The organism is Amorphus sp. 3PC139-8 (assembly GCF_040750475.1).
Taxonomy (GTDB): domain Bacteria; phylum Pseudomonadota; class Alphaproteobacteria; order Rhizobiales; family Amorphaceae; genus Amorphus.
Window position 1 is genome coordinate 1 of record NZ_JABJVY010000024.1, and the last position, 57,671, is coordinate 57,671.

General features: G+C 63.8%; 43 protein-coding genes and 1 pseudogene (1 of these 44 running past the window's edge). 27 read left to right on the plus strand and 17 right to left on the minus strand.

Annotation, left to right across the window (positions count from 1 at the left end; translation table 11 throughout):
- The 9 genes and pseudogenes from HNS03_RS19490 to HNS03_RS19530 all read right to left on the minus strand — a co-directional run.
- Positions 1-952, minus strand: a pseudogene (locus HNS03_RS19490) (hypothetical protein); the annotation flags it as partial.
- Positions 945-2,675 (minus strand): ATP-dependent endonuclease, encoded by a 1,731-nt coding sequence (locus tag HNS03_RS19495; protein ID WP_367197730.1) that lies wholly within the window; start codon positions 2,673-2,675, stop codon positions 945-947. The gene HNS03_RS19495 and the pseudogene HNS03_RS19490, both read right to left, overlap by 8 nt.
- 107 nt (positions 2,676-2,782) lie before the next feature.
- On the minus strand, positions 2,783-4,321 hold the full coding sequence (locus tag HNS03_RS19500) for a Fic family protein (RefSeq protein ID WP_367197731.1): 1,539 nt from the start codon (positions 4,319-4,321) through the stop codon (positions 2,783-2,785).
- A 254-nt stretch (positions 4,322-4,575) separates the two neighbouring features.
- Positions 4,576-7,272, minus strand: a complete 2,697-nt coding sequence (locus tag HNS03_RS19505) for an AAA family ATPase (RefSeq protein ID WP_367197732.1) — start codon at positions 7,270-7,272, stop codon at positions 4,576-4,578.
- A gap of 99 nt (positions 7,273-7,371) precedes the next feature.
- The gene (locus HNS03_RS19510) at positions 7,372-10,083 is read right to left on the minus strand and encodes an AAA family ATPase (RefSeq protein WP_367197733.1); all 2,712 of its coding nucleotides are present in this window, start codon (positions 10,081-10,083) and stop codon (positions 7,372-7,374) included.
- A complete protein-coding gene (locus HNS03_RS19515) occupies positions 10,080-11,222 on the minus strand; it encodes an exonuclease SbcCD subunit D (protein WP_367197734.1) in 1,143 nt (380 codons plus the stop codon). Before HNS03_RS19515 ends, HNS03_RS19510 begins: the two co-directional genes overlap by 4 nt.
- 6 nt (positions 11,223-11,228) lie before the next feature.
- Positions 11,229-13,913: a DEAD/DEAH box helicase family protein gene (locus HNS03_RS19520; RefSeq protein ID WP_367197735.1), complete on the minus strand. Its 2,685-nt coding sequence runs from the start codon at positions 13,911-13,913 to the stop codon at positions 11,229-11,231.
- Positions 13,913-16,165: a site-specific DNA-methyltransferase gene (locus HNS03_RS19525; RefSeq protein WP_367197736.1), complete on the minus strand. Its 2,253-nt coding sequence runs from the start codon at positions 16,163-16,165 to the stop codon at positions 13,913-13,915. Before HNS03_RS19525 ends, HNS03_RS19520 begins: the two co-directional genes overlap by 1 nt.
- 104 nt (positions 16,166-16,269) lie before the next feature.
- Entirely contained in the window at positions 16,270-16,473 is a 204-nt protein-coding gene (locus tag HNS03_RS19530) for a type II toxin-antitoxin system Phd/YefM family antitoxin (protein WP_367197737.1), read from the minus strand.
- Between the two features lie 341 nt (positions 16,474-16,814).
- Between HNS03_RS19530 and HNS03_RS19535 the strand changes: the two genes are divergently transcribed.
- The 5 genes from HNS03_RS19535 to HNS03_RS19555 all read left to right on the plus strand — a co-directional run bounded on the left by HNS03_RS19535 (position 16,815) and on the right by HNS03_RS19555 (position 22,766).
- Entirely contained in the window at positions 16,815-17,777 is a 963-nt protein-coding gene (locus HNS03_RS19535; protein ID WP_367197738.1) for an ArdC family protein, read from the plus strand.
- Positions 17,774-18,151: a DUF2958 domain-containing protein gene (locus tag HNS03_RS19540; protein WP_367197739.1), complete on the plus strand. Its 378-nt coding sequence runs from the start codon at positions 17,774-17,776 to the stop codon at positions 18,149-18,151. Before HNS03_RS19535 ends, HNS03_RS19540 begins: the two co-directional genes overlap by 4 nt.
- 126 nt (positions 18,152-18,277) lie before the next feature.
- Complete coding sequence (locus HNS03_RS19545; RefSeq protein WP_367197740.1) at positions 18,278-20,392, plus strand: ParB/RepB/Spo0J family partition protein; 2,115 nt, start codon at positions 18,278-18,280, stop codon at positions 20,390-20,392.
- Positions 20,393-20,459: 67 nt separating this feature from the next.
- The gene (locus HNS03_RS19550; protein ID WP_367197741.1) at positions 20,460-21,518 is read left to right on the plus strand and encodes a toprim domain-containing protein; all 1,059 of its coding nucleotides are present in this window, start codon (positions 20,460-20,462) and stop codon (positions 21,516-21,518) included.
- A 324-nt stretch (positions 21,519-21,842) separates the two neighbouring features.
- Entirely contained in the window at positions 21,843-22,766 is a 924-nt protein-coding gene (locus HNS03_RS19555; RefSeq protein WP_367197742.1) for a DUF2493 domain-containing protein, read from the plus strand.
- Positions 22,767-22,965: 199 nt separating this feature from the next.
- Here the strand turns inward: HNS03_RS19555 and HNS03_RS19560 are convergent, their stop codons facing one another.
- The gene (locus HNS03_RS19560) at positions 22,966-23,238 is read right to left on the minus strand and encodes a hypothetical protein (RefSeq protein ID WP_367197743.1); all 273 of its coding nucleotides are present in this window, start codon (positions 23,236-23,238) and stop codon (positions 22,966-22,968) included.
- A 204-nt stretch (positions 23,239-23,442) separates the two neighbouring features.
- Here HNS03_RS19560 and HNS03_RS19565 point away from each other — a divergent pair, with 204 nt between their 5' ends.
- From HNS03_RS19565 to HNS03_RS19590, 6 genes are all read left to right on the plus strand, one after another.
- Positions 23,443-23,880, plus strand: a complete 438-nt coding sequence (locus HNS03_RS19565; RefSeq protein ID WP_367197744.1) for a hypothetical protein — start codon at positions 23,443-23,445, stop codon at positions 23,878-23,880.
- A 579-nt stretch (positions 23,881-24,459) separates the two neighbouring features.
- Positions 24,460-24,777, plus strand: a complete 318-nt coding sequence (locus HNS03_RS19570) for a DUF736 domain-containing protein (protein ID WP_367197745.1) — start codon at positions 24,460-24,462, stop codon at positions 24,775-24,777.
- Between the two features lie 684 nt (positions 24,778-25,461).
- Positions 25,462-26,412 carry a 1-phosphofructokinase family hexose kinase gene (locus HNS03_RS19575; protein ID WP_111344310.1) on the plus strand — a complete coding sequence of 317 codons (951 nt, stop codon included), beginning with the start codon at positions 25,462-25,464 and terminating at the stop codon, positions 26,410-26,412.
- Positions 26,413-27,011: 599 nt separating this feature from the next.
- Positions 27,012-27,671, plus strand: a complete 660-nt coding sequence (locus tag HNS03_RS19580; protein WP_111344312.1) for a sigma-70 family RNA polymerase sigma factor — start codon at positions 27,012-27,014, stop codon at positions 27,669-27,671.
- Between the two features lie 217 nt (positions 27,672-27,888).
- Entirely contained in the window at positions 27,889-28,257 is a 369-nt protein-coding gene (locus HNS03_RS19585) for a hypothetical protein (RefSeq protein ID WP_367197792.1), read from the plus strand.
- Positions 28,254-29,150, plus strand: coding sequence for a DMT family transporter (locus tag HNS03_RS19590; protein ID WP_367197746.1), 897 nt, complete (start codon positions 28,254-28,256; stop codon positions 29,148-29,150). The genes HNS03_RS19585 and HNS03_RS19590 overlap by 4 nt, the downstream gene beginning before the upstream one ends.
- A 119-nt stretch (positions 29,151-29,269) precedes the next feature.
- Here the strand turns inward: HNS03_RS19590 and HNS03_RS19595 are convergent, their stop codons facing one another.
- Both HNS03_RS19595 and glgA read right to left on the minus strand, forming a co-directional pair.
- Positions 29,270-29,497, minus strand: coding sequence for a DUF2934 domain-containing protein (locus tag HNS03_RS19595; RefSeq protein WP_111344318.1), 228 nt, complete (start codon positions 29,495-29,497; stop codon positions 29,270-29,272).
- A 32-nt stretch (positions 29,498-29,529) separates the two neighbouring features.
- Positions 29,530-31,074, minus strand: coding sequence for a glycogen synthase GlgA (gene glgA / locus HNS03_RS19600; RefSeq protein WP_367197747.1), 1,545 nt, complete (start codon positions 31,072-31,074; stop codon positions 29,530-29,532).
- Between the two features lie 345 nt (positions 31,075-31,419).
- On the opposite strand from glgA, the gene HNS03_RS19605 reads away from it, so the two are divergent.
- From HNS03_RS19605 to glgP, 16 genes are all read left to right on the plus strand, one after another.
- A complete protein-coding gene (locus HNS03_RS19605) occupies positions 31,420-31,935 on the plus strand; it encodes a hypothetical protein (RefSeq protein WP_367197748.1) in 516 nt (171 codons plus the stop codon).
- 89 nt (positions 31,936-32,024) lie between these two features.
- Positions 32,025-32,414, plus strand: coding sequence for a DUF302 domain-containing protein (locus HNS03_RS19610; RefSeq protein WP_367197749.1), 390 nt, complete (start codon positions 32,025-32,027; stop codon positions 32,412-32,414).
- Positions 32,415-32,740: 326 nt separating this feature from the next.
- A complete protein-coding gene (locus tag HNS03_RS19615; RefSeq protein ID WP_244935044.1) occupies positions 32,741-33,544 on the plus strand; it encodes a TVP38/TMEM64 family protein in 804 nt (267 codons plus the stop codon).
- 157 nt (positions 33,545-33,701) lie between these two features.
- A complete protein-coding gene (locus HNS03_RS19620; protein WP_111344323.1) occupies positions 33,702-34,652 on the plus strand; it encodes a DMT family transporter in 951 nt (316 codons plus the stop codon).
- A 316-nt stretch (positions 34,653-34,968) separates the two neighbouring features.
- Positions 34,969-35,628, plus strand: a complete 660-nt coding sequence (locus tag HNS03_RS19625) for an RNA polymerase sigma factor (protein ID WP_367197750.1) — start codon at positions 34,969-34,971, stop codon at positions 35,626-35,628.
- Between the two features lie 383 nt (positions 35,629-36,011).
- The gene (locus tag HNS03_RS19630) at positions 36,012-38,369 is read left to right on the plus strand and encodes a heavy metal translocating P-type ATPase (RefSeq protein WP_367197751.1); all 2,358 of its coding nucleotides are present in this window, start codon (positions 36,012-36,014) and stop codon (positions 38,367-38,369) included.
- Between the two features lie 66 nt (positions 38,370-38,435).
- Positions 38,436-38,699 (plus strand): DUF2933 domain-containing protein, encoded by a 264-nt coding sequence (locus HNS03_RS19635; RefSeq protein ID WP_367197752.1) that lies wholly within the window; start codon positions 38,436-38,438, stop codon positions 38,697-38,699.
- Positions 38,700-38,722: 23 nt separating this feature from the next.
- Positions 38,723-39,379, plus strand: a complete 657-nt coding sequence (locus HNS03_RS19640) for an isoprenylcysteine carboxylmethyltransferase family protein (protein WP_367197753.1) — start codon at positions 38,723-38,725, stop codon at positions 39,377-39,379.
- A complete protein-coding gene (locus tag HNS03_RS19645) occupies positions 39,376-40,101 on the plus strand; it encodes a hypothetical protein (protein ID WP_367197754.1) in 726 nt (241 codons plus the stop codon). The genes HNS03_RS19640 and HNS03_RS19645 overlap by 4 nt, the downstream gene beginning before the upstream one ends.
- 275 nt (positions 40,102-40,376) lie before the next feature.
- Positions 40,377-42,278 carry an ATP-dependent zinc metalloprotease FtsH gene (gene ftsH / locus HNS03_RS19650; RefSeq protein WP_367197755.1) on the plus strand — a complete coding sequence of 634 codons (1,902 nt, stop codon included), beginning with the start codon at positions 40,377-40,379 and terminating at the stop codon, positions 42,276-42,278.
- A gap of 317 nt (positions 42,279-42,595) precedes the next feature.
- A complete protein-coding gene (locus HNS03_RS19655; protein ID WP_111344337.1) occupies positions 42,596-42,799 on the plus strand; it encodes a YHS domain-containing protein in 204 nt (67 codons plus the stop codon).
- 151 nt (positions 42,800-42,950) lie between these two features.
- Positions 42,951-44,135 (plus strand): class I SAM-dependent methyltransferase, encoded by a 1,185-nt coding sequence (locus HNS03_RS19660; protein ID WP_367197756.1) that lies wholly within the window; start codon positions 42,951-42,953, stop codon positions 44,133-44,135.
- A gap of 25 nt (positions 44,136-44,160) precedes the next feature.
- Positions 44,161-45,759, plus strand: coding sequence for an ABC1 kinase family protein (locus tag HNS03_RS19665; RefSeq protein WP_367197757.1), 1,599 nt, complete (start codon positions 44,161-44,163; stop codon positions 45,757-45,759).
- A gap of 70 nt (positions 45,760-45,829) precedes the next feature.
- Positions 45,830-46,885: a type II glyceraldehyde-3-phosphate dehydrogenase gene (locus HNS03_RS19670; RefSeq protein WP_367197758.1), complete on the plus strand. Its 1,056-nt coding sequence runs from the start codon at positions 45,830-45,832 to the stop codon at positions 46,883-46,885.
- On the plus strand, positions 46,885-47,583 hold the full coding sequence (locus HNS03_RS19675) for a CBS domain-containing protein (protein WP_367197759.1): 699 nt from the start codon (positions 46,885-46,887) through the stop codon (positions 47,581-47,583). Before HNS03_RS19670 ends, HNS03_RS19675 begins: the two co-directional genes overlap by 1 nt.
- 34 nt (positions 47,584-47,617) lie before the next feature.
- A complete protein-coding gene (glgP, locus tag HNS03_RS19680; protein WP_367197760.1) occupies positions 47,618-49,312 on the plus strand; it encodes an alpha-glucan family phosphorylase in 1,695 nt (564 codons plus the stop codon).
- A gap of 129 nt (positions 49,313-49,441) precedes the next feature.
- On the opposite strand, the gene HNS03_RS19685 is transcribed toward glgP, so the two are convergent.
- The 5 genes from HNS03_RS19685 to ppsA all read right to left on the minus strand — a co-directional run.
- The gene (locus tag HNS03_RS19685; protein ID WP_367197761.1) at positions 49,442-52,183 is read right to left on the minus strand and encodes a cation-transporting P-type ATPase; all 2,742 of its coding nucleotides are present in this window, start codon (positions 52,181-52,183) and stop codon (positions 49,442-49,444) included.
- A gap of 74 nt (positions 52,184-52,257) precedes the next feature.
- Complete coding sequence (locus tag HNS03_RS19690) at positions 52,258-53,034, minus strand: glucose 1-dehydrogenase (RefSeq protein WP_367197762.1); 777 nt, start codon at positions 53,032-53,034, stop codon at positions 52,258-52,260.
- A 59-nt stretch (positions 53,035-53,093) separates the two neighbouring features.
- Complete coding sequence (glgX, locus tag HNS03_RS19695; RefSeq protein WP_367197763.1) at positions 53,094-55,223, minus strand: glycogen debranching protein GlgX; 2,130 nt, start codon at positions 55,221-55,223, stop codon at positions 53,094-53,096.
- A complete protein-coding gene (locus tag HNS03_RS19700; protein ID WP_367197764.1) occupies positions 55,216-56,223 on the minus strand; it encodes a hydroxyacid dehydrogenase in 1,008 nt (335 codons plus the stop codon). The genes glgX and HNS03_RS19700 overlap by 8 nt, the downstream gene beginning before the upstream one ends.
- A protein-coding gene (gene ppsA / locus HNS03_RS19705) for a phosphoenolpyruvate synthase (RefSeq protein WP_367197765.1) crosses the window boundary here: on the minus strand, positions 56,220-57,671 show its 3' portion. The gene runs 969 nt beyond the window's last position; the window shows 1,452 of its 2,421 coding nt (coding positions 970-2,421); the start codon falls outside the window, past its right edge; the stop codon is at positions 56,220-56,222. The genes HNS03_RS19700 and ppsA overlap by 4 nt, the downstream gene beginning before the upstream one ends.

Here is a 57,671-nt window from a genome sequence, read left to right on the forward strand (position 1 = left end):
GCCGGCCACCCCGGTCGTAGCTCCAACACCCGTCATGCACTAAGACTGAAACTGGACCACTTCGTTGGGGCAGGTCATCGGCAAGTGCGAGGATGAGATCGCGGAGCGCGGTTAAGTCATTGGGCTCAAGGACCCGGTATGCCCGTTTGACCAGGACGGTTTCAACCGCCGCATTCAGACGCCGCGCTTTCGGACCGATGATGCAGATTCTGCCCGCCCTCTCTTCAGTCAGACGAAGAAGTTCCTTGCCAAGATCGCCATATTGGACACGGGTCCTGTCGACAGTAGAGCCGCCGAAATCCGGTTCGTGTCTCTGGCGGAAGGCAGGCCGCTCGCGAAGCAGCCAGCGGCCGAGATTTTCGTTGCCGGCATTGATCCATCTGTGTGGTGTTTCAAGGGTGCCAAGGTCGTTGGCGAACGCCCCCTGCATATCAGTCCAGGCCACGAGGGGATCGTCCCGAAAGCCGAAAATGCCCTGCAGGTCGTCGCCAAGGACACGGCAGGGCAGAAGACATTTGAGTTGAACGATCAGCTCATGCATCGGGACAGTGCAGTCCTGGTACTCGTCAACAATGACGCCCGCATATGAGTTGAGGACGCCCTGCTTAACGAAGTCCCTCACCAGAAGGTTCGACATACCGGCATAAACATCGTTCCATTCAGGAATGTCGCCGGGGCCCTCATATACCGCATTCACGGGATATTTGCGGACCCAGCTCCAGGCCCAACCGGCAATCGTATCAACATGGTATCTATTTGTGGGGACCTGATGCTTGCGGAAACGCTGCCGCAATGCATCGACACCGGCGTGTGTGTGCGTGAGGACCAATTGCGGGTCGGAACAATACGTCCCGACCGTCCTGACGATGGCCTCAGTTTTTCCGCAGCCGGCCGGTGACTCAACGAACCCGGATGACGAGCGGGCGATAGCTTCATAGACCTCTTCACTCATGCTGTACCCAGTCCCACAGTAGGCCCAGGCGGGACTTGATCACGCTCGTGTCGGGAAGCAGAGGAAGCGCAAAATAGAAGACAGTGGCGGCATAGCCGATGCTCTTGATCCAACTGCGCTCGTGGGCCAGTTCGCCCATGACCTGCCTGAGAAGAGGGCTCTCCGGCCAGGCGGCCGGATCGGCGCCCAGGTCTTGAGCTATGACGCGCGGCTCTTTTATGACGCAATCGATGATCGTGGCGTAATCAAGCGTCCTGTGACTGTCCGCGATGGTCGTCAGAAGACCGGGAATGTGCGTCCAGGGCAGATCATGAAAAAGCTGCCGTTCCGTCGAATTGCCGGCGTCCCATTGGCAAACGTGGATTGCCGCCGCGCGCAATCGAGCCACTTCGGCATCGCTAAGTTGGTCCTGCGCGTCGTTATCGCAGAAGGCCGCTGTGCGGTAGCCGAGCGCGTGAAGCTTCGGACAAACGACCTTTATCTGGCCGCCGCTGCCGGCGTTGAAATACGAAGTGGCCAGGCTCCAGACAGGGGTGCTGCCGCCTTTGAAACGATACTGGTCGTAGGCACGGAGACAGCCCATTTCCGTAGGGCCTTCGCAGGCCACGATCTTGCTGCCGAGAAACGCTTCGGCGTTGTTGCGGACCGGTCCCTGGATGGCGGGCACGACCGCAAGGCTGTCGAGACTGACCGTTCCAGCCGCATCGCGCCGGCAAACGTACAGTTCGTCCTTGGCAACATCGAGTTCCCTTATGACGACCGGTGAATGCGTGGTCGTGAAAATCTGCTGCCCCGTATTTTGCAGCCTGTAGATCAATCCCCTGATGCGGTGCGGCTCAAGGCCGACCTCAATTTCATCGATCAGCGAAATGTTCTTGCCGCCATGCAGCTTCATCTGCATGGCGGCAGCAACGAGCTTTTTGCTCCCGCTGCCTTTGTTGCGCACCGGGACATTGTCCTCGTGCAAAGAAAGGGCCCCAGCCGTCATGGACCGGCGCTGAATGTCGATCCTTGGCGAAAGCCCCGTCAGCTTGACGCCGGCATCACCGGATTCCTGCTTTATCGTGTCAGCCACACCCTGGCACTCGGCGATACTCTCGTGGCCCGAGATATCGCCCTGACGCATCTCGCGGGCCAAGCCGGAAAGCACGGCGCCAAGATTGCCCTCGTTGTCGGCGCTGAGGCGCGTCAGGATGGTGTTACGGCCCCACGTAAAGTGATAGTCGGAATATGTATCAAGGCGGCTCAGGCCCAAGGCGCCGCGATCGGCGGCATAGAGCGGCTTTCTTTCAGTAGCCTCGCCTTCATCGCGCCCTTTGACGACAAACCATTTTGGCTCAAGGCTTCCGTCAACACGCAGGGATACGGAAACAGCGACCGTACCGCCTTCCCGCGGCTCGACCAGTGGTCCCGTGTCATCGAGACCGCATTTATACTGTGCGAATTTACTTTCCTGAAAGAACTTGCGGATGCTGGGCTGCGTCTCGTCCCAGTCGGTCAGCGTGACCTGGACAACAATGTCCTGATCGACATCCTGAGCGAAGAAGTCGGAGTCTTCGAATGACAACGACGTGCGGGGCGAAAGAGCATAATCAAACGCTGTCAGGATCGTGGTTTTGCAGGTGTCGCCCGGCCCGATGATGCAGCAAAAATCACCCTTTACATGCCAGGAAAGGGATTTGATGCCGCGGAAGTTCCTGATCTCAATATGTCTGATTCTCAACGATCAGCCTTTCTTGTTAGGTCAACATACGCTCCTTAACACCTGCTGAATACGATCATTACCGTGGTTACTTTACTCTTTTTTCCCGCACGATTCTCGCCACACATCTATGCCGCCTGCTCCAGTGACCACTGCACCCGCTCGGCCACGAACTGCGCGAACGGCGCGATATCCTGATCGATGCTGGCGCTCTCCAGCGCCGCCAGGTAGGCGTCCCGGTCCTCAACCCGGATGACGGTCCACGGATAACCGCCCGAGGCGAGCATCGCATTCATAGCAAAGCGCGCCATACGGCCGTTGCCGTCCGGATACGGATGGATATAACCGAATAGCCAGTGCCCGAGCACCGCGCGCACGGCCGGTTCGCCCTCCTGCTCCAGCAGATCGAACAGCGCCGGCATAGCATCGCGCACGGCTTCATGCCGCGGCGGCACGTGCCGCGAGCCCCGCAGGAATACCGCATCGTTGCGATAGCCGGCTAGGGCCGACGGCGCGATCAGGCCCGCCGCCACGCAGGGCTGAAACAGCTCGCCGTACCAGTCGCGGTGCGCGGTGCGCACCAGCGCGCCCGCTGCGCCGCCGCCAATAATCTCGCCGACGGCCGACCGTACAAGCTGGAACGCCTGCCAGTAACCGCGCGCGGCCAGCGCATCACGGCTCTGCCGGTCTGCGTCATGATTATCCGGGTCCCAGTCGCCCGCCCTCACCTGCTCGATCAGCTCCGGCGTAACGCGGTAACCCTCGATCGATAGCGAGTGATAGGCGTCGTTTTGGTAGATGTCGTCAACAAAGGACAGGTACGCTTTGGTGTCCTTCGGCAGGCCGGGGGCGTCAGGAAAGACCGCCAGCACCGGATCACGCATCGCCTCCCACAGCGATTGCACCCGTCCGACGATCGGCGCCTGCGCCCGGCTCAGCGTACCAAACGCCTGTTCCGGCTCGAACGGATCGGATTCACGCACGGCGTAACCGGCGCGTTTCATCACCCGCAGAATCTCGTCAGCCACTTCGTCGCGGCCGATCCGGCGACAGGCACCGGCCAAGCGCCCGGCCACGACGGAATGACCACCATCGAGCAGCCGCCCCAGAATATCGGACGCATCGCGGATGCCGGAGAGCACGACCTGCGCCTCGACCGGATAGCGTTCAAAGAACGCTTCGGGCACCCGCACCAGGGCCGCTTCCGGCACGAACAGACGCAGCCCGTCCCGCGTTGCCAGATCGGCATCCGGCGGCATCTCCTTCTGCCGCAGATCGTACAACGACGCCCCGAACAGCAGATCGACCGTGTTGTTGGTGCCCTTGGGCGTATAGATGATGACCTGCTGCGGAATGACGGTGTTTTCGGCGTGAAGCAGCAGGGACTGCTCCGGCGACAGGTGCCAGTCCGGACCGAAACGAAAGGTGCAGTAGGCCGCGCAAAACTCCCAGAACGAGGCAAACCACGGCGTCGTATCGCCGGGATCGGCGTCAGGGCTGGACGAAATCAGCCAGCCTTTCATCACCTCGCGCAAGAAGCCGCTGCTGACCAGCCGCTCGCGATGAATGCGCGTCAGCTCGCCGGAACGGAAGACCCGCCGTCCGTCTTTCTGAAGCTTTTGGAGCTGCGCCAGCGACGCCGCGAGTTTCTCATTTGGTGTGACCATGTCAGCCTACCCACGCACTGTTACAAGTTAACCGTGTCGCACGATCACAAGTATATGATGATTTATCATCACAAGTCAATGATGCTGCGCGATTGCACGTAAATCGTGCCGCGCCCCCGCAAGTCCATGACGGGAAAGCCAAAGGCATTACCGTACGCCCGAGCGGACCAAAACGGCTTGGGGGTAAGGTGGCGTTTGGGCCGCTGAAAGCTTGGCGAAGCCGTGGTTCGAGACGACAGGCCGATCTGCTGCTCCTAAAGGAGGACCGGTTCCAGGCCTTCCTCATAAGGCCGCGTTTTTCTCAGCTTTTTCCGGCGTTCGTTTGCCGCGTCGAAAAACCCCTTCAGTTCATCAAAGTCACCACGGATATGTTCCGGCTCGGGAAGTTCGGGTGGCAGGTCTTCTGCTGGATCATGGCCTGAAAAGTGGGAACAGCGCTTCATGCCCTCAAAGATTACCGGATAGTCGGCTTCAGGATTGATGCAGGCTTCTTCGAGGCGCTGCGTCATGATCTCTGGGCGAAAGCGCTGAACAACCCGATTGAACAGGATATCTTCTACCACGCGCTCCCATGTGTCGCGCATTTGCGTATAGAGGCCAACAACAGGCGAACGAAAATTTTCGTCGGCATGATCGTACCCAGCGTCGATCAATGCCTGAAGGTCCCGATCGATCTCTTGTAACCGCTCAGGAACGCTTTTCATCTGACGCGGTTTGCGTGAATCGTCAATGATACCAAACTGGTCATTGCCCAAACTGCTCATCCACTCGTTGTGACACGCAATCCGAGCACGCCGGGTTTCCGTCCGCAGCATGTGGTGAAAAAGTATGTTGTGCGTAAACACAATGACTTGCCGCCCCTTCGCTGCCTCTTCGGCCAGCCGTTCGGCAACGGCCTGCATGCGCGTATGGTCCAGGGAAGAAACGGGATCATCGACAATGATCCCGTGATCGTGGCCGAGTTCTCCCAGCTCGGCTAGAAAACAGGCGAGCGCCAAGGCACGCTGCTCCCCTTCGCTCAGCACGTCGCTGTTGTTGGCGATGCGCTGCTGGGCGGTCAGGGCGACCTCGACGACGCTTTCGGCAGCATCGCCGCGATCTGCTAGGTTGAGCGGAATATGCGTGAGCCGCAATGTCTTCAACTCGTTATCTAATGCGGTTTTGAGTGCGGGGGTAAGGATTTCGCGGCGCCGATCGGTGATACGGCGGGTGATAGCCGTAAGCCGGCATTCACTGCGGCATGTACCTAGGCGGTGGCGCTCTTCAAGCTTGTTCCGTCGTTCGACAATGATTTCGATTTCTTCGCTCAGACGTTTCTGGTCGGACAGTTCGGCGTGCCGCACCCTGAGCTTGGCGATGGCGTTCTCGTCCCGATCTACGTCTTCTAGTTGGGCTATTTCCTGCTCAAGACGGACGATTTCGTCATCAATGAGCTGCGCCGGGGAAGCGGGTAACGGCTCCAGGGCGTCCAACTCGTCATAGGTGTTCTCCCTCAGGACTCCCTTGACGGTTTCCAGCCGCTCCCCGGCCTTTTCAATAAAGGCTGAGATAACGGTCGCATTTTGCTTTGTGGCATCGCTCAAGGCTGCGTATCCGGCGAGCAGCGTGTCTATTTCACGTTTCCCTCTCAGGGTGAGCGCCAAAACCGTTCCTCGAAGATCCTCGAAAATGCGTGCGGCGGCGGCGCTTTCCTCAGCCGCGCGTCCTGCAATATAGCTGTCGAACGCGGTCATCCGCTGGACGGCTTCCTCGTCCAATTCTTGCTGGCACAGAACGCAAATTCCTCCGGTCGCAAGCTGTGGCGGGTCCTTGTCGGTAAAGACCGATGTCGCGAAATCGCGGGCATATATCAGCATCTGCCGCCAAACTTCCGATCCCAGTTCGGGAATCGGCTGATCGCGAAACATGTCTTTTGCTGCCGCTTCGGCGGCCGTCGCCTTCGTTTGCGCGTCCTGCTGTTTGCTGCGGATATCCAGAATGGCGGGATCGCCAACATTATTGACGGCTTTCGAGATTTCTTCTTTGATGGTTTCAAGGGCTTGCTTCGCAGTAGTCCGCAGCCGCATCAAGGCAGCCGGATCATTGCTCAGCGTTTCCGCTACGCGGTCGAGTTCGGCCTGTTTTTCTTCCGTCCATGATCCGAGTGCACGCAACTCCTGTTCGCTTGGAAGCTGGTCGAGAGCGGTCGTTGTAATGAGCTTGGCAATGGCCGCGTGAACGGCCGTTCCTTCCGTATAGCCGGTCGGCAAGGGCGTGTTGACAGCGGCATTTGCCGTCGCCTCCCGCTCTCTGAATCCTTGATCGAGGGCGCGGCACCCAAGCCCGAGCTTGTTCAACAGATCGAGTTCGTATGGCAGAAACTCGATCTTCCGCTTCTTGTCCACATAGACTCTGGCACTCGCCGTGTCGAAAACGGAAATATGGGCCAGTTCTGCCGGGGGCTGTGCGTCACCCGCCCAAATCATGTCCTGCTTTGGCTGATCGTCATCTCCGACGCGGAATGCCACTGCGATCTCAGGCGGTTCGCCCTGGTTCTCGTCATAAACATTGCCGCGGAGTTCGCCGGGACTTAATGAACGGCACAACTGCTTTGTGATACGGCAGTACCCGCTCTTTCCGGAAGCATTGGCACCGTAGATAAGTGTGACACCGTTAACAGCGAAACGCAGCGGCGGCTGGTCGCCGGCCAAACGATCAATACGTTGAACTGGGCCAAGTGAGGCGAGTACGGTTTTTGGCTGATTGCTGGCCGCCTCGCTTAGATGCCCTGCTGCAAGGGGGACCGGCGCGGGCACATTCTCAACAGGTAAGCCGGCAGAATTCTCGATCTGAAGCCGCAATTCCAAAAGGTCTTTATCTGTGAGGTCGCCCGATTGTGCGAGCCGGCGCAAGGCATCCTGCTGCCATTCGGGCCGATTGGCCGTCCATTCAAGCAATTGCTCAAATGCCATCGGATCGCTCCCCATGTGCGGTGCATAATTCGACGACAAAAATCAGGTTTGGGGTAAAGACTGAAGAACTTTTCACGACTCAATACCCCTCTTTCATAATCACGCCGATACCAGTTCTTCGCTGGTTCCAGGCTGTAACAGCAACTGGCGGCCCCCGAGCTCTTCAAACAGTTGCTCCCTGCACGTAAAAATAACCACCTGGACGTTCCGGGCCGCCATATTGAGGATGTCAAACATGCGGCTCATCCGCCGGTCGTCCGAGAACACAAGCGCATCATCGAGAATGACGGTTGCCGGATGACCCTGTTCGACCAGCATTTCTGCAAATGCGAGCCGGATCAGGACGGCAATCTGTTCTTGGGTTCCCATGCTGAGATGATGAAAGGCTTCCTCATAGCCCGCGTCTCTGACCACGCCGACGATGCGCAAATTTTCGTCAATTGTGATTTCCGCGCCCGGAAACAGAAGCTGCAGGTAGGGCTGGACGCGATTGAGTACCGGCGACAGATACCGTTCCTTGGCGTCCTGCTCAGCGGCGCGCAGCGTTGACAGCAAAAGGCTGAGAACCTGCACCTCGCGTTCAGACCGGCGGCGTTCTTCCTCGCAAAATTCCAGCTCTCGCGCTTTTTGCTGAATGGCCTCATCAAGGCCGGCGCCTTCCAGCACTTCCACATGCGACCGGAGTCCGGCGATCTTCTCCTTGAGATTGCCGCGCTTTTCGCGCCTGTCCTGGATGGCCTTGTCAAGGCGGGCGATGCGGGCCGCCAACTGCGGAACTGTTTCGTCCGTACGCTGGGCCTCCAGCGTCGCGACGGCTGTCTCCTGTTCAGACAGCTCGGCCTGCGCAGCGTCTATGTTTTTCTGAAGCTGATCATCAGAAAGCTCATTTTCCGCGCCCGTAAGCTGGCGGCGAAGCGTTTCGAGTCGTTCCGTGCCGTCATCATACCGTGCCTTGACAGTGCCGAGTTCGGTTTGAAGCTGGCCTAAATTGTCCTCCGGACCGCCAAGCGCAGCTCGCGCGCTATTTACAGAGCCGCGCGCCTCGTCGGCCTGCTCAACAGCGTCCCGTAGCGCGGATTCGGTTTCGGCATGCTGCGGCAATTCCTCGATGTCGAGTTCATCCATCTCCCGCGCCAGGATTTTTCGGAGACCATCGATATAGTCGGAAAGCGCCTGCGCTCCCGCATCATGATCGTCTGTGGCTGGGGCATGCAGTTCTGCCTCCTGCCGCGCTAACTCTGCTGCCTGCAATAGCTTTCCGCGCCGGGCATATTGATTTTCAGCGTCATTCACATTCTTGGTGCCACCCGCCTGCAGCGTCTCCTTCAGCCTGGCTTTCGCGTCGCGCTGTTGATTGAGTAACTTGTTTCGATCCTGAATGACCGGCTCGATTGTAATCCGTCCACGGTCGGGAATCGCGATCGTCATCGGCTCAATGGCCTGCACCGAACGCTGCCCGGCCGGCAGCACCCGGCCGTCGATTTCGATGCCCGACATTTCGTCCGGGCTCATATCGAAAGCGATCCGGGTGGCGGCGGCGCTCAGGCGGCTTTCGATTGTTCCAAGCCCTTTCGCCGCGCTACGGATCGCCTCTATGACATCGTCCGTAACCAGAATTGCGGCCGCGCTCTGCTGGGCTTCGCGCCGCCGCTTTTCGGCCGCCTGCGCTTTGGCGAGGCGGCTCTCCAGCTCACGAATCCGGACGTGCCTATCCACGGCATCCATCGTACGGCGCTGTCGTGAAACGACTTCATCAGCCGCAGTGACCGCGGCCTCGGCTTCACGCACTCCGGTCCGCGATGTCTCCAGCTGCGCACGGGCGTCCTTTTCCTGCCGGCGCACATCTTCCAGCCGCTGACGGGCCCGATCAACGGCCTCTTCTTCAGCGGCAATAGTGTCCTTCAGGCCAGTACGTTCCGTTTGCACCTTTTCGGCCTGTTCAAGATTACGCTTCTTCAGTTCCAGGTCACTGGCCGCCGCTGCAATGCGCCCTTCCAGCTCGGCGAGCTGCCCGTGCCTCTTGCGCGCTTCGGCAAGTTCGCTCTGATCGGCCTGATCGCGGTCACCGGTCAACAGGCGCGTCAGCGTTTCCTGCGCTTCTTCAAGGTCATCAAGCGTTTTGGCTAGGTCCTGCCGGCGAATGCTTAAGCCGTCAAGTTCGCTTTGAAGCGTTTCGGCGTTCTCGATTAGGTCCCTATACGCACCACGCGGGCGGCCGTTGCCCGCAGTGACCAGTTCGCCAAGCTGCTTCTCGATTGCCTGCGGCAAGGCCCGTCCGCGCCGGCCGCCGAGGACGGTGCCGACTTCCGCTTCAAGGGCGCTGTGCAGGTTCGATCGCGCACTTTCGGGAAGATCGAGCGCACCGAAGGACTGCCCCTGCTGGACCCAAAGGACATTCCACATGCCGAGCGTTTCCGCCTTTGCACCCGTCTTACCGGCTTCGTCAAAACCAAGGAGACTGCGCAGCATTTCCTCGGCGGCATCGCCTTCAAGTGTGCGCCCGTCCGGACATGACAGGCGGGCATAGGGCTTTTTCACAAACCGCTTCGTTACCCGGTACACGCCGTCGTCCAGCTCAAATGCCAGTTCGACAACCGGCCCGGCCTGGTTGCGGTCATTCTGCAAAGCGACGATCGGCTGGGCCTTTGAGCTGTATTTCTCAAAGAGCGCCGCGCGCAACGCATCAAGCAAGGTCGATTTACCCATTTCATTAGGGCCGACCACGACATTCAGGCCGTCCTCGATATCGTCGAGCCGCGTCGGCACCGTGAATTTCTTGAACTGGTTGAGAGCAAGGGAGCGCAGTTTCATCGCTGCCCCGCATCAAGCTTCATGTGCTCGATATAGAGCCGTTGCAGCGCTTCGGCGGCGATGCCGCGCTCGGCGTCGTCACCCTCTTCGGTCAATCGCTGGAGTTCGTCGGCGGCGGCGCGGACAAATCCACCCCGATCAATCTGATCAAGGTCCTCGGGTGTGGGACGCGGGAACAGGCGGCGGTCGTCAACGCGCATAAAGCAGAACGCCGCCGAAACACCGTCAACGATCTGCTCCTGGAAATACTGGCGGTCCTCCAGGGACAGCGCGCCCTCGACCGTCAGATGAATCAGCACGCGGTCAAGGTCGTCCGCAACGCCCCGCAGCTTTCCAGCGAGATGGTCTATATCGGCCCGGCTGCCAACCTGCTCCGCAAGACGTTCCCACGTATAGTGGCCGGTCGCCAGCGGTGACACCGTCGGTGGCGCTGCCGGCCCGTCGATCTCAACAAGAAGGGCCTGGCCGCCGCCAATCACATCGAAGGCGTCCGATTCCGGCGTGCCGCTGTACCAGCAGCGGTCATTGATTTTCTTCTGCCCGTGCCAGTCGCCAAGGGCGAGATAAGACAGGCCGGCCCGCGCGGGGCGGTCCGGTGCGATATAGTTGGGCACATCCTTGTCGTCAGACCCGAAGCCGGTGATGGTGCCGTGGGCAAGCCCTACGCGCACCAACTCGTCAGACAGGTCCGCGTCATCCATATAAGCGGTCGGGTCTTCCAGCATGCGCCGATGATGCAGCGGCGCCGGCAACAGCGCGAGCGAATCATCCTCAAAGATTGCCGCCTCCGGCACGGTGTGAATGTGCACATTGGCGGGCAGCCCTTTGCGCTGGAGCTGGTCCCAAAGCCCGTTCGAACGGTAGTGATCGTGATTGCCCGGTATAAGGTGCCACTGCACGCCGTTGAAATTGCGCATGCGCTCAAGGGGCTGATTGAGCAAGCGTGGCGACAAGGCTTCCATGTCATAGACATCGCCGGCGACGAGTATGTGCTGCGCGCCCCTTTCCCCGGCAAGCTCGCCAAGGCGCGTGATCGCCCGCAGGCGCGCATCCTGGAGCAGCCCCATCGTCGCATTATCGACAAAGCGGAAAACCTTCCCGATTTGCCAGTCCGACGTATGTATGAGGCGCAGCGTCATTCCGTCTTATTCATCCTTGTACTGGCGAAAATTCGTCGCAAGGTCGGCGAAGGATTTGGGGCTGTAGCTCGTGAAACCCTCTTCGTCCACGAAGACGAAGTCATAGTTCACGTCCGACTGCACCCGGTTGATATCCTCACACCATTGCCTGAGGCGCGCGGTCTTCAAAGGCACGTCGAGATCTTCCTGACCCTTGGTTTCGACAATGACGATGTTTTTGTCATCGAGCTTGACGAGAAAGTCGGGATAGTAATTCGAGATATTGCCGTCAGCGTTTACGTAGTCGAGTTTGAAGTGGACCGCGAGATAGTTCTTCGCGTAGGACACCACGTCGGGGCAGTTTTCCAGGAAGCTCGCGAACTGAAGCTCAAGATGGCTGTCGCCTATGACACGGTTGAACACGCTCTTTTTCGGAATGAGATAGCCCTGGTCCTTCACAACGAAAGGCCGCGTCTGGCGCAGCTTGATGCTATCGCGGATTTCCGCATCGCCCTTGTCCCGAACGGTCAGGTCATTGATGGCTTTCTTGAAAGTCTCAATCAGCGTCTTGGTGGCTGCCAGCTCTGACAGGTTGCGCAGCGTGTTGGGATGCTCAAGATCGACGGCCTGGTCGAATAGTTCCGACTGCACGAACGACTTGATTTTGCCAAAGAGCACATCGTAGCCGCTGACCAGTCGCAGTTCCTTCATCACGGTTTGGGCAAAATAGCCAATGACGCTGCGATAATCGGCGGCGCCCGCCGTATCGAGGATCGTTTTGTGGGTCACCTCGCCGGTGGTGATGTCCTTGAAGACGATCTCCCGCTGCTCTTCCTCGCTGAATTGCCGATAAGGCACGCGCTGATGCGCCATAGCGCTGATATCCAGATCGGCAAGGTTCTTGTATTCGCGGTAGATACGGGGCGTGAGTACCGGGATCTCAATATCCAGCGCCTCGATGTCCTTCTTGTCGTTCTCAATGTCGATCTCGACGACAAGCGGCGTCTTCGGCTTCGCGCCTTCGCCCATCGCGGCGCGTTCAAGCTCCACGCCCTCGGCCTGGATCGATTCCACGAAATCCATGAACGCGTCCGTTCCGACGACGCTGACATATTCCTCAAGGCCGCCGGGATACATCTTGCGCAGGCCCCGCCCCAGCGTCTGTTCGGGCAGGATATTGCTCTTGGCCGAGTATGCGCGCAGGCCGACAATGGTGGTGACGTTTCGCACGTCCCAACCCTCTTTAAGCATCAGCACCGACACGATCGCCTTGTAAGGGCTGTCCGGCTCGTCGATCCTGTTGGACTGCTCGCGCAGCTTATCCAGTTCTTCCTTCGCCTTGCCGGTCTGCGCCTCGGATATCTCGCCATTGTTCTTGGTGTGAATGACCAGCACGGCATCTTTGAGATCAGGATAGCGACCTTCCAGGTACTCTGCCACGTCGTCGCAGTTTTTGGTGTCGTCGGTCATGACGAACAGGATGGCCTTCTTGCCCAGCTTCTCATGCTCGGCATAAGCCTTGCGCCATTCGATCACCCCGAGATCGATATAATCGGCGTACTTCTCGGTATATTTGGCGCTCTGGCGTTCGGACAGTTTGGCCCGGCTGGCGGCATCGGGCAGGACCGGATGCTTGACCACGTTCTGGGAGATCGCTTCGACGAGAGGATAGTCGGCAACAGTTTGCACGAAGATGGCACCGTTGTTGTGCTTGGGCGTGGCTGTCACATCCACCTGCAACGCAAGCTCGCCGCCCTTCTGCAATAGCCGGTTGTGGATGTCCTCGATCGATTTGAACCAGGCCAGTTTCGAGTCATGGATGTGATGCGCCTCATCGTTGAGCACCATCAGCTCGTCGATGTCGCGCACGATCATGCCGAGGTCCACGCTGGAATCCGTCGTCGCGCCCGTCGGACGCTTGCCGAAGAAATAATCCATCGTGTTCTCATCGTCGGGCGACGGCGGGATGTCATCGCCCGAATAGACGCGGTGGATGTTAGTCAGGAAGATGTTGCCAGTGGGCTGGGTGACGCGCACGTCGTCCTGCTTGTGCAGGGTGAGCTGAAAATCATCGCGCCAGTTGCGTCCGTCAAAGCCGTTGTCGGGCAGCACCGGGTCGTCGAAGAAGATACGCAGCCCCTGAAAGTCATGATAGATGCGATCGAGCACAATGATGTTCGGGGCAATGACAAGGAAGTTGCGCGAGAGCTTGGAGTCCGGCTCATAGAGCTTGTGAAAAAAGCTCCACGCCAGCGCGAGACTCATGACCTTGGTCTTGCCGGAGCCGGTTGCCATTTTGAGGACGAAGCGCCGCCAGGTCTCATCGAACATGCCTGCCGACACAGCGCCAGAACTGTCAAAGCGCATCAGGTCGAATTTGTCTTTCACCCCGACAACGTCATAGAGATAGATGATCGTCTCCAGCGCCTCACGCTGGGCGAAGAAATACTGGAACTCCGCCATCGTGCCGTCAGCCTGCGGCAAAAGATGCGGTTCCTTGAACCACCAGTTCAGCAGGCTCTTGCTGGTGTCGCATGCGCCGACATAACCGCCGTCGCGAAACTCCTTCACCTTCTTGCGAAGCTGGGCAACGAGCGGCGGCATGAGCTTGTCCATGCCGGTTTCGCGGAGTGCCTCATCGGCTGGGAACCAGCGGATCGCGGGGTCGAGAATCGCGTGCGGGGAATCGGGAAAGTCCGGGTGCAGCGCCATCAGCCTTTCCCCCCAACATTAACCTCGACGATGGTCATTGTGTCATTGCCGAAGATGTCCACGACCTTGACTGCAACCTTGCGCCGGCCCGGCGCGCATTCGTGAGCGACGCTCGTCAGCTCCAGCGAGCGGTCCTTCTTGGTGCGGAAGCTCTGCCACTCGTTCTCAAAGATGTACTCGCCCGTCCACTGCTCTTCCCATTCGCCCGTCTCGGCATTCTGGACGCGGATGATCTCCCGCTTGTTCTCGAAGTCGAAATCCACCGACCAGTAGTCGATCCAGTCCGTCCAGTTCTCGGTTAGCGTCTCGCGGGTGACGATGCCGTCCTTGTCCTTGGTGACCTTCACGATCTGGCCTTTCTCGACAACGATCCGGCTCGCCTTGTTTTTCAGGTTGGCCTCGGCATTCGCAACGGAGTCCTGCGAATAGAAAACCGAAAAGTCAGTAAGTTCGACCGCCACCGTGTCGCCCTTCACATGCGGCCTGACCTCGATGAAGGCCACGTCATGGAACACGACCTGGTTGCGCTCCACCGCGCGCTTGTCGAAGACATCGGCCGGGATATATTTGGGCGCAATGTCGATGCCCTTGGCCCGCGCCTCGTCCAGAACATTGGGAAACAGACCCATCTCGAACTCAAAGCCGAGAATATCGACCTTGGTGATGTGCTTCTTGCGGCACTCCAGTATGATCTCTTCGACGAACAGGCGTGTCACCGGCAGGTTGACTGGGCCGATCGCGACCAGCCGTCCGGCCCGCTTGCCGTGGAAGGTGGCAAAGCCTTCGATCTTTTCAGCCCGGTAGGCGCGCAGGATCAGTTCCAGGAATGCCGCCTCCTTCGCGGCCGCCTGCTGCTGCTTCTGCTCTTCGCGTAGATCGGGGTTCACGCCGATGAAATGCTGGCGCTCGTACTTGCCGAGATTGAGGATCTCAAAGGCCCGGTAGTCCTTGCCCTCGGCCTTTAGTTGCCTCTGCACACCGATCATGCGCTTGCGTGTGGTGTGAATACCGAATTTGCCAAGGTCGCTAACTATCCATTTGCGACCAAGCTTCTCAGCAACAGCGGCAGTGGTGCCGGAACCACAGAAAAAATCGGCGATGAGGTCACCTTCGTTGCTGCTCGCACTAAGGATTCTTTCAAGCAGGGATTCGGGCTTCTGTGTGGGGTATTCAGTGTCCTCGCGTGCCTGTGAATTCACTGGATTTATATCAGCCCAAACCGACTGCAGAGCGATTCCTTCTGATTCGTCTAAGTATCTCTTATATTCCGGCATGCCGCTTTTTGTGTAGATGAGACGGCCTTGATCATGCAGCTCCTGCATTTTTTCTTTTGTCCACCGCCAGGTTTTGAAATGTCCATTCCATTCAAATGTTAAATTTGGACGATCAGGATTTTGATTTAGACAGTTATCCTTCCGATAGCGCCGGCCGTCTGGGTCTTCGTGGCGGTACTTTGCATCTACATATTCAGACCCTAATGGCTCATATAGCTGATTCCAAATTACATCTTCCGTCTTAGAATAAAAAAGAATATGATCGTGCGTGGCTGGATAATAATTACCATGACTTCTTGAAGATACTCTTTTCCAGATTATTTCTCTTCGATGATATTTTCTACCAAAAACGTCGTCTAATGCAGCGCGAATATAATGACTAATAGCTGGACCCATGTGGACGTATATGCTTCCATCCGACGCCAAAATATCTCTCATCAATATTAGACGTTCATAGAGCATAGAAATAAAACTGTCCGCCCCATCTCCCCATGTATCACGGTAAGCAATCTCTTCGAGAATGTTCGGCCTTTTGGTGAAGGTGTCGCCACCTATCTCGATGTCCATGGAAAAATCTGCGCCGACATCGAAAGGTGGATCGATGTAGATCAGCTTGAGACCGCCCTGGCGCTCGATCTCATCGCGCAACGGACCATTCTTCAAGGAAGACAGGATCAGCTTGTTGTCGCCCCAGATCAGCTTGTTGGTCCAGCCTTTGAGCTGACGGCCTCGCGCATCTAGGTCAAACAGCGATCCTTGTAGCGCGGCCTCAGACGGTTTCTCGGCGCGGGGTTCATCCACCTGCTCGATCGTCTGAAACGGAAGCACGACATTGCAGACTTCGCCAGTCTTGCCATTCCAGACCAGCTCGACCTCCCGTTTCTCATCAAACAAGAGGAAACGGTATTTGTCTGGCAGCGGCTTGCCCGCCTCCAGATGTTTGTTGATATCTCTGATTTCGTTGTCAGTGAGCTTCATTTCCGTGCCCCCATTTCCTCTTGAAGCTTACTGGCTGTCGATACCATAACGCCGCAAGTCCTTCGTTTACCGTCACTGGCTCATCAGCGCCTGCGCGGCATGGGCTATGCCCCTTCTCGATCATCGTCACCACTAGCTGCCTGAGCCTTCTTCCGGCTCGCACCGATCAAAAGGCGCTCATACGCTTCCGTCGAGAGAACCACGGCCACAGGCCGGCCGTGCTTCTCAATGGTCACGGGTTCGGCCCGCGCTGTGTCCAGAAGCAAGCCGAAGCCGTTCTTGGCTTCCTTGGCAGACATTGTTTTCATTGAGAATCCCAACGCCCCGTTTGAGCCATTTTGTCTACTTTAGCCGCGCCGTGCAAGGGAAGTTATTGATGAGGGGCAAGCCTGCGCGACCGAGCCACCAGTTCCTGTCGTTAGCGTCGCCCTTCGGGCCGGGCTGTCGGCTTGCGCGGAAGCCCCTGACGGGTCTTCCCCCTTCCCGGGCATCCATCCCTGGCGCGGGAATGTGCGTTTCCGCCTCTGCATCTCTCAGCCTCGACGCTTTTGCGGAGCTGTGAGCGACGAGAGTAAGAGTGCGGACCGGTTTGCCGTGACGGGTTGGAAGTCGAGGGAGAGGCTCTCGGCGCCCGTCGCGGAGAACCGCGATGTCCAGACACAAGCACAGCACCGGCGCCAGGCGCGACCGGACCAACCTTTATTCCGAAATCACCGACAAGATCGGCGCCGAACTGGAGGCTGGCCGCGTACCCTGGGTCCAGCCCTGGGGGACGGCGGCGGCGAAGGCGCCGCTTGCCATGCCGCAGAACGCCGCGACCGGACGGCGTTATTCGGGAATCAACGTGCTCCTGCTCTGGGGCACCGTCATCGAGCGCGGCTTCGGCGGCCAGAGCTGGCTCACCTTTCGCCAGGCACTCTCGCTCGGTGGCAATGTCCGCAAGGGCGAGCGCGGCACGACCGTTGTCTATGCTGACCGCTTCGTACCCGAGGACGAGAAGCAACGCGCGACTGAGACCGGCGAGGCCCCGCAGGCGATCCCGTTCCTGAAGCGGTTTACCGTCTTTAATACCGACCAGTGCGAAAACCTGCCGGAGGACGTAGCGACATCCGCGCCGCCCGTTCCGGAGGGGTTGATCGAGCCCACCATCGAGGCTCTGATCAAGGCGACAGGTATCGATTTCCGCATCGGCGGCAATCGGGCCTACTACGTGCCGGCCCACGACTATGCGCAAGTGCCGCCCCCGCAGGCCTATTTCGAGCCGATCAACTGGCACCGCACGGCGCTCCACGAGCTCGGGCACGCGACGGGCCATCCCTCCCGGCTCGGTCGCGACCTCTCGGGCTCCTTCGGCTCGAAGAAATACGCCTTCGAGGAGCTGGTCGCTGAGATCAGCGCTGCCTTCTGCTGTGCTTCGCTCGGGATCGTGCCGACGGTCCGGCATGCCGACTACATTGGCTCCTGGCTCGAGGTGCTGCGCGAGGATAACCGCGCCATCGTGCGCGCCGCCAGCCAGGCGAGCAAGGCCGCCGACTGGCTGCTGGCGTTCGTGCCGGACAACGAACGGCAGACCGGCCAGGACGAATGCGCTTGCGACAGGAGGGTGGCATGATCCTCCTGACCGACGACCTGCGCGATCGCCTGCTTGCCAATGGCGGACAGTGCGACGTCGACCACGTGCCAATGGTCAAGTTCTTCAACCCCGTCGGCGGCGGCACGTGGCTCGCCACGGAGCTGGATGCGGATGGCGATACCCTGTTCGGACTGGCCGATCTCGGCTTCGGCAGCCCGGAGCTCGGCTCTTTCAGCCTGTCTGAGCTGGGGTTGGTGCGCCTACCCTTCGGCATGGCCATCGAACGCGACATCTTGTTCGAGGCCGCGTTCCCGCTGTCGGTCTATGCCGAAGCGGCACGACAGGCGGGGAGTATTGTGGAGAGCGAACGGCTCCTTCAAGCCGCCGCTGCGGCATTGCGGGAACGCCGATGACGTCTCGCCCGCCCGGGCCACCCTCCGCCCTATCTGGAACGAGAAAGTGAGAGGGCTGTGCCCTGCTCCGTGACGGGTCGGAAGTCGAGAGAGAGGCTCTCGGCGCCCGTCGCGGAGTAAATCATCATGGCAACCGCATCCAAGAAGATCATCCTGTCGTCGTCGTGCGACATCCCCCTCAACAAGCTCGTGCTCAGCCAAGCGAACGTTCGCCGCGTCAAAGCTGGCGTCTCGATCGAGGAACTCGCCGAGGACATTGCCCGGCGCGGTCTCTTGCAGGGCCTCAGCGTTCGGCCCGTCACCGACGAAGCCGGAACCGAGACCGGCATGTTCGAGATCCCCGCCGGCGGCCGCCGTTATCGGGCGCTCGAGCTTCTCGTCAAGCAGAAGCGGCTAGGCAAGACCGCACCGGTGCCGTGCGTCGTGCGAGAGGACGGCATCGCCGAGGAGGACTCGCTCGCCGAGAACGTCCAGCGTGCGCCGCTGCATCCTCTCGATCAGTTCCGTGCATTCCTCACTTTGAAGGAGAAGGGCCAGTCCGAGGAGGAGATCGCCGCGACCTTCTTCGTCTCCGTCAACGTGGTCAAGCAGAGGCTCAAACTCGCGACGGTCTCGCCGAAACTGCTCGACATCTATGCCGAGGACGGCATGTCGCTCGACCAGTTGATGGCGTTCACCGTGTCCGGCGACCACGAGCGCCAGGAGCAGGTATTCGACCGCCTGCAGCAGTCCTATGACAAGCAGCCTTATGCCATCCGCCGCATGCTGACCGAGGGCGCGGTTCGGGCCTCCGACAAGCGTGTCCAGTTCATCGGCATCGATGCCTATGTCGAGGCCGGGGGCACTGTGCTGCGCGACCTGTTCCAGTCGGACGATGGCGGCTGGCTCCAGGAGGTCGCGCTCGTCGAGGATATGGTGACCGACAGGCTGAAGCGGGAAGCCGAGTCCATCGTCGCCGAGGGCTGGAAGTGGATCGACGTCGCCCCCGACTTCCCCTACGGGCACACCTTCGGACTCCGCCAACTGCGGGGCGAGGGGATCCCGCTCACCGCGGAGGAGGAAGCGTCGCGCGATGCCCTGAAGGCTGAATACGATCAGCTTGAAGAGAAATATGCCGAAGCCAACGAGTTGCCCGACGACGTCGACGAGCGTCTCGGGGAGATCGAGACGGCGCTCGAGGCTTTCGAGGTCCGCCCGGTCAGGTTCGATCCCGAGGAGATCGTCCGCGCCGGCGCCTTCGTCAGCATCGCCCCCGACGGCAGCTTGCGCGTCGAGCGCGGTTTCGTCCGGCCTGAGGACGAAGTGGCGCCCGAACCGGACGCAGGCAGCGGTGATAGCGATGAATACAGTGCGGTGCAGCCTGACACGGAAGGCACCGCAGGCACCGGTTCCTCCGAGCCGCCCGAGCCCGACGAAGACGAGGGCCTGTCGCCAATCTCCGACCGGCTGATGTCGGAACTCACCGCCCACCGCACGCTTGGACTGCGCAACGCGCTCGCCGAACGGCCCGACATCGCCTTCGTTGCGGCATTGCACGCCCTGACCCTGACGGTCTTCTACCACTACGGCTCGGATACCTGCCTCGAGCTCGGCCTGAAGAGCGTCGGGTTCAGCGCCCAGACCCAGGGCCTGAACGACAGCGTGATCGCGGAGGCAGCCCGCGCCCGCCACGAGGCCTGGATCAAGCGGTTGCCGAAGGAGCCGGCCGATCTGTGGGCAGCACTTCAGGCATGGGACGGCCAGGAACAGGCCAGCCTCTTCGCCCACATCGTCAGCCTCTCGGTAAACGCCGTCTCCGAACCCTGGAACCGGCGCCCCCGGGCCCTCGCCCATGCCGATGTGCTGGCACAAGCGGTCGGCCTCGATATGGCCGCGGGAGGCTGGCATCCCACGGTCGACAGCTATTTCGGCCGTGTCACCAAGGCGCGCATCCTGCAGGCTGTCACCGAGGCGAAAGGCGAACGCGCCGCCGACCGCATCGCCCATCTCAAGAAGGGCGACATGGCCGCCGAGGCCGAGACCCTGCTCACCGACACCGGCTGGCTGCCAGAGCCGCTGCGCACGCCGGGGAACGCGGAAGCGGATGCTGGTGACTGCAAGAACACCGTCGAACCGGCGGCGCCGGACCCGACCGTCGAGAAAACGGCGACCGATGGCGGCGAAACGGCCATGCGCACCGATGACGTCCCCGACGAGAATGAGGGTGCCGAGGAGGCATCTCAGGTGATCGCCGCCGAATAGCGCGACATCCGACCTGGCAACACTGGCCCGCGGCGACGCGGGCCTTTTTCTTGGAAGGAGGCACGGAATGTCGGAAACGACTGCTGACCTCGCACGGCGGCTCGCCCAAAACGCAGAAGCGGCCTGCCGCGAGTATCTGTCGAGCGGACGAAGAAGCGGCCGCTACTGGATCGTCGGCGATGTCCGCAACACCCCTGGTCGCTCGATGTTCGTCAGGTTGAAAGACTCGCTGAAAGGCCCTGCCGGCAATTGGACCGATGCGGCGACGGGCGAGCATGGCGATCTCCTCGATGTCATTCGCGAGAGCTGCGGCCTTGTCGATTTCAAGGACGTGGCCGACGAGGCATGGCGCTTCCTCGCTCTACCGCATCCCGAACCGGAGTCCGCATCACGATATAAACGGAAGGCGCCCGCACCGACGAGTTCACCACTCGCTGCGAAGCGGCTGTTTTCGATGGCTCAGCCGATCGCGGGCACGCTTGCTGAATCGTATTTCCGTAATCGCGGCATTACGGCTTTGCACGGAACAGGATCGCTTCAGTTTCATCCTCGTTGCTATTACAGGCCCGACGAGCATGAGCCGACCCAGACCTGGCCGGCCTTGATCGCCTCCGTCACCGATCTCGACGGACACCAGACCGGCGCCCATCGAACCTGGCTCGATCCGAACGGGTTCAGCGAGGCGAGGCTCGGCAAGGCGCCGATCGACACGCCGCGACGGGCAATGGGCGACCTCCTCGGCAATGCCGTGCGCTTCGGCGTGGCGGGCGAGGTGATGGCAGCCGGCGAAGGCATCGAGACCATGCTGTCGCTGCGATGCGTCCTGCCCGATCTGCCGATGGCGGCAGCGCTTTCCGCCGCCCATCTCGCCGCCCTCACACTCCCGGTCTCGCTGCGCCGCCTCTATATCGTGTGCGATGACGATCCAGCAGGCGAAGAGGCGCGTAACAGCCTGGGCGCACGCGCCGAGGCCGAGGGAATCGAGACGCTGACCATCGCGCCGATGCTGGGCGATCTCAACGAGGATCTGCGGCTGCGCGGACTGGATGCGCTCACGGCATCGGTTCGGGTCCAACTCGCCCCGCAGGATGTCGCACGCTTTCTGAAGACCGCGCAGTTGGCCTGAACGGGAAGCGGCATGGTTGGGGGTCGGGATCACCGTCGTCACGCGCGGATGCTCCCACCCGATGCCGGAGAGGGCCGCGCCCCGGCCTTCTTCAGAGGGCGACCGGACGGCAGCCGGGCCGGGCCGGCAATGGCTGCGGCCGACGATTTTCCGGCGGCCCCTACGGGCCTTTCCATCGCGAAGCAAAATCGCCGGCCTCCGCCATCCTCCGCTCACGCTCCGGCCCGTCCGCTCGCGCGTCCGGGTGCAGGCCTGGCCCGCCCGCCGTCTTGCGGCGCCATGAAGGCCGCGGCGGGCGCGGCCAACCGACAAGGGAGCATCCCCATGGCGCATGAAGACGACGATACCTTCGAGCCCCATCACGAATCCTCGCCGACCGAGCACGCGCTGAGCGAACTGGAACTCCACGGCTACCGCCATGACGGCCACGGTCCGGACCCGCGCCTCGTCCCGGAGGACAACGTCATCGCCGGCGCCGTCTCCGATATCTTCGACGCCCTGATCGCCACCATGGCGGATACTGCCCTCGATGGCGAACTCGACGATCTGCTCTGGTCGACCGTCAACATGTTTCACCGCGCTGCCGACCGGCTCGAACGCAAACTGGACGACAACGAGCAGGCCCAGAAGCGCGGGCAGCGCGAGCAGGACGGCTCCGAAATCAAGGCGGTCGAGCTCGAACGCCTCATCGAGAGCGGACAAGGTCTCATCGAACGCCGCGACAGCCTGGAAGTCTTCCGCGATAGCGCCGCCGACCTTTATCTGCGCACCACCGGGTCGCCATGGTCGCCGCGCACCGGCTCGCAGGTCAACCGCCGGGCGCTCACGTCGGCCATGATCGACAGCCGGGACTTCATTGCAGAGCGCAAGCGTGCAGACCGCGAAGTGCTCCTGCCGATGGGTCCAAAGGTCGCCGTCTCCGGAGGCGCTGACTACAACGATCACAAGCTGATCTGGGACAAGCTCGACCAAGTGCATGCCAAGCACCCGGACATGGTGTTGATGCACGGCAAATCGCCGAAAGGCGCCGAAAAGATCGCCGCTCGCTGGGCCGATCACCGCAACGTGCCCCAGATCGGTTTCGCGCCCGACTGGACGAAGCATGGCCGCGCCGCACCTTTCAAGCGCAACGACCAGATGCTCGACGTTTTACCGATCGGCGTCATGATCTTTCCCGGCACCGGCATCCAGGAGAACCTTGCCGACAAGGCGAAAAAACTCGGCCTTCCGGTCTGGCGGTTCACATGAACCGCTAGATCTGGAAACTTAGCGGAGCTGAAGCCGTCATACGGGTTCACAGCTCGAATGATTGAACTCTGACCATCGAGCGCGGGTGCTCATCGAGTCGACAGCCTCCAAAGCACGGCATTCTCGCCGATTGTCAAAATCTAGCGGTGGAGCCGCGATAGGGTGACCTGCCAAGTCAAAATCTCACCCAGCGTCGCGATCATGCATCAAGTTCGATCGCAGCATCAGCGTGAACCGGCGGCTCCTGAAGCCGCAGCTGTCGCGCGATAGCCGGGATCTCTGGGTCCGCAAGAAATCCAGCGTAGTCCTTGTCGTCCCAGTCGAAGATCGACCAAACCCGGCGAGCATCGTCCGGGTCGATGTAGACGCGGGCGCTCCGACATCCGTGCTTCCTACGCTTGTCAGCACCCACGGTTCGAAAAATCTCCAGAAACCGATCAAGGTCGGTCACTTTAGCTACCGTGACAATCATGACCGTTACTCCTTTCCAGGGCGTGCGCTTGCTCACAGTCAGTCTGTAACGCACACAAGTCCGATTACCGCCGCAGCCTGCTGCACATTGGGCTCGAAGCGGTCCTTCTACGCTCGAAGGTAAATCGTGACTGTGATATACTTCTGACTGCGCCATGGTGGTGGAGGCGCGACCGTTCGAACCTCATCTTACGGAGACGCCACCATGATCATTGCAATTCTCGGGTCCATCGCTGCAATCGGCGCCGTCTGCTGGCTGCTGTTCACGCTTGCCACCTATGCTCTACCCGCGCTCGGCGGGGTGGCAGCCGGAATGTGGGCCTATCAGACCGGCGCAGGACTGCCGGGCAGCGTCCTTGTCGGACTTGTCGGCGCCGGCCTGGTGCTCAGCGTCGGACAGTTCCTCATCCTGTTCGCACAACCCATGTGGATGAAACTCGCCGTCGCGCTCGCCTTCGTTACCCCGGCAGCGATCGCCGGCTTCCATGCAACCCATGGCATCGTCAAACATCTCATGCCGTCGGAAACCTGGCAGACCGTCTTCTCCGTGATCGGCGCGGTGGCGGTCGGCATCACGGCGTTCGTGCGCGTGACCTCCATGGCCGCGCCCGAACCCGCCGGGCAAACCCCCGCCAGCGTCTGAACGCCGTCGCGGGCCAGGACGGGAGGCTGAGTTTTTTCATCACGCCCTTATCGAAGGCTGAGCGAGGCGGACACTCGGTGAGTGCCGGACCGACGAGGTTCGGTCGAGGATCGGCGCCCGCAGGCTGAATGGCACAAGCCGCCCCGACCAGCGCTGCCGGGGAAGCACTGGGAATGGCTGGGGTCCGCGTCCGGTGGTATCGCCGGAAACGAAGCGAGCTGGCCGGCATGGCAGTAGACGATTGTCGTTCCTTCGCCGGACAGAAGCTTGAGCGCACGGTGTCGCCACTATCTCCTTGAACGATCCCTGTAAGCCGACCGCTCCAAACGGCCTCTTCAATGGGCTGATCTGGCCGAAGGCCGGCTGCGCCTCGATCGCCTATGGCGCAATGACGCCCGTCAGGTTTCTTCCCCTGACGGCTGCGCCGCCATTCCTCGCGAGCCAAGAAACCCGCCGGATCGCCATCCTCCGCTGACGCTGCGGTCGCAAGCGATGCGCCGTCGATCGCCTCCGGCCCCTCCGATCGCCATCGAGACCGCAATGGTGCGGGCTCGAAACTAGTGATCAAGGAGAACTACCATGGCAACCATCGGCACCTTCAAGAAGTCCGGCAATGAATACGCCGGCGAAATCGTCACCCTCAACGTGCAGGCCAAGAACGTCCGCATCGTCCCCGAAGTCAACCAGACCAGCGAGAACGCTCCGAGCCACCGCGTCCTGGTCGGCCGCGCCGAAATCGGGGCAGCCTGGTCCAAGCAGTCGAACGAGGGCCGCGCCTATCTGGGCCTCAAGCTGGACGATCCGAGCTTCACCGCTCCGATCTACGCCAACCTCTTCGACGACGAGGACGGCGGTTACAGCCTTGTGTGGAGCCGACCTGCTAGGAAAACTGACTAAGGTCTCTGGGGCCGTCCTTTCGGGGCGGCCCCAAGCCTTCGACGCAGAGCCCGACTACAGCCTTGGCGCACAAGCCCGAAGATTAGCAGGGGACTGCGTCGTTCCATGCCGAAGCCCGAACAGTTGCTTGGGAAACAACCCCGAACTTACAAGGATGGGACACATATATGGAAAACGGTTGCTATGTGGGGATCGACGTTTCTAAGGACCGCCTCGACGTTCACATTCTGCCTCAGGCTCACAGCGTCTCAGTTGCTAATAATCACCGCGGCGTCGCCGAACTGATCCAGATCCTGGAACAGGTTGAGACGGCTTTGCAGCGCCACTGCAAATGCAGGTCGGATCGGAACTTGGCCGCACCGTTGATCGCGCATGTCGAAGATAAGGACGCCAAAGGTAGCGCCGGTCTTACAGTCGGGAGGGCCGGGACTACGTTTTTGGGACGACCGCCGTGCTTCTCCCTCCTGAGAGCGCTTCGTACGTCCGGGCAACCGAGCTTGTCATTATGCCGAGGCGTAATGGACACGCACGAGCGCCGTCCTTCTAGCTATCGCCGCGACCCGCCTCAGGGTGGTGGCGTCGGTTTAGATGTGTCTTGCCAATCTCGGTGGGAAATCCTGCATGCCGCCATTCACTTGAACTGCGCCGCCACCCTGTAGCACGACGATCGTGAGGATTTATGAGATGAAAGCCATCGTCACATTGACCTTGAACCCGTCGGTCGATGGCGCCGCCGAGGCGGAGGTCGTACGTCCTATCCACAAGATCCGGACCTCGGACGAACGCTACGATCCGGGTGGCGGCGGCATCAACGTCGCGCGGGTCGTCCAGGAACTCGGCGGCCCGACGCTCGCCATCTATCTCGCAGGCGGCGCCACCGGCGGCGTTCTCGACGACCTGCTCGACGCCGCGGCCATCCCGCGGCGGCGCGTCCCGATCCAGGACCACACCCGCATCAGCCACGCAGTCTATGAGCGATCGAGCGGCCAGGAATACCGCTTCGTGCCCACTGGCCCCTTGGTCGGGGAATCGGAATGGCGAGTGTTCCTGGAATCGCTGGAGGATCTTGACTGCGACTACTTCGTCGCGAGCGGCAGCCTGCCGCGCGGCGTCCCCGATGATTTCTACGTCGCCGTGGCGGACCTCGCCCGCCGCAAGGGCGCCAAGCTTATGCTCGATACCTCGGGAAGCGCGCTTCGTGCCGGGCTCGCACGCGGCGTCCATCTGGTGAAACCCAGTCTCGGTGAACTCGAGACCCTGGTCGATCGGAAGCTTCCCGACCAGGCGTCGCAGGAGCAAGCGGCGCGAGAGCTGATCGGCTCGGGCGTGGCCGAACTGGTCGCGCTGACCTTGGGCCGTGATGGTGCGCTGCTCGCGACCAGCCAAGGCATGCTGCGCCTGGCCGCGCCCGACGTAGTTGCAAAAAGTGCCGTCGGTGCCGGCGACAGCTTTACCGCGGCCATGACCTTAGGCTTGGCTCAAGGGCGCGATTCCGAAGACGCATTCGCCTATGGCATGGCCGCCGGCGCTGCCGCCGTCCTATCAGCCGGTACGGGATTGTGTCGGCGGGAGGACGTCGAACGACTCTATGAGGGAATGCGCAGCCAGGTGCGAGCGATTGCGACAGAATCGTGACGAACCTGCAAGAAAGCCCGACCGTGTTGTAGAGGTCTTCAAAGGTCTCAGGAAGCCCGTCTCGCACCGCCGTTTGATCTCGATCAATAACGAAGCTATCTTTGTGGCATAAGCTTGCCGAAGATGGATGGTCTGTGCGAAGTTCGATGTACCACTACAATCGAGAGCGATTCAGAAGGAGCGCGCCCCGAGCTTGGGTGATGTTCCTCCTGTCCCTGCTGATTATAGCCGGTCTGAGTTTCCACATGGCCCACGCCGATCCTTCGGCCGCCGGGACGGAGACGGCCGTAGCGAGCGGTGTGTTACTCGTCTCCGATCCGCCCAGTGACGCAACGCTCGGCACATCGCCTACGGTATCCCACTGCCACTCGCCGGCGTCCTGCGCTTTTCTCCCGGTGGGCTCTTCTACCGTCTTCCACGCACCGCAATCCGGCGGTTGGATTCCCCAACCGCCGCGTTACCAGCGATCCACGATCAGCGATCGTCAATTCCGCCCGCCCCGTCTCCCTGTGCACGTCTGACCGACGCGCCCGCGGGCTTCGATACTCCCTGCGCGTCGCGATACCGCTCGACCATCCTCTGCGCATGGAGTCATCACAATGACAGCCCTTTCACGCCCTGATCCTGTCCCATCCCAAAGCGTCGCTCCCGACGCTGCTACCCTTCAGCGTCTGACGGAGTGCCGATCGGAATTCGTGCGCTTTTTCCGACGGCGCCTGAGCCGTCAGGAGGATGCCGAAGATGCCTTCCAGGACTTCTGCCTCAAAGTGGTGCGAGCCACGGAGAAGCCTAAGACCACCGGCAAGATCGACGCTTGGCTCAGTCGGGTCTTGCGCAACACGCTGACCGATTATTATCGGCGCCGGGCGGCGCGGCAGCGGGCCGAGGCCGCATACGAAGCGGAGGCTCCAGAACCGGTGGTTCAACCGGGAACGGTCCAGCTTGAAAATCCATGCAGCTGCGTCCGGAACATCGTTCCAACACTCCGGCCAGACTATGCCGAGATCATTCGCCGGGCCGATCTCGAGGAGGAGTCGCGCGAGCGGATCGCGGTCGACCTCGGTCTCACCACCAACAATATCGGTGTCCGGCTGCATCGGGCGCGCCGGGCCCTGAAGGAGAAGATCGAGGAGCGCTGTGGGGCGTGCTGTGTTGGCGGATTCGGGAACTGCGATTGCGCGCCGGAGTCCCACGGGCGCCATCGGGGCGGACGAGATGCACCAGCGTGTAATGCCGCCATCACCGAAGCGTCTCTTTGATTGATATCTGGCGCGGGCCGCTTCCATCAGGCGGGAGGTTCCGCGCTGCGTTGCCCGGCCCATCAGTAATTCGCATGGCCAAGAAAACTTCAAGAGCGCGTCGCCGGATGCACCATCGGCTGCCGACAACCAGACCGTGGAGGGCGACTACCGAGCCGTTCTCCACAGTCTGTAGTTCGAACGTTCGAACTGGCAAAGCTCGGAAGCACTTCATCCGCTGCGCGACAAGGTCCTCGTCCTGATCGAAGGTCATGACGCCGCGGGAAAAGATGGTGTGATCAACCGCATCGTCCGTCACCTGAGTGTCCGCGGGAGACGCGTGTTGTCGCCTTGGTCCTGCGGAAAGGAGCGTCGCCGCGCCGCATTCAATACAAGTTGGGCGCCCCGTCAGCGAGCAGCGGTGGTCAATGCAAATCGCACGAAGGCCAGAGATCAGACGGGCGTCGACGAGCGCTGCGGAGTATTCGGAACCGTCGTGCTTGTCGCCTATCCGCGAAGTTCCGGTCACGGAATCATGATCGCCGCGGATTGTATCGCCGAACAGTTTCTTGGCGGACGGCCAGAAAAGGAGATCCTTCAGAGATGACTGCCGTAACGATCGCGCAGATCATTCTGGTCATGCTGCTTTGGGCTGCCTGCTTCCCCCTGATCACCGCCGGTCTGGACCTCGCTCCGCACCTGACCTTCGCTGCGATGCGCGCGCTCCTGGCAGGCCTTACGCTGACTATGCTCGCCCTCGCGCTGCATCGGCCGCTGCCCAAGGGTTTGCCGCACTGGGCGATGTTGGCCATCGTAGGCTTGGGAGCGACGAGCCTGGGCTTCCTGGGGATGTTTCATGCTGCGGAGTTCGTCTCGCCCGGCATCGCCACGGTGATCGCCAACACCCAGCCATTGCTGGCGGCGATGCTGGCAGGCCTGATCCTCGATGAACGACTCACGGCACGGGGGATCACGGGGCTGGTCCTGGGCTTCATCGGCATTCTCAGCATCGCCGCGCCCCAATTTGTAGCCCCGGGGCAGCAGAGCTACATTTTCGGCGTTGCCTATATCATCCTTGCCGCGTTGGGCGTCACCGTCAGCAACGTCGTGATCAAGCGCATCGCGGGCAAGGTCGATCCCCTCATGGCCATGGGACTGCAGATGCTGATCGGCAGTATCCCCCTCGTTCTTATCGCCTGGGCCACGGAGGAGCCGGCAACGGTCAGATGGTCGTTTACGTTCGTCGGCATCCTCCTCGCGCTCAGCCTGCTCGGCACGGCGCTCGTCTACTGGCTGTGGTTCTCGGTGCTCGAGAAGGCGCCGCTCAACAGGGCCAATGCCTTCAGCTTTCTAATCCCGATTTTTGGTCTGACGATCGGCACTCTGTTCTTTGACGAAACCTTGGAGTGGCCGCAACTCGCCGGTATTGTCTTCGTCATCCTCGCGGTCGGTCTGGTCTCGCGCCACGGAACGAGATCAGCCGAAAAAGTCGCTGTGTAGGCCGCGGCCGAAAATTCCCAAAGGTCCAGTCACTCCGGACCCGTCTCATACTCGTCCGCGTTGATGTCGACGAAGAAGAAGCAAGCTTTCCAGAGCGACCGGACGGACCTACACCGGGCTCAGCTGGATCGCTTCTTGGCCCCGCCGCCTCCTCCAGATGCGGATTCAGCCGCGTCTATCGACTCGGTCTGCATAGACGCCGGCTGGTCCCCTACGGGCGATTGCTCGGCTTCGATCTCCGCCTGCGCGCAGAGCCAGTGATCGAGGTGTTTGCCTTCGGGCCGGTTCTCCCGTTCCCAGATGGCATAGGCGCGCTCCCGGACTTTCGCATTCAGATCGTCACTCATGATGTGTCTCCTTTTATGAGTGGGTACCAACTTCAGCCCTTCGCTGTGCGTGCTCGCATCGGCGGGGGAGATGGCAGGAAGCTCCGGTCGGACCACAGGCCACGCCCGGGCCCGGGCTCGGCGAAGTCTTGCTCTGCGCGAGATTCGGTGAGCGTCCGATAGAGATCAAGATATTCTTCGGCCGGTCCTCGCCAGCCGAAATCCTGCCGCATCGCGTGACGCTGCATCCGGCGCCACGCCACCGGCTGCCCGAACGTGTCGAGGGCGCGTCTCAGGCAGCCGAGCAGGTCTTCAAGGGTGTCACCCGAAAACGCGAACCCCGTCGCTTCCCCATCGACATTCGACGTGGAACCGTCGACAACGCTATCGGCCAGCCCGCCGACCTTCCGCACGAGGGGCAGGGTGCCGTAGCGCAGAGCATAGATTGGCACCAGGCCGAAGGGCTCGAAACGCGACGGATGGAGCAGAACATCAGCGCCCGCCAGAAGACGGCGCGCGGATCGCTCTTCGTAGCCTACCTGCACGGAAACGCGCCCCGGATACTGCTCTGCCAATGCCTTGAATCGCTCTTCCAGGGCGCGGTCGCCTTGTCCATGCAGGGCAAACTGGGCACCCGCCGCGATGAGCCAGGGCACAGCCTCTGCGACAGTGTCGGCCATCTTCTGCTCGGTCAGGCGGCTGAGGAAGGCGAAGAGAGGCGTTTCCGGCTCCACGTCCAGACCGAGTTCGCATTGCAAGACGGCCTTGCAATCTCGCTTGCGACCGATTTCGGCCAGACTGTACCGACGCGGCAGGCTTGAGTCCTCCGCTGGATCCCAGAGACCGTAGTCGGCGCCGTTGGGTATTCCCAGGAGATGCCGCGAGCGCTGGCGGAGCAGTCCGTCCAGACCGCAGCCGAACTCCGGCGTTTGTATTTCACGTGCGTACGTCCGACTGACCGTGGTCAGGCGATCGGCATAGCGAAGCCCCGCCTTCAAGAAGGAGATCCGACCATAGAACTCGACTCCTTCAGGCGAGAAGGTGTCGCCGGGGAGGCCCAGAAGCGGCAATGCATCGGCAGCGAAGAGGCCCTGGAAGGCCAGGTTGTGGATCGTGAAGACGACGGGCGGACGCGATCTTGCGGAGTCAGCCAAGAGCAGCGGCACCAGTCCGGTATGCCAGTCATTCGTGTGGATCAGTTCCGGCCGCCAACCGAGTCCCGCTGCGTTGCACGCGACGCGCACAGCCGCATGGCACAGCGCGGCGAATCGGAGACCGTTGTCCGGCCAGTCGCGGCCATCCAAATCCTGATAGGGGCCGGCATTCCTACGATAGAGCCTGGGACAGTCGAGCAGCCAAAGCGGCATGCCGGAATCCGGAGATCGCGCAGGCAAAAGACGGGCGCGATCCTCGCCCGGCAGGTCGCCGAGCGGTATCGCCGGCCCGACATGGTCGACCCGGTCCAACGCGTCAGGGTAGCCGGGCATCATCACGCGAATGTCGATTCCGCGCTCGGCCAAGGCGGCCGGGAGGGCGGCCGAAACGTCGGCCAGCCCGCCCGTCTTTATCAGGGGATGACATTCGGAGGTGACGAACAAGATACGCATGAGAAACCCCATCGGCCCTTCTGGAGACACTCCGGCGGCGGCCCGCAGGGGCACCCGAGGCCTACCGTTTGAACCATTGGTGCTGCCTATCGGTCGAGCGACCTGAGCGGACAGCGTGTCACCAACTAGAGACGTTCGAACTGGGCGCGCCTTACACCTCCTACTCCGACATTGTTGCGGCCACAGAGGCCCAGTCTCGAAGCTCGCCGTTGGTACTCAGCGCCACCGGTGTAACGAGGCGGCGGGACGGGCGTCTGAAGGATTCGATGCAGAGCCGGGCGCGTAGAGGCATCCCCCGGCGCAGCGTCTTCCGACCAGACCAAAAGGAGAGCGATCATGACCCTACACTCCACTTCGACCCATTCGAATGGCTTGCGTTTGCCGGGCCTGAAAGCCCTGGCCGTGGCCGTTGGTGTCACCGCCCTCGCCGCAACCGGCGCATGGGCAGCCCAGCACGAGACAAAGCCGCAGCAGGGCCAGACACAGCAGATGCCGGGGCCTGCCTTCGAGCGCATGCAGGAATTGATGCAGCAGGCCCGTGAGACGAAGGACCCCGCCGAGCGCCGCCAGCTCATGCGTGAGCACATCGAGATGATGGGCGAGCAGATGCAGGCGATGCGCGGCATGATGGGCGACATGCCCATGCAGGGCCAGATGGGCGGTGGCCGGATGTCAAGCGGTCAGTCTATGGGCATGTCGGGAGACCAGTCCGGACAGATGCAGGAGATGATGGGTGCGGCGGCGCCTGAGATGATGACCCGTATGCGCGAGCATTTGGGCATGATGCAGCAGATGATGGAGCAGATGCTCGAACAGCAGAAGATGATGATGGAGATGAACGAGCAACAATAACGCTTGGAAAGCGGCGGTCGCATCAGACATGTGGTTGCCGCTCCCAAGTAGAATATGGAGCATCTTGCACATAGAAGGGCGGACGACCGATGACATATTATTTCGCAAAGACCCTGTCAGGGAAGGGCTTCGATCAGGTGGTCGCCCAGGTAACCGACGCTCTGAAGGACGAGGGCTTTGGTATCCTGACGGAGATCGACGTTCGGACTACGATAAAGAAGAAGCTCGACAAGGATTTCCGCGACTACCGCATTCTGGGGGCCTGCAATCCATCACTGGCGCATCAGGCACTCCAGGCGGAGGACAAGATCGGCACCATGCTGCCCTGCAACGTCATCGTCCAGGCGACCGAGGACGGTGGTGTCGAGGTAGCCGCGGTCGACCCGGCGGCGTCTATGCAGGCCGTCGACAATCCTGAGTTGGCCCGCATCGCCGAAGCCGTCCGCGACAAGCTCAAGCTGGTCATCGAGAGACTCTGACGTCGCGAGTGGCCGCCAAGAAGCCAAGGTGATTCCATGAGCGTGGTCCAGTTCGACGCTGGCGATGACGGGCGCTTCAGCCAGACGATGGCCCGGGGCTCGAAAGTCCAGCGGTGCCCAGCCTGTACGGTGGGCGGTGTATTCGGGAGGAGATGGACCGGGACCAGACGGGAGGGAGCGGCATCTCCATCTTTTCGGTTGCGACATCCGCCACGGATGGACACCGCCGGCCGCATCACCCGGCCCAGGGAGTTCGGAGTCGAAGACGTCAGGGTCGAGTCCGTTCGATGGAAACGGCTCCCTGACCGAAGTCACCAAGGTCCCGTGTGAGCGAGACGCAGGCCGCTAGATCCAGTCTGTCCTGGACACGCATCATCGCCGGGCTGGCGGTGTTCGCCATCTTTCTAGTCACGTCTCTCTTATTGTGGCGAACCGGCATGCTGGACCGCCTGCTCGATGGCGAGGCGCTCGAGCAGGCGGTGATGCGGCTCGGCCCCCTGGGCCCGCTTCTGATCATCGGCCTGATGACCGTGGCCATCGTCATGAGCCCGATCCCGAGCGCCCCGATCGCACTTGCTTCCGGCGCGGCCTACGGGCATTTCTGGGGCGCGCTCTATGTCGCCATAGGTTCCGAAACGGGCGCCCTGGTCGCCTTCGGCATTTCCCGCCTCATCGGGTATGACGCGCTCAGGGCATGGCTCGGCGCACGCCTGCCCACAGGCGCGCTGCACCGCTTCGTAGGGTCGCAAACTGCCTTGATGGCCGTCGTATTCGCGACGCGGCTGATGCCGTTCCTGTCCTTCGACATCATCAGCTACGCCGCCGGTCTGACGCCGCTCAGAACCTGGCGCTTCGCCGTCGCAACCTTCCTCGGCATTATTCCAGCGAGCTTTCTGCTCGCGCATTTCGGCGACGAGCTCGCTTCCGGCGACTTGTGGCGCGCCGGCGTCACCGTCTTGGTGCTCGGGTTCATCACGCTGCTGCCCGTCGGGTGGAAAGTTATCCCGGCGCGCTACCGATCGGCCTTGAAGCGCTTGTTGAGCGCCGGACAGCCGTCAGACGTTACGGCGCGGGAGACCGCCAGCCGTGCTCGGTCACAGGAAAGCTCGCGGAAAGGAGAGACACGATGATGGAAGTATATGAGGGAATGTAAGGCATGGGCACCATGGGTCTACTCTGGATTCTGATCCCGTTGTTCGTGGTCTTATAATATTCATGTCGCAATGCAAAAATCTTCCGCCGCTGAATTGGCTACCAAGATGATCGGAGAGCAAGGGAGATCAGTGAATGCGAGAGGTCGGGGTCTTTGCGGCGCTGTTCTTCGGAATGGCCGTCTTCGGGAGCGGAACGCCGACGGCCAAGGTCGTGACTGACGGGTTCCCAATTTTCCTGGCGCCGTTCCTGCGGCTATCGCTGGCGGCCCTGCTCACCACACCGCTACTGATTGTCTACCGACGCGAGCTGCGCAGCATCAGCCGGCGCGACTGGCTGCTGATAGGGGGAATCGGCGCCATCGGTCTCGTCGCCTTTAGCCTGTTTTTGCTCAGCGGCATGACTCTCGTCAGCGGGGTCATCGGCGCCGTGGTGATGAGCACCAGCCCCGCCGCCGTCGCCCTGGGCGCGGCCTGGTTCCTGGGAGAAGAACTTGGTCCGGCCAAGATCGGGGCGGTCGGCCTGTCGATCGCCGGAGTCGTTATCATCAACACCTGGGGCGCCGAGCTGGGCAGCCAGGGCGTCTGGGGGTCGGTCATCGGCAGTCTGCTCGTGCTAGGGGCAGTAGCCAGCGCGACGGCCTACTCCCTCCTCGCCAAGCGCGTCACCAAGGAGGTGCGGCCGGTCCTGCTGATTCCGCTGGCCGCTTGGACCGCCGCGGCCCTGTTCGCGGGGCCCGGCCTCTTTCAGGCCGCGCAGTTTGACTTCGCAACCCCCAGCACCGAGCAGTGGATCGCTCTCGCCTGGTGGGGAGTCGGCCCCTTCGGGATCGGCACGATGCTGTGGTTCTACGGCCTCAAGTCGGTCCAGGCGAGCACGGCGTCGGGCTTCATGGGCGCTATGCCGGCCAGCGGTCTGCTGGTGTCGTACGTCTGGCTCGGCGAGGCCTTCCACTGGGTCCACCTCGTCGGATTCGCCCTGGTGCTCGCGGCGATCGCCCTGGTGGCCTGGGCCCACCGCCGTGGCGAAGCCACCGCCGCGGCCGAGGGACGGGCGTTCCAGGGCTGCACCACCTATCCATGCTGACGGCGCAGACCGTCTCGACAAGCAGCCTTGGCTGAACGATCTGTGACAACGCGATTCTCGTTTCACTCGGCTCGGCGTATATCGTTCTGGCGATCCGTTCGCAGTGCCGTCCACATCCTGCGCGCCTGTCCGGAGCGTTGGCATCCTCCTGATCTTGGTCCCCGCCGTTCCGCATGCTCCGTTAGGGCGTGCCTTGCGCCCCCTGCTCCAACATTGCTGCGACCACCGAGGCCCGGCGTCAAAGCTCGTCCCTTCGTTAGACGCCACCGGTGTAAGGCGTCGGTAGGCTGGGCGTCTGAAGGATAGGAGGTGGACGATGACTGGCGACGATCCGGACGACCGCTTAAGCGCCGACGATGAGCGCGACGCGGCAACTAAGGCGGCTGATGCTGCCGTGCGTCAGGCGCTCGTGGAGAGTCGTCGGCAGATCCTGAGCTTTCTGCAACGGCGACTGGGCAACTCCGAAGCCGCCGAGGACGTCTTGCAGGCATTCATGCTGCGGGCAATCGAGCGGTCGACCCAGTTGCGCGACGTGCGGTCGGTCCGTGGCTGGCTGAGCCGGATCCTCGCCACGACCATCGTCGACCATCAGCGTCGGTCCACCAGGCGGCGGCAGCGGGAGGCGGTGATGAATCCGAACGACATTGAAGCCTTGAAGATCGAGGCTGACGAGGAGCTCGACGAGGCGGTGTGCAACTGTCTCTACAAGCTCCTGCCCACGCTCAAGCCGGACTACGCCGAGGTGATCTGGCGCGTGGACCTGCTGGGAGAGCCGCGGGAACGGGTGGCGGCCAGCCTCGGAGTCACCTTGAACAACGTCACGGTGAGGCTCCACCGCGGCCGCCAGGCGCTGAAGAAGCGGCTGGAGGAGATGTGCCTGACCTGCCCGATCCACGGCTTCCTCGACTGCCGCTGCGAAGAGGCCGAACGTGCACGACGGCGCCGCGAGAGGCTGACGGACAACAATGAACTGTAATGCCGGGTACGTCGTCGCGTCTTTAGGACTGAAGGGCGGTCCGGCCGCGATCAAGGCGCGGACGCATGTGAAAGGATGATGGCGATGCACAAAGATACAAAGGTTTCGAACGTCGATTCGGCGACTCGGGCCGAGGGTTCCTGCTGCGGTCATGGAGAGCCCTCGCCAGCCCACTCGGCGAAGCCCTCGACTGCAATGCCCTCGGCCGCACCCGAACAGTCTTCGGCGGACCAGCGGGCGAAGACGCGAGAGGCGGCGCAAGGCAAGTCGAAGGGCTGCTGCTGCGGCAGCTGAGATCCAGGGATCAGGCAGAAGACAGGTGCCGCTCGTCGCGGCGCCTGTCGATCTACGATGCATCATGAGCCGCGGGTCCTGGGAGGTTGGTGTTGAGCACGGTAACACTTGAGGTGGGCGGCCTCTTCGAAGAGCTCGATCATCTCGGCCTCGAAAAGCAGTTGAGCGCCGAGAAGGGTGTTCGTCGGGCCTCGGCGAACCCTGCCTCCGGCAGCGTCACCGTCGATTACGACGAGACAATCACGAGCGTCGAGAGGCTGCGGCGCAAGGTGAACTCTTGCGGCTTTCGCTGCCGCGGGAGCGTGACGCCGCGGCATGTGTGCGAGCCGGCGGCGCCAGCGGAGGTGAGGCCCGCGCCGACGAGCCACCGGGGCCACGGCGGAGGAACGCCGGCGCAGGACGAGATGGCGCACGAGATGGGCCATGGGTCCGGCATGGACATGGCCGCCATGGTGCGCGACATGCGCAACCGGTTCTGGATCGCGCTCGTCTTCACCATACCCATCTTCATCTATTCGCCGATGGGCGGCATATTCACACCGCCTGCGCCACCCTTCGGCCTGGACCTCGATCTGTGGCTCTTCTTCCTCGGTAGCATCGCGATCGTCTATCCGAGTTGGCCGTTCTTCACTGCCGCCTGGCGGGCGCTCAGGAACGGGGTGCTCAACATGGCGGTGCTCGTCGTGCTCTCCGTCGGCACCGGCTACGTCTTCAGCGTCGGCTCGACCTTCTTCTTCCCGGGCGTGCAGTTCTACGAGGCCGTGGCGGTGCTGCTCGTCTTCATCCTGCTCGGCCACTGGCTGGAGATGCGGGCGCGCGCCGGCGCCTCGGCGGCGATCCGGGCGCTGCTCGATCTCGCCCCGCCGATGGCAACGGTCGTGCGCGACGGACGCGAGGTCGAAGTCCCGACCTCGGAGGTCCAGGCCGGCGAGACCGTGATCATCCGGCCGGGCAACAAGATCCCGGTGGACGGCGAGGTGGTCGAAGGGGAATCGCTGGTCGATGAATCCATGCTCACCGGCGAATCGATGCCGGTGAACAAGGGGCCGGGCGATCAGGTCATCGGCGCCACCATCAACAAGAGCGGCAGCTTCAAGTACCGGGCGACCAAGGTCGGCGCCGACACGGCGCTGGCGCAGATCGTCAAGCTGGTGCAGGAGGCGCAGAACTCCAAGGCGCCAGCCCAGCTCCTCGCCGACCGCGCCTCGCAATGGCTGGTGCTGATCGCCATCCTGATCGGACTCGCGACCTTCGCGACCTGGTTCTGGTGGATCGGCTCGCCGCTGCTGTTCGCCCTCACCCTGACGATCACCGTCTTCGTCATCGCCTGCCCGGACGCGCTCGGGCTGGCGACACCGATGGCCGTCATGGTCGGCACCGGGCTCGGCGCCACGCACGGCATCCTGTTCAAGAACGCAGGCGCTCTCGAGGACGCGACCAAGCTCGATGTCATCGTCTTCGACAAGACCGGCACGCTGACCATGGGCCAACCGCGCGTCGTCGAGGTCGTCGCGGCCGCAGGCCGGACGGAGGACGAGGTTCTGTGGACGGCGGCAGCGGTCGAGCGCGGCTCCGACCACCCGCTCGCTTTGGCGATCGTAGAGCGGGCCGAGGGGTTCGACGTGCCGGAGACGCGCGCCTTCCTCAATCTGGAGGGCAAGGGCGCGCGAGCCGAGATTGAAGGCGAGACGGTGTTCCTCGGCAACCGCCGGCTCATGGATGAAGAGAAGATCGAGCTCGGCGCGCTCGCGGAGGAAGCGGAGCGGCTCAAGGGCGCCGGTCGCACGGTGGTGCATGTCGCCCGCGGCGGCCGCATCCTCGGCCTCGTCGCCATCGCCGACGCGCCACGCCCGAGCGCCAAGGCGGCGGTCACCAAGCTGCGTGAGCGCGGCGTCGAAGTGGCGATGCTGACCGGCGACAATGAGGGCACCGCCAAGCGTATCGCGTCAGAGCTCGGCATCGAGATCGTGCTCGCCGACGTACTGCCGGGCCAGAAGGCCGACAAGGTCAAGGAGCTGCAGGCCCAGGGCAAGCGGGTCGGCATGGTCGGCGACGGCGTGAACGACGCGCCGGCGCTGACCCAGGCGGACGTCGGCTTCGCCATCGGCGCCGGCACCGACGTCGCGATGGAGAGCGCCGACGTCGTGCTGATGAGGAGCGACCCCTACGACATCGTCGGCGCGATCGAGCTGTCGCGCGCGACCTTGCGCAAGATGCATCAGAACCTGTTTTGGGCGGTCGCCTACAACGTCGTCGCCTTTCCGATGGCCGCCGGTGTGTTCTATCCCCTCGTCGTCAGCCCCGAGGTCGCGGCGCTCGCCATGTCGGGCAGCTCGGCGCTGGTCGCGGTCAACGCCCTGCTACTCAAGCGCACGCGATTGGAGGGCATTGATCGCGGCGGGCCCGACGCGGCGGTAAGTGCCCGCCCTGCGGAGGCGGTCGGATGAGCTGCCGGGACGCGGCGACGATCTTCAGATTGCGCAGCGACGCTGCGTGCAGCGTGGGAGGATAGCATGGATCATGGAGAGTACCGGCGCGGATTCTTCGCCTCGCGCGCAAACATGGTCCTGCTGGTCTTCCTCGCCGTGGGCGGCTTCTACCTCGTCTCCGAACACTGGGCGCACCTTATCGGTGTCGGGCCGCTGCTGCTCCTCCTCGGTCTCTGCATTGGCATGCATTTCTTCATGCATGGGGGTCATGGGGGTCACGGGTCTGGCAGCGACGAAAACGGCCCTCCGCCGGGAGGCGGCCGGGAACCCGGCGACCATCGCCACTGAACCTACGGAACGGACGTATTGCGATGACCGAAAGCGCCCCCGCCTACGGCCTCTGGTTCCTGGTCGTATTGAACTCGGCGATCTTCATCCTCTTCGCCTTCAGCTTCTTCAAGCCGAGGACGGGCCGCGACTGGCGCTCCTTCGGCGCATTCAGCGCTTTCCTGGTGGCGCTGTTCACGGAGATGTACGGCTTCCCGCTGACCATCTACCTGCTCTCGGGCTGGTTGCAGAGCAACTATCCTGGCGTAGACTGGCTATCGCACGATGCCGGGCATCTCCTCGAGATGCTGTTCGGCTGGGAGGCCAACCCGCATTTCGGTCCGTTCCACCTGCTGAGCTTTGCTTTCATCGGCGGCGGCTTCGTGCTGATCTCGGCCGGCTGGAAGGTGCTCTATGATGCGCAGCGCCGCCGCACGCTCGCGACAACCGGCGCCTATGCCTATGTGCGCCACCCGCAATATGTCGGCTTCATCCTCGTTATGTTCGGCTTCCTGCTGCAATGGCCGACGCTGCTGACGCTCGCGATGTTACCGGTGCTCGTCTTCATGTATGTGCGCCTGGCGAAGGGCGAGGAGCGGGCGGCGCTGGCCGAGTTCGGTGAGGACTACCGCCGCTACATGGCCGACGTGCCCGGGTTCATCCCGAGGCTGGGCCGACTGTCGGCGCGGAGGCCGTCGTGAGCCTCCGCGGCCTTGCGCACGCATCGGGGCCTCGTCGGGAGACGGAGGCGGCGCCGCGGCACGGTTCCGGCCCGGCGGAGGCCGAACGCGACGAGCCGGGCGTGGCCACGCCGTGGGAGATCCGGCTCGCCTGGCTGCTGCGCGCCCTCATTCTGGCGACGGCCGCCTTCCACCTTCTGGAGGGCGCGGTTCTCTACGGACTTCTCTGTTTCGGCGCGCTGACGCTCATCCTTGCGCCTTCCCTGCTCGCGCGCTCGAGCAGGCTGACCATTCCCGTCGAGATCGAACTGTTCGTCCTCTGGTGGCTGGTCACCGACATGACACTCGGCCGACTTCTCGACCTCTACGGAACGCTGCCGTTCTATGACAAGCTGATCCACTTCGGCAATTCCGGCCTGCTGGCGATCATCTCGTTCCTGGCAATCTATGCGCTGAGAATGACCTGTCGAATACGGACTGGCTTCGTCCTGAACCTCACTGCGATCTTCCTGCTGACCCTCGGCGCGGGGGCGCTCTGGGAGATCGCCGAATTCGGGGCGGACGCCACCCTGGGCGCCGGTGCGCAGGGATCGCCTGTGATGGCGCCGCTCGATGATACCATGTGGGATCTGATCGTGGACGGGCTGGGCGGCCTTCTCGGCGGCCTTTTCGGCGCCCTTTACATGCGGCGTTCGAAGCGCAGCCTCGCGCGCTGGAACCGCTTCGCGGAACGAATCGCATGAGGCCGAAAAGGGCTCTCGGGATCGCGGGCGCCACGGCATGCGGCTGACGGCGGCCGAAGCCAAGGATCGACCCCGCCGGGGCCGGGAAACCTGGAGGAGATGATGCGGAGACCTTTCGGAAATTTCGGCGCCCTTGCGGCGGCGCGCGCGGCGCTGGACGAGTTCGGAAATGTCCACCGCCGATATACGGCTGAGGTTCCGGGGTCCATTTCGGAACTATCCGCTCTCGCCGGCTGCGCGCCGCACCGCAATACACAGCACCATGAAGCCGAACCATGAAACGCGAGCATCAGATCAATTTCTGGTACGTTATCGCCGCAACTCTCGCGGTGATCTGGATCCAGCAACTGCTGTTCCAGCCGACCCACATCGAGACGATCCCCTATAGCGAGTTCCAGCAGCTCGTCGACCAGGGCAATGTCACCGACCTGGTGGTCGGCCCCGACCGGATCACCGGCGCCTACAAGACTACGGATGGTCAGAGCGCGATGCAGGAGGGCCAGCCGCAGCACTTCACGGTGGAGCGCGTCCCGCAGGATCTGGCCGAGTCCCTGGCCAGCAAGGGGATCACCTTCTCCGGCGAGCCGGGCCCCGGTCTTCTGCAAAGCGTCCTGAGCTGGCTCATGCCGATGCTCCTCTTCGTCCTGCTCTGGATGTTCCTGATCAGGCCGATGGCGATGGGGCAAGGGGGCGGCCTGATGGCCATCGGCAAGTCCAAGGCCAAGGTGTATGTCGAGAAGGACACCAAGGTGACTTTCGCCGACGTGGCCGGTGTTGACGAAGCGAAGGACGAGCTGCGGGAGATCGTCGCCTTCCTCAAGGACCCCCAGGGCTACGGCCGGCTCGGCGCGCGCATGCCGAAGGGGGTGCTGCTGGTGGGACCGCCGGGGACCGGCAAGACCCTGCTCGCGCGGGCGGTGGCGGGCGAAGCTGGCGTGCGCTTCTTCTCGATCTCCGGCTCCGAGTTCGTCGAAATGTTCGTCGGCGTCGGCGCCGCCCGCGTCCGCGACCTGTTCGAGCAGGCGCGCAAGCAGGCGCCCGCCATCATCTTCGTCGACGAGCTCGATGCGCTCGGGCGGGCCCGCGGCGCGATGATGCCGGGCGGCGGCCACGACGAGAAGGAGCAGACGCTTAACCAGCTACTCTCCGAAATGGACGGCTTCGACCCGAGCGCCGGCACCGTCCTGCTGGCGGCGACGAACCGCCCGGAAGTGCTCGATCCGGCCCTGCTGCGCGCCGGCCGCTTCGACCGCCAGGTGCTGGTCGACCGGCCCGACAAGCAAGGCCGCAGCGAAATCCTGAAAGTCCACCTGCAGAAGGTGAAGCTGGCCCCTGACCTGCCGGTCCAAGATCTGGCGGCGCTCACGCCCGGCTTCACCGGGGCCGACCTGGCGAACCTGGTCAACGAGGCGGCGCTGCTGGCGACCCGCCGCGACGCCGAGAGCATCACCTTGGACGACTTCACGCAGGCGATCGAGCGCATCGTCGCCGGTCTCGAGAAGAAGAACCGCCTCCTGAACCCGCACGAGCGCGACGTGGTCGCCCATCACGAGATGGGGCACGCCCTGGTCGCGATGGCGCTGCCGGGCGTCGATCCGGTGCAGAAGGTGTCGATCATTCCGCGCGGTGTCGCGGCCCTCGGTTACACCATCCAGCGCCCGCTCGAGGATCGCTTTCTGATGGACCGGAAGGAGCTGATGAACCGCATGGCCGTCCTCCTCGGCGGGCGGGCCGCCGAGAGTCTCGTCTTTGACGAGGTGTCGACTGGCGCGGCCGACGACCTCGTCAAAGCCACCGAGATCGCGCGGGGGATGGTGGCGCGGTTCGGGATGGACCCCAAGCTGGGGCAGGTCGCCTACGAGACGGACGCCGCGCCCTTCCTGGGCGGAGCCGGCGGCGCGAGCTGGCAGCCGCGGCGTTACGGCGAGGAAACGGCCTCGGCGATCGATACCGCCGTCCGCGAGCTGGTCGACGCGGCGTTCCAGCGCGCGGTGTCGATACTTTCGACGAACCGCGACCTGCTTGGCCGTGCGGCGGAGAGCCTGTTGAATCAGGAAACGCTTTCGTCCGGAGACCTGGAGACGATCGGCCGATCCGTCGAACGCGATGCGGGTGGCGGGACCGACACCCCGTCCGGCGTCCGCATGGCCGCAGCCACTGCTGTCCAGCACGGATGATGGACACCTGGCCCAGGGCGAGCCCCGACCGAAGCCTGGAGAGCACGGGTAGGCTCCCGCTTGCCTGGAGCATGAAGGGGCACTCCGGGGCCTCGGAAGCGCTTTCCGAGTGACCAGAAGGACGGCAGCCGCGTCTGCGCGAGGTTCCACTGTAAGGACTTCAGAGCTTCCGCGTCTTTCCGGGAGAACGACGCCTGTTCACGACGGGTAGGTGCGAGAAACGTCTTGGTGGTGTTGATGCTCCGGTGCGCGTTCGCTCCCAGGCGAACGAGCGCGTCGTTGGCAAAGGCATGGTTCTTCAGAGAGGAGGTCACGGAATGGAGGTAACCGATCCGGTCTGTGGGAAGACAGTCGATCTCGGAGAGGCCGAGCCGATCGAGCATCGCGGCTGGGCATATTTCTTCTGCTCCGCCGCTTGCCGCGCCGCATTCCTGGCCGCGCCAGACCACTATGCCGCGTCGCGTCATGAGCGAGCTCCGCCCCATGGCGAAGCCGGGAAGTCACCTCGACCTGCGCAGTGATCGCGCGGGAAGACACAATGATGTCCGCGGAAGCGAAGAAATGTCCACTCAGCCCCAGACAGATGTTCCGGCCGCGTACCCCGAGGGAGCCGCCCGCTCTCCTTTGCCGTTCTTCTCTCGACTTCTCACCGAGGTGATCCGGACCGGTCGGTTGACAGTTATCGATGCGACCGGCCGGCTCCACCCCTTCGGCCCCGGCGACAGCGGTCCAGACGTCACGGTCAGACTTTGCGATCCGCTGCTGCCGCTGCGTATCCTTCTTCGCCCGTCGCTCGCCTTGGGCGAAGCCTACATGGACGGTACGATCTCGATCGAGAAAGGGACGCTGCGCGACCTCCTACACCTTTGCACCAGCAATCTCGAAGCCCTCGACCAGCATCCGATCGGCGCGCTGCGAGGCGAACTCGACCGCCTGCTACGCAGGCTTCAGCAGGACAATCGCCTCGCGCGGGCGCGCGCCAACATCGCGCATCACTACGATCTGTCTGGTGCGCTCTACGATCTGTTCCTCGACCGTGACCGGCAATATTCCTGCGCCTATTTCCAGACCGGCGCCGAGTCGCTCGAAGACGCGCAGGAGAAAAAGAAACACCACATCATGGCGAAGCTCCTGCTCGAGCCCGGCATGCGCGTGCTGGGCGTCGGCTCGGGCTGGGGCGGGCTCGCGCTGGAGATGGCGCAGACGGCAGGGGCGGATGTCACCGGCCTCACGCTCTCGCAGGAGCAGCTCGCCGTTGCAACTGAACGTGCCGTCACCGCCGGCCTCTCCTCCCGTGTGCGTTTCGTCATGCGCAACTATCGGGAGGATCAGGGAACCTATGACCGGATCGTCTCCGTCGGCATGTTCGAGCATGTCGGGGTGGCGCACTACCGCACCTATTTCGACACGCTGCGCCAACGCCTGAACCCGGAAGGCATCGCCCTCGTGCATGCGATCGGACGGGCCGATCCGCCTGGATCCACCGATCCCTGGCTGCGCAAGTACATCTTTCCGGGCGGCTACTGCCCGGCGCTGTCGGAGGTGCTGGCGGCCGTCGAGCGCTCGGGACTCTGGGTCACCGACATCGAGATCCTGCGGCTACACTATGCCGAGACGCTGCGGCACTGGTTCGAGCGCTTCCAGGCCAACCGCGACCGCGCGAAAGCCATCTACGACGAGCGCTTCTGTCGCATGTGGGAGTTCTACCTTGCCGCCTGCGAGGCCGCGTTCCGCAACGGCCCGATGATGGTGTTCCAGCTCCAGCTCGCGCGCCGGCGCGACGCAGTGCCGCTGACACGCGACTACATCACCGACTGGGAGCGCCGGGACGTCAGGGCGGAGGACGTCGCGCCATGAGGACCGCCCAGCGAGCGTTCGCCTCATGATCGGCGGCCGGCTCCTCCGAATCGGCGCGGGCGCCGCCAGCCTGCTCGGCGCGGCGACGGTCGAGCGCCTGCGCGGCACGCCGGCCGAGGGGTCTCAATTGCCGCGCCGGCTTCGCATCACGCTCGAGCGGCTTGGCCCGACCTTCGTGAAGTTCGGGCAGACGCTCAGCTTGCGCCGCGACCTGCTGCCCGATACTTGGCTCGCCGAACTCCGCCGGCTGCAGGACCACGTCGCGCCCTTCCCTGGCGCGGAAGCGCGGCATGCGGTCGAGGTCGCGCTCGGCCGACCGGTCGAGCAGGTCTTCGGGGCGTTCGAGACGGAACCGATGGCAGCGGCCTCGATCGCCCAGGTGCACCGGGCTCGCCTGCCGGACGGGCGCGCCGTCATCGTCAAGATCCGTCGCCCCGGCATCCGGGTCCAGATCGATCGCGACATGCACGCGCTCGTCGGCATAGGCCGCCTCATCCTGGTGCTGGCACCACGCCTCCAGCGCTACCAGCCGCTCCGCATCGTCGACGAGATCTGGGCCAATCTCCGCAAGGAAGCGGACTTTCGGCAGGAGGCACGCAGCATCCGCCGATTCGGCGAAGCCTTCCGCGGATGGCCGGGGCTCAACATTCCGGACGTGATCGACGATCTCTATGCCGAGGCCGTGCTGGTGCAGGAGATGAGCGGCGGGCTGGGCATCGGCCACCCCTCTATTGACGGCCCGCGGCTCGCGCAGGTTCTGATCGACGCCTATCTCCATCAGTTCTTCGTGGTCGGCTTCTTCCACGGCGATCCCCATCCAGGCAACCTCTTCGTCATGCCGGACGGACGCCTCTGCTTCCATGATTTCGGGCTGGTCGGGTATCTCGACGGCCGCACCCGCCGCTCCCTCGCGCTCTACCTTCAGGCGTTCGTGAACAAGGACGCGGCGTGGATGCTCGACGCGGCCGTCGATCTGGGCCTGCTCGGCGAGCCGATCGACCGTCCCGCCTTCATCCGCGGTATCGAGGAGATCCTATCCGACTATGCCGCGCTGCCGCTCAAGGACTGGTCGCTCGCCGAGGCCGTGCTGCGCGTCGCCCGGCTGGGCTCGGGCGAGAATTTCGTCGTTCCGCACAACCTCGTGGTGCTCATGCGGGCACTGTACCTGGTCGAGAGCGCGCTGCGAACGCTCGACCCCGAATTCAAGGTCCTGGACACATTGTTGGCGCGGGGCGGCGAAATGATGGAGGGCGTCCTGCGCGGCGATGCGGCCGCCTCGGCCTTCACCCGGCTGAAGACCGAAGCCGCTCTGACCGCGCAGGATCTGCCGGGGATGATCGCGACCTGGTTGCACCGAGCGCAGCGCGAGGGCGGCGGGCCCCTCCTGCTCATGCGGCGCGAGGGCTTGGAGAGCCTGGAGGCGCATCTCGACCGCACCGGCAACCGCCTCGCCTTGGCCATGATCGCGCTCGGCATCTATGTCGCGGCCTCGCTGCTCATGCTGCACAGCGCCGGGCCACGCGTGTTCGGCGATTTGCCGCTGCTCGCGTTGTTCGGCTACGCGCTCGCGCTTTGGCTGTCGTTCCGGCTGGTGCGGGCGGTCGCCCGTTCGGGACGACTGTAGCGATGCACAGGAGCCGCCCAACCGCCCCGGAGCCAACGAACAGTATCGACGCTTACCCGAGGAGAAAGAGATGAATGCAAGCAGCAGGACCAGGATCGCCGTCAACGGCTATGGCGTGATCGGCAAGCGCGTGGCCGACGCGGTGGCGCGACAGGACGACATGGAGCTTGCGGGCGTGTCGGACATCAGCGCCGACTGGCGGGCGCGGATGGTGACCCAGAAGGGCTACCGCCTCTTCGGCGCCGCGAGCGAGCATGCACAGGCGATGCGCGATGCCGGGCTCGACGTCGCCGGCACGCTCGACGACCTTCTCGGCGCGTCGGATGTCGTCGTCGACTGCACGCCGAAGCGCGTGGCGGCGAAGAACGTGGAGATCTACCGCCAGAGGGGCATCAAGTTCATCGTCCAGGGCGGCGAAAAGCACGAAGTGACCGGCCACTCCTTCGTCGCCGAGGCCAGCTATGAGAGCGCGCTCGGCCGGGACAGCACGCGCGTCGTCTCCTGCAACACCACCTCGATCGTGCGCACCCTCACGGCGCTGAAGCATGCCGGGCTGCTGCGCCGCGCACGCGGGACGCTGCTGCGCCGCGCCACTGACCCGTGGGAGAGCCATCTGGGCGGCATCATGAACACGCTGGTGCCCGAGCCCGGGATCCCGAGCCACCAGGGACCCGACGCCCGGAGCGTCGATCCCGACCTCGACGTAATCACCATGGCCGTGAAGGTGCCGGAGACCTTGGCGCACCTGCACTACTGGGCGGTGCAGCTGACGCGGCCGGCCGACAAGGAGGAGGTGCTGGACGCCTTCCGCGCGTCGCCGCGCATCGCGCTCATCCGCATGGCGGACGGGCTGACGGCGATCAACGCGGTCAAGGAGCTGATGGCCGATCTCGGCCGCCCGCACGACAACCTCTACGAGGTGGCGCTGTGGGCCGACATGCTGAAGGTCGAGGGTGACGAGCTCTTCTACGGCTACATGGTCGACAACCAGGCGATCGTCATTCCCGAGACGGTGGATGCGATCCGGGCTCTGGTCGGGCAGGTGCGCGACCCTCACGAATCTATTGCCAAGACGAACGCCGCCCTGGGGATCGGCGCGGTCGTCGATGCGCTGGGAGGACGATGATGATGCAGACGAAGGACATCATGACGACGCCCGTCGTCTCGGTCGCGCCGGAGACCGGCGTGTCGGACGTGGCGCGGCTTCTCCTCGAACGGCACGTCAGCGCCGTACCGGTGATCGATAGCACCGGCAGGCTGGTCGGGATGGTGAGCGAAGGCGACTTCCTGCGTCGCGCGGAAGACGGCAGCCATCGGCACGGCTCCTGGTGGCTGCGGCTTTTCGCGGGATCCGGCGAGAACGCGGCGGACTACGTGAAGACGCATGGCCGCTCCGCCGCCGACGTCATGACCCGCGACGTGGTCACCGTCACGGAAGACATGCCGGCCGGCGACGTCGCCCATCTCCTGGAGACCAAGCGGATCAAGCGGGTGCCGGTCCTGCGCAACGGAAAGGTCGTCGGCATCGTCAGCCGCGCCGACCTGCTGCGCGGCCTTGCGGCGCAACGCCATGCTCCGGCCGACACCGCGTCCATCGAGGACGAGACGATCCGAAAGCAGATCCTCGAGGAGATACGGACGGCCGACTGGGCACCGACCTACGGCGTAAGCGTCGTGGTCGTGGACGGCATCGTCCAGTTCTGGGGAGTCGTCGATTCGCATGAACAGGGCGAGGCGCTGCGGGTCGCTGCCGGGAACGTGCCCGGCGTGAAGGGCGTGGAGCTCAACGTTAGCAGCATTCCCGCCTACGGCATGTGGACCTAGTCAGGAACCCGTCTCCGGCCATTGGAGCCACAAGATGTCGCCGATCGACCCCTTTCTCCCGCGCAGGCGGATCGCCTATTTCTCGATGGAGATCGCGCTCCGGCCGGAGATGCACACCTATTCCGGCGGGCTCGGCATGCTCGCCGGCGACACCGCCCGCTCCTGCGCCGACCTCGAACTGCCGATGGTGTTCCTGACCCTCGCCAGCCGGGAGGGTTATCTGCGCCAGGAGATCGATGGCGACGGCCGGCAGGTCGATCACGCCGATCCGTGGGATCTGGCGGATTGGGCGATACCGCTCGACGCCATGGTGGCCGTTCGGATCGAAGGGCGTGCCGTTTGGGTACGGCCGTGGCTGTACGTGCTGACCTGCCCGATCGGACATGCGATCCCGGTCCTCCTGCTCGACACAAGGCTCGATCACAACGATCCCGCCGACCGCGCGATCACCGATCGCCTCTACGGCGGCGACGAAGCCTACCGTCTCAAGCAGGAGATCGTGCTCGGCGTCGGCGGCATGCGACTCCTGCACGCGCTCGGCTTCGACATCGAGACCTATCACCTCAACGAGGGCCACGCCGCGCTGCTCGCGGCCGGGCTATTGCGCGAGCATCCGCATCCGACCGACCGGCCGAGCGACGGCGCGCTGCGCTACGATGCGGACAGGGTGCGCGACCGCTGCGTCTTCACCACCCACACGCCCGTCGAGGCCGGCCACGACCGCTTCGACTACGAAGACGCGGGGCGGCTGCTCGGCGACTTTCTACCGCTGGACCAGATGAAGCTGCTGGCCGGACCCGACCGCCTGAACATGACCCGCCTGGCGCTCAACCTCAGCGGCTATGTGAACGGGGTGGCGCTCCGCCACGCCGAGACGGCCCGGCGCATGTTTCCTGGCTACGGGATCCGGGCCGTGACCAACGGTGTTCATGCCCCGACCTGGACGCACCCGGCCTTTGCCCGGCTGTTTCAGGAGATCGCCCCTGACTGGGGGCACGATCCGGAGGAACTGTCCGGGGCGGACCAGCTTTCGGACAACGCCGTCTGGACGGCGCATCAGGAAGCCAAAGGCGACCTGCTCGCCGAGGTCCAGCGTCTGACCGGCGTGGCGATGCGGCCGGACGTGCCGGTGATCGCCTTCGCCCGCCGAATGACCGGCTACAAGCGCCCCGACCTGCTGTTCACGGACCTGGAGCGGCTGCGGGCGATCAACCGCGGCCAGCCGTTCCAGCTCGTGACGGCCGGCAAGGCGCATCCGCGCGACGAGGGCGGCAAGGCGCTGATCGCCGCAATCTACGCCCACATGCGCAACCTGGCGGGCGACATCCCCATGGCGTTTCTGCCGAACTACGACATGGCGCTCGCGAAGACGCTCGTCGCCGGCGCCGACGTGTGGCTCAACACGCCGCTACCACCCTACGAGGCCTCGGGCACCAGCGGGATGAAGGCGGCGCTGAACGGTGTCCTGAACCTGAGCGTCCTCGACGGCTGGTGGATCGAGGCCTGGGTCGAGGGGGTGACCGGCTGGGCGATCGGCCACGACGACCAGCGCCACGAGGACGATGCCCAGGACCTCTACGACAAGCTCGAACGAACGGTCCTGCCGCTCTATCACGCCGACCGCGGTCGCTGGATCCGGATGATGAAGGACTCGATCAGCAAGATCGGCTCTCGCTTCAACAGCCAGCGCATGATGCGCCGCTATGCGAGCGAGGCCTATCTCCGATGATGCGAGCAGCGAAGACGACAGGAGTAGAAGAAGCAGGCTACGGTGGCCGAGCCGGCCGACAGCCGACCCGCTACGCTCATTCGGCGTGCGATCGAACCGGCAGTAGACGTCCGGGTTCGGTGCATCTTCTCATGCGGCCTCATGACGAAAGCGCCAACGTCCGAGGCGTCGCCGTATCAGCTTCTCGAACTCGAGAACCGCTAGCAGGATGACGCCTGCGCCGACCACCGCCACCCCATCCGAGAGGCCCACCGGCCGCGTGTCGAACAGGGCCTGCAGGGGCGGCGCATAGGTGAAAGCGAGCTGGAGCAAGATGACCAGGCCCACGCCGATCAACACCGCCGGCGTGCCCAACACGCCGCTCCAGGTGAGCGAGGGGCCGTGCTGAAAGCGCACGCTGAACAGATAGAAGATTTCCATCACCACGATGGTGTTGACCACCAGCGTGCGTGCTTCCTCCAACGACAGACCGCGGCTTTCGGCCCAGAAGAACATCCCGAACGTGCCGATCACGAACAGAATCGACACGAAGATGATCCGCCAGATCACGAATCCCGACAGCAGCGGCTCGTCGGTCGCGCGGGGCGGTCGGTGCATAGCGCCCGGCTCGCTCGGCTCGAACGCCAGGGTGAGGCCGAGCGCCACGGCGGTCACCATGTTGATCCACAGGATCTGCACCGCCGTTATCGGCAGCGTCAGCCCGATGAGGATGGCGCCGATGATGGTCAGCGCCTCACCGCCATTGGTCGGCAGGGTCCAGGCGATGACCTTTTTCAAGTTGTCGTAGACCGTCCGGCCCTCACGCACGGCCGCGACGATGGAGGCGAAATTGTCGTCGGCCAGCACCATCTCGGCCGCCTCCTTCGCGGCTTCGGTGCCCTTGCGACCCATGGCGACGCCGATATCGGCGCGCTTCAGCGCCGGCGCGTCGTTCACCCCGTCGCCGGTCATCGCCAGCACTGCGCCGTCGGCCTGTAGCGCCTCGACCAGGCGCAGCTTGTGCTCCGGAGCGGTGCGGGCGAAGACGTCGGTGTCGCGCGCCGCGCGGCGCAGCGCCGCGTCGTCGAGCCCATCGAGCTCCGCCCCTGTGGCGACGGCGTGGGGGTTCTCGATCCCCAGCTGCCGGGCGATGGCGACGGCGGTCGCGGCATGGTCTCCGGTGATCATCTTGACCCGGATCCCGGCAGCCTGACAGTCGCGCACCGCCGCCACCCCCTCTTCGCGCGGCGGGTCGATCAGACCGAGCAGGCCCAACAGCGTCAGACCGCTTTCGGCGTCCGCGAAGGCGAGCTCGCGCGTTTCCGGCGGCATCGGCTTGGTGGCGACCGCGAGCACCCGTTGCCCGAGCGCCGCCAGCGCCTCCACCCGCTCCCGCCACGCGACTGGGTCGAGGGGCTCGTCGCCCGCGGGACCACGCTGACGGCCGGACATCGCCAGCACCTGCTCCGGCGCGCCCTTGAGGCAGAGGAAGGCCCCGACAGCGTGATCGTGGTGCAGCGTCGCCATGAAGCGGTGCTGGGCGTCGAAGGGGATCTCGTCGCTTCGCGGCAACTGTGGGCGCAGGGTCTGCGTGTCGAACCCCACCTTGTTTGCGAAGGCGACCAGGGCGCCCTCCATCGGGTCGCCGTCCACCACCCAGCCGGCGTCACTTCGGCGCAGCGCGGCGTCGTTGCAGAGCAGCGCCGCGCGCGCCAGCTCGCCCAGCACCGGGTGCTTGGCCGGATCAATCTCCTCCTCGCCATGTTGCACAGCGCCGCTCGGGTCGTAGCCTTCGCCGCTGACGGCGAAGGTGGCGGCGGACGTCACTGCCGCCGCGACCGTCATCTCGTTGCGCGTCAGCGTGCCCGTCTTGTCGGTACAGATGATCGCGACCGAGCCCAGCGTCTCGACCGCAGGCAGGCGCCGGACAATGGCGTTCCGCGCCGCCATGCGCCGCACGCCGATGGCGAGCGCGATCGTCATCACCGCCGGCAGGCCCTCGGGAATGGCGGCCACCGCAATACCGACGACGACGAGGAAGGCGTCCTCTGCGGCGTAGCCGCGGGCGAGGAGGGCGAATGCGAAGATCGCCGCCGAGAGGCCGAGGACGACGAAAGTGAGGCGCCTTGCGAAGCCGTCCATCTGGCGCAGCAGCGGCGTTCTCAGCGTCTCGACCGCACCGACCAGCGCGCTGACGCGCCCGATCTCGGTGTCGGCACCGGTGGCGACGACCACGCCGGCGCCCCGGCCGGCGGCGACGAGCGTGCCCGAGAAGGCGACGGAGCTGCGGTCGCCGAGCGGCGCTTCGGGCCCGACCGGCGCCGGTGACTTGTCGACCGGGATCGATTCACCGGTCAGCGCCGCCTCCTCGATCCGCAGGTTGCGGGTTCGAAGGAAACGGAGGTCGGCCGGGACCCGGTCGCCGGGATCGAGCAGCACGAGGTCGCCCGGGACCAGCGTCTCCGCCTCGACGGTGAGGCGATGCCCGCCGCGCATGACCGAGGCGTGCGGCGCCAGCATGCCGCGGATGGCACTGAGCGCCCGCTCGGCGCGGCCCTCCTGCACGAAGCCGATCGCGGCGTTGAGGAGCACGACGGCCGCGATCACCGCCGCGTCGGTGCCGTGGCCGAGCGCCAGCGTGATCGCGGCGGAGGCGAGCAGCACGTAGATCAGCAGGTTGTCGAACTGCGCAAGGAAGCGGCGGAACGCGCCGCGCGGCTTGGCCACCGGAAGGCGGTTGCGGCCATGCCCGGCCAGCCGCCGGGAAGCTTCCTGCCCGTCCAGGCCGTCGTCACCGGTCGCGAGCGCCTGCAGAGCCTCCTCGACGGGGACGGCGTGCCAGGGCCTAGCGGAATTTGTGACGGCCGGTTGCTGCTGGATAAGGTCGGTCATCGCATCCCTCGGCGCCGAAGGCGGCGCGGGGCCCTGAAGCAGGCGAGTGAACGGGCTGCGCGGGCGAAGGCCGCCTATTGGGCGGTGTAACCGCCGTCGATGACCAACTCGGTGCCGGTCACAAACTTCGACTCATCGGAGGCGAGATAGAGCACGCCGAAGGCGATGTCGTCCGGTTCGCCGACATGACCGATCGGGTGCAGGGCGTTAAGGGCCTGCCGGCCCTCCTCGACGTCGCCGTTCTCGGCAAGGTAGTTCTCGACCATCGGCGTCCAGATGTAGCCAGGATGGATCGAGTTCACCCGGATGTTCAACCCCGCCTTGGCGCAATAGAGCGCCACCGACTTGGTGTACATTCGCACGCCGCCCTTAGACGCATTGTAGGCGCCGAGATTGGGGTCGCCGACCAGACCCTCGATCGAGGACAGGTTGATGATCGAGCCGCCCGGCGGGTTGTTCCGCTTCATCGCCAGGATCGCATGCTTGGTGCCGAGGAACACGCCGTCGAGATTGACGCTCATCAGCCGGCGCCAGCGCTCCAGCGTCTCCTCCTCGGGCGGCCCACCCCAGCCGACGCCGGCATTGTTGACCAGCACGTCGAGCCGTCCGAAGTGGTCGAGGGTGGCCTGGATCATTCGCTGCCACGCGCTCTCGTCGGCGACGTCGTGATGGAGATAGATTGCCTCGCCACCGGCCGCGGCGACGCCCTGCGCCACCCGCTCGCCTTCCTCCTCCTTGATGTCGGTGACGACCACCTTTGCGCCCTCCCGCGCCAGCATCCGCGCCGAGGCCTCGCCCAGCCCCAGCGCGGCTCCTGTCACGATCGCCACCTTGTCTCGCACTCTGCTCATCTTTTAGACTCCTCTCTGGTCGATTCCGGCGGGCCGAGAACCCGCCTCAGGTTTCTGAGCTACGCTTCCTTGGAGCGGCTGACAGCGACGACTGTCGTGCGCGCCTCGAGCCAGATCTCGCCCGCAGCATTCATCCGGTGTCCGGCGCCGAACGAAGCGTCGGCGGTGGTTTGCTCCTTCGACGTGTCGATCACCACCTCCCATCCTCCCCCTGGCGGCGCCGGCACGACGAACCGGCATCGGGCAGGAGAGCCGTTGAAGAGCAGGCAGAGTGCCACGTCGCTGCCCCGCACGAGACAGCCGAGCCGGTTGTCGGCCCCGTTCCAGTCGGGCTCTTGCCCTGCTGGTCCGAACCAGTTGATCTCCCCGTCCGTGTAGAAAGTTTCGGAGCGCAGGACCGGATGCGCCTTGCGCAGCGCGATCAGCCGCCGGACGAACTGCACGAGTTCGCCATTCCGCTCCGCCAGCGACCAGTCGTACCAGGAGATCGCATTGTCCTGGCAATAGGCGTTGTTGTTGCCCGCCTGCGTGCGGCGGAACTCGTCGCCGCCGAGCAGCATCGGCACGCCGCGCGAGAGCAGGAGCGTGGCGAGCAGGTTCCTGATCCGGTGCAGCCGCATCGCTTCGATGTGCGGATCGTCGGTCGGTCCTTCGGCGCCGTTGTTGTCGCTGTAGTTCTCGTCGAGGCCGTCACGGTTGTCCTCACCGTTCGCCTCGTTGTGCTTGCGCGCGTAGCTGACGAGGTCGTTGAGCGTGAAGCCGTCGTGGCTGGTGATGAAGTTGATGCTGTTGAGCGGGCTTTCGCCGCCCGGCTGATAGAGATCGCTGCTGCCAGCGAGACGGGTCGCCAACGCCCCGGTCATGCCCGGGTCGCCGCGCCAGAAGCGGCGGACATCGTCGCGAAAGTGACAGTTCCACTCGGCCCAGCGTCGGCCGGGGAAGCGGCCGACCTGGAAGGCGCCTCCGGCGTCCCAGGCTTCGGCGATCAGCTTGACGTCGCGCAGGATCGGGTCCTCGGCGATCTGTTCGAGCAGAGGCGGGTTCGCCAGCAGGTTGCCTTGCTCATCCCGCCCGAGCACCGAGGCGAGGTCGAAGCGGAAGCCGTCGACGTGGCAGTGGATCACCCAGTGCCGCAGGCAGTCGACGACCATGCTGCGCACCACCGGATGGTTGCAGTTCAGCGTGTTGCCGCAGCCGGTATAGTCCACGTATTCCCCATTGGGCGTCAGGATGTAGTAGATCGCGTCGTCGAGCCCCCGGAAGCTGTAGGTCGGACCGTTCCTTCCCCCTTCCGCCGTGTGGTTGAAGACGACGTCGAGGATGATCTCGATGCCTGCCCGGTGAAGCTCGCGGACCATGGTCTTGAAGGCGATGAGATCGCCACCCGGCGCGACATCGCCGGCATAGCCCGGCATCGGCGCGAACAGGGCGACTGGATTGTAGCCCCAGTAGTCGCGCAGCCGCTCGCCGCTCAGCGGGTTGAGCCCTTCGGCCGCCTCCGGGTCGAAGGCCTGGACCGGCATCAGTTCGAGGGCGGTGATGCCGAGTTCCCGGAAATAGGGGATCTTCTCGACGACGCCGAGATATTCCCCCGGTCGGCGGACCCCGGAGGACGGGTCGATCGTGAGCCCGCGCACATGGGTCTCGTAGAGGATGGTCTCGTTCCAGGGATGGCGGAGCGGTGCGTCGTCGGCCCAGTCGAAGCGCTGGTCGGCGATGACGCAGCGGCCACGCGAACCGCCGGACAGGTCTGTAACGGCGGCGGCGTAGGGATCGAGCAGCGTTTGATGCGGATCGATGTCGTCTCCGCCAGCCCGCGAACGAGGCCCGTCGGCCTGCAGAGCATAGAGCTTCCCGCGAAGATCTCCCGTCAAGCTGGCATGCCAGATGTCGCCGGTCCGGTGACACCGGGCATCGAGAGGGAACCGGGCGCTCGGCTGGGTCCCGGCGGCCGTCTCGTATAGAAGCAGGGTCATGGCCGTGGCGTGCCGGCTGAACACCGCGATGTTCAAGCCGTCGCGGCAATCGTGCAGCCCGAGCGGCAGCGGCTCACCGCGGTCGATCCGGACGGGGCCGCTGTCCGGCTCCGCCGGTGTGGAAGCTGCCTGTGCCGGTTCGTGTGATGGAGGCGGCGCCTGACGCCTCCCATGGACACCGACGGGCGCTCCGGCGGCCTTGTCGTCAGCCATGGGTGACCAAATTGCGCGGCTCGCCACGGACGAAGGCCTCGATGTTCTCCAGCGTGGTCTCGATGATGCGTCGCACCGCGCTTTCCGTGTTGTAGGCGTTGTGCGGCGTGACGATCACGTTCGGGAAGCGCAGCAGCACGTGGTTGGCGACGAGCGCCTTCAGGTCGTGGCCTTCGGTCCACGCCTCACGGAAGATCTGCGCCTCCTCGCGGATCAGCGGCTCCTGCGGCAGGACGTCGAGCCCGGCGGCCCGCAGCCTCCCGTCGGAAAGCGCCCGGACCAACGCCGGCACGTCGACGACATTGCCGCGCGCCGTGTTGATCAGGATCGCGCCCGGCTTCATCAGGCCGAACTCGCGGTCGGAGATCAGGCTCGCGGAGCCCGGCGTCGCCGGCACGTGGAGCGTCAGCGCGTCCGCCGCAGCCAGCACCTCGTCGAGGTCGGCATAGCAGAAGCCGAAACGGCTCGCCGCGTCAGCGTCTGGGTAGAGATCGTGAGCGATGACCGTCATGCCGAAGCCGCGGGCGATCTCGATCGCGCGCCGCCCGATCCGCCCCGTGCCGATCACGCCGAGCGTCTTCCCGCGCAACTCGAAGCCGCGCAGCCCGGCCTGCGAGAAGTTGCCGCGGCGGGTCCGCTCGACCGCCTCGACCAGGCTCCGCGCCACGGCGAGGAGCAGCGCAAAGGCATGCTCCGCCACGGTTGAATCGCCGTAGTCGGGCACATTCGCCACCGCCACACCGTGCGCGGCACACCAGCCGAGGTCGATATGGTCGTAACCGGTCGAGCGGGTCGCGATCAGCTTGAGCGAAGGGAACTGCGCCAGCACGTCGGCGCCGAGCTTCGAGTTAACGAAGGTGCTGACGATCTCGGCGTCCGCGTGAGCTGCGGCCGTGCGAGCATCGAGGGGCTCGCGCGTGCAGCTCAGCTCGTGCGCCGGCTTCAGCCGCAGGCAGGCCTGGTGCTCCCATTCCTCGGTCTCGAAGACGACAACCTTCATCGTACAGCCTCGCCCGCGCGGGGTGCCGTCGCCGCGCCGAGCCGCTCCTCCTCTTCTGCCACGCGGCGCACGGTGGCGACGAAGCTGTCGGGATTAAGCGAGATTGAATCGATCCCCTCCTCGACCAGGAAGGCGGCGAAGTCGGGATAGTTGCTCGGCGCCTGGCCGCAGATGCCGATCTTGATGCCGGCTGCGTGCGCCTTGGCGATCGCCTCCCGCACCGCGCGCTTGACCGCCTCGTTGCACTCGTCGAACAGCGGCGCGAGCTCGCCCGAGTCACGGTCCACCCCGAGCACGAGCTGGGTCAGGTCGTTCGAGCCAATCGAGAAGCCGTCGAAGCGTTCCGCGAACTCCTCCGCCAGGAACACGTTCGACGGAATCTCGCACATCATGTAGATTTCGAGGCCGTTCTCGCCGCGCGACAGCCCGTTCTCGGCCATGACTGCCAGCACGCGGTCCGCCTCCTCGGGCGTCCGGCAGAACGGCACCATGACGATGACATTGGTCAGCCCGATCGTCTCCCGCACCTTTTTGAGTGCGCGGCATTCGAGGGCGAAGCCATCGCGGTAGCGCTCGTCGTAATAGCGCGAGGCGCCGCGCCAGCCGAGCATCGGGTTCTCCTCCTCGGGTTCGAAGGCGGCGCCGCCGAGGAGATGGGCATACTCGTTGGTCTTGAAGTCGCTGAGCCGCACGATCACCGGATGCGGATGATAGGGCGCCGCCAGCTTGGCGATGCCGAGCGCCAGCGTCTCGACGAAATAGTCCTTCGGATCGTCGTAGCCGCGCGTGAGGTCGCGGATCTCGCGCCGCGCCGCCGGATCCTCCACCCGCTCCGGATGGACCAGCGCCATCGGATGGATCTTGATCAGGTTGTTGATGATGAACTCCATCCGCGCCAGCCCGACGCCCCTGGCCGGCAGGCGCCACCAGCGGAAGGCCGCGGCGGGGCTGGCAATGTTCACCAGCATCGCCGTGCGGGTCGCTGGCAGGTCGGAGAGGTCTACCTCGGTCGCTTCGAACGGCAGGATGCCGTCATAGACCACGCCCCGGTCTCCCTCGGCGCAGGACAGCGTGATTTCCTGGCCGTCGCGCAGCAGCTCGGTGCCGTGGCCGGTGCCGACGATGGCGGGGACGCCGAGCTCGCGGCTGACGATGGCGGCGTGGCTGGTCGTGCCGCCATGGTCGGTGATGATCCCGGCCGCCCTCTTCATGATCGGAACCCAGTCCGGATCGGTCATCCCGGTGACAAGGATGGCGCCGTCGCGGAAGCGGTCGATGTCGGCGGCGCTGCGGATGGCGCAGACGGGACCGGCGGCGATCGCCTCGCCGATCGCCGAGCCGGTAAGGATCGGCATGCCCTTCTCTTTCAGCCGATAGGTCCTGAACTGGCCGGTCTGCCGGGAGGACTGCACCGTCTCCGGCCGCGCCTGGACCATGTAGAGCTCGCC

What these genes read in the sequence shown, in the direction of transcription:
- HNS03_RS19500 (WP_367197731.1), bottom strand. Translation starts at nt 4,321, where the DNA reads ATGGTCACACCAAATGAGAAACTCGCGGCGTCGCTGGCGCAGCTCCAA.
- HNS03_RS19505 (WP_367197732.1), bottom strand. Translation starts at nt 7,272, where the DNA reads ATGGCATTTGAGCAATTGCTTGAATGGACGGCCAATCGGCCCGAATGG.
- HNS03_RS19510 (WP_367197733.1), bottom strand. Translation starts at nt 10,083, where the DNA reads ATGAAACTGCGCTCCCTTGCTCTCAACCAGTTCAAGAAATTCACGGTG.
- HNS03_RS19515 (WP_367197734.1), bottom strand. Translation starts at nt 11,222, where the DNA reads ATGACGCTGCGCCTCATACATACGTCGGACTGGCAAATCGGGAAGGTT.
- HNS03_RS19520 (WP_367197735.1), bottom strand. Translation starts at nt 13,913, where the DNA reads ATGGCGCTGCACCCGGACTTTCCCGATTCCCCGCACGCGATTCTCGAC.
- HNS03_RS19525 (WP_367197736.1), bottom strand. Translation starts at nt 16,165, where the DNA reads ATGAAGCTCACTGACAACGAAATCAGAGATATCAACAAACATCTGGAG.
- HNS03_RS19530 (WP_367197737.1), bottom strand. Translation starts at nt 16,473, where the DNA reads ATGAAAACAATGTCTGCCAAGGAAGCCAAGAACGGCTTCGGCTTGCTT.
- HNS03_RS19535 (WP_367197738.1), top strand. Translation starts at nt 16,815, where the DNA reads ATGTCCAGACACAAGCACAGCACCGGCGCCAGGCGCGACCGGACCAAC.
- HNS03_RS19540 (WP_367197739.1), top strand. Translation starts at nt 17,774, where the DNA reads ATGATCCTCCTGACCGACGACCTGCGCGATCGCCTGCTTGCCAATGGC.
- HNS03_RS19545 (WP_367197740.1), top strand. Translation starts at nt 18,278, where the DNA reads ATGGCAACCGCATCCAAGAAGATCATCCTGTCGTCGTCGTGCGACATC.
- HNS03_RS19550 (WP_367197741.1), top strand. Translation starts at nt 20,460, where the DNA reads ATGTCGGAAACGACTGCTGACCTCGCACGGCGGCTCGCCCAAAACGCA.
- HNS03_RS19555 (WP_367197742.1), top strand. Translation starts at nt 21,843, where the DNA reads ATGGCGCATGAAGACGACGATACCTTCGAGCCCCATCACGAATCCTCG.
- HNS03_RS19560 (WP_367197743.1), bottom strand. Translation starts at nt 23,238, where the DNA reads ATGATTGTCACGGTAGCTAAAGTGACCGACCTTGATCGGTTTCTGGAG.
- HNS03_RS19565 (WP_367197744.1), top strand. Translation starts at nt 23,443, where the DNA reads ATGATCATTGCAATTCTCGGGTCCATCGCTGCAATCGGCGCCGTCTGC.
- HNS03_RS19570 (WP_367197745.1), top strand. Translation starts at nt 24,460, where the DNA reads ATGGCAACCATCGGCACCTTCAAGAAGTCCGGCAATGAATACGCCGGC.
- HNS03_RS19575 (WP_111344310.1), top strand. Translation starts at nt 25,462, where the DNA reads ATGAAAGCCATCGTCACATTGACCTTGAACCCGTCGGTCGATGGCGCC.
- HNS03_RS19580 (WP_111344312.1), top strand. Translation starts at nt 27,012, where the DNA reads ATGACAGCCCTTTCACGCCCTGATCCTGTCCCATCCCAAAGCGTCGCT.
- HNS03_RS19590 (WP_367197746.1), top strand. Translation starts at nt 28,254, where the DNA reads ATGACTGCCGTAACGATCGCGCAGATCATTCTGGTCATGCTGCTTTGG.
- HNS03_RS19595 (WP_111344318.1), bottom strand. Translation starts at nt 29,497, where the DNA reads ATGAGTGACGATCTGAATGCGAAAGTCCGGGAGCGCGCCTATGCCATC.
- HNS03_RS19605 (WP_367197748.1), top strand. Translation starts at nt 31,420, where the DNA reads ATGACCCTACACTCCACTTCGACCCATTCGAATGGCTTGCGTTTGCCG.
- HNS03_RS19610 (WP_367197749.1), top strand. Translation starts at nt 32,025, where the DNA reads ATGACATATTATTTCGCAAAGACCCTGTCAGGGAAGGGCTTCGATCAG.
- HNS03_RS19620 (WP_111344323.1), top strand. Translation starts at nt 33,702, where the DNA reads ATGCGAGAGGTCGGGGTCTTTGCGGCGCTGTTCTTCGGAATGGCCGTC.
- HNS03_RS19625 (WP_367197750.1), top strand. Translation starts at nt 34,969, where the DNA reads ATGACTGGCGACGATCCGGACGACCGCTTAAGCGCCGACGATGAGCGC.
- HNS03_RS19635 (WP_367197752.1), top strand. Translation starts at nt 38,436, where the DNA reads ATGGATCATGGAGAGTACCGGCGCGGATTCTTCGCCTCGCGCGCAAAC.
- HNS03_RS19640 (WP_367197753.1), top strand. Translation starts at nt 38,723, where the DNA reads ATGACCGAAAGCGCCCCCGCCTACGGCCTCTGGTTCCTGGTCGTATTG.
- ftsH (WP_367197755.1), top strand. Translation starts at nt 40,377, where the DNA reads ATGAAACGCGAGCATCAGATCAATTTCTGGTACGTTATCGCCGCAACT.
- HNS03_RS19655 (WP_111344337.1), top strand. Translation starts at nt 42,596, where the DNA reads ATGGAGGTAACCGATCCGGTCTGTGGGAAGACAGTCGATCTCGGAGAG.
- HNS03_RS19665 (WP_367197757.1), top strand. Translation starts at nt 44,161, where the DNA reads ATGATCGGCGGCCGGCTCCTCCGAATCGGCGCGGGCGCCGCCAGCCTG.
- HNS03_RS19670 (WP_367197758.1), top strand. Translation starts at nt 45,830, where the DNA reads ATGAATGCAAGCAGCAGGACCAGGATCGCCGTCAACGGCTATGGCGTG.
- HNS03_RS19675 (WP_367197759.1), top strand. Translation starts at nt 46,885, where the DNA reads ATGATGCAGACGAAGGACATCATGACGACGCCCGTCGTCTCGGTCGCG.
- glgP (WP_367197760.1), top strand. Translation starts at nt 47,618, where the DNA reads ATGTCGCCGATCGACCCCTTTCTCCCGCGCAGGCGGATCGCCTATTTC.
- HNS03_RS19685 (WP_367197761.1), bottom strand. Translation starts at nt 52,183, where the DNA reads ATGACCGACCTTATCCAGCAGCAACCGGCCGTCACAAATTCCGCTAGG.
- HNS03_RS19690 (WP_367197762.1), bottom strand. Translation starts at nt 53,034, where the DNA reads ATGAGCAGAGTGCGAGACAAGGTGGCGATCGTGACAGGAGCCGCGCTG.
- glgX (WP_367197763.1), bottom strand. Translation starts at nt 55,223, where the DNA reads ATGGCTGACGACAAGGCCGCCGGAGCGCCCGTCGGTGTCCATGGGAGG.
- HNS03_RS19700 (WP_367197764.1), bottom strand. Translation starts at nt 56,223, where the DNA reads ATGAAGGTTGTCGTCTTCGAGACCGAGGAATGGGAGCACCAGGCCTGC.